Source organism: Paracidovorax citrulli, from assembly GCF_900100305.1.
Taxonomy (GTDB): domain Bacteria; phylum Pseudomonadota; class Gammaproteobacteria; order Burkholderiales; family Burkholderiaceae_C; genus Paracidovorax; species Paracidovorax citrulli.
In genome coordinates this window covers 1-55470 of sequence record NZ_FNEY01000021.1, presented here as the reverse complement: position 1 = coordinate 55470, position 55470 = coordinate 1, and the positions used below count along the sequence as shown (strand labels likewise).

At 70.1% G+C, this 55470-nt stretch carries 51 protein-coding genes and 1 pseudogene (1 of these 52 only partly in view); 26 read left to right on the top strand and 26 right to left on the bottom strand.

Going from position 1 to position 55470, the window contains the following annotated elements; genetic code table 11:
* On the bottom strand, positions 1-431 hold the beginning of the coding sequence (locus BLR99_RS14720) for an FAD-dependent oxidoreductase (protein WP_170838052.1). It extends 859 nt beyond the left edge of the window; only the first 431 of its 1290 coding nucleotides appear in the window; its start codon is at positions 429-431; the stop codon falls past the left edge of the window.
* A 320-nt stretch (positions 432-751) separates the two neighbouring features.
* Here BLR99_RS14720 and BLR99_RS14715 point away from each other — a divergent pair, with 320 nt between their 5' ends.
* Complete coding sequence (locus tag BLR99_RS14715; protein WP_011795064.1) at positions 752-1639, top strand: transporter substrate-binding domain-containing protein; 888 nt, start codon at positions 752-754, stop codon at positions 1637-1639.
* 34 nt (positions 1640-1673) lie between these two features.
* On the opposite strand, the gene BLR99_RS14710 is transcribed toward BLR99_RS14715, so the two are convergent.
* The 5 genes from BLR99_RS14710 to BLR99_RS14690 form a co-directional block, all read right to left on the bottom strand.
* Complete coding sequence (locus BLR99_RS14710) at positions 1674-2150, bottom strand: DUF2269 family protein (protein WP_048857365.1); 477 nt, start codon at positions 2148-2150, stop codon at positions 1674-1676.
* Positions 2147-2545 (bottom strand): DoxX-like family protein, encoded by a 399-nt coding sequence (locus BLR99_RS14705; protein ID WP_011795066.1) that lies wholly within the window; start codon positions 2543-2545, stop codon positions 2147-2149. The genes BLR99_RS14710 and BLR99_RS14705 overlap by 4 nt, the downstream gene beginning before the upstream one ends.
* Positions 2542-3444, bottom strand: coding sequence for an NAD-dependent epimerase/dehydratase family protein (locus BLR99_RS14700; RefSeq protein WP_048857359.1), 903 nt, complete (start codon positions 3442-3444; stop codon positions 2542-2544). The genes BLR99_RS14705 and BLR99_RS14700 overlap by 4 nt, the downstream gene beginning before the upstream one ends.
* Before the next feature lie 11 nt (positions 3445-3455).
* Complete coding sequence (locus BLR99_RS14695) at positions 3456-3899, bottom strand: thiol-disulfide oxidoreductase DCC family protein (RefSeq protein WP_011795068.1); 444 nt, start codon at positions 3897-3899, stop codon at positions 3456-3458.
* Between the two features lie 111 nt (positions 3900-4010).
* A complete protein-coding gene (locus BLR99_RS14690) occupies positions 4011-4598 on the bottom strand; it encodes a GbsR/MarR family transcriptional regulator (protein ID WP_017439030.1) in 588 nt (195 codons plus the stop codon).
* A gap of 144 nt (positions 4599-4742) precedes the next feature.
* Here BLR99_RS14690 and BLR99_RS14685 point away from each other — a divergent pair, with 144 nt between their 5' ends.
* Together BLR99_RS14685 and BLR99_RS14680 are read left to right on the top strand one after the other, a co-directional pair.
* A complete protein-coding gene (locus tag BLR99_RS14685; RefSeq protein ID WP_011795070.1) occupies positions 4743-5651 on the top strand; it encodes a dienelactone hydrolase family protein in 909 nt (302 codons plus the stop codon).
* Positions 5652-5780: 129 nt separating this feature from the next.
* Positions 5781-6659 (top strand): ZIP family metal transporter, encoded by an 879-nt coding sequence (locus BLR99_RS14680; protein WP_017439029.1) that lies wholly within the window; start codon positions 5781-5783, stop codon positions 6657-6659.
* 147 nt (positions 6660-6806) lie between these two features.
* Here the strand turns inward: BLR99_RS14680 and BLR99_RS14675 are convergent, their stop codons facing one another.
* From BLR99_RS14675 to BLR99_RS14665, 3 genes are all read right to left on the bottom strand, one after another.
* On the bottom strand, positions 6807-8408 hold the full coding sequence (locus BLR99_RS14675; RefSeq protein WP_011795072.1) for a lyase family protein: 1602 nt from the start codon (positions 8406-8408) through the stop codon (positions 6807-6809).
* Between the two features lie 71 nt (positions 8409-8479).
* Positions 8480-9226 (bottom strand): LytR/AlgR family response regulator transcription factor, encoded by a 747-nt coding sequence (locus BLR99_RS14670; RefSeq protein ID WP_011795073.1) that lies wholly within the window; start codon positions 9224-9226, stop codon positions 8480-8482.
* Positions 9227-9266: 40 nt separating this feature from the next.
* On the bottom strand, positions 9267-10331 hold the full coding sequence (locus BLR99_RS14665; protein WP_011795074.1) for a sensor histidine kinase: 1065 nt from the start codon (positions 10329-10331) through the stop codon (positions 9267-9269).
* A gap of 51 nt (positions 10332-10382) precedes the next feature.
* On the opposite strand from BLR99_RS14665, the gene argH reads away from it, so the two are divergent.
* The 3 genes from argH to BLR99_RS14650 all read left to right on the top strand — a co-directional run bounded on the left by argH (position 10383) and on the right by BLR99_RS14650 (position 13854).
* Positions 10383-11840, top strand: a complete 1458-nt coding sequence (gene argH, locus BLR99_RS14660) for an argininosuccinate lyase (protein WP_011795075.1) — start codon at positions 10383-10385, stop codon at positions 11838-11840.
* A 33-nt stretch (positions 11841-11873) separates the two neighbouring features.
* On the top strand, positions 11874-12857 hold the full coding sequence (locus BLR99_RS14655; RefSeq protein ID WP_017438619.1) for a Bug family tripartite tricarboxylate transporter substrate binding protein: 984 nt from the start codon (positions 11874-11876) through the stop codon (positions 12855-12857).
* A gap of 190 nt (positions 12858-13047) precedes the next feature.
* Positions 13048-13854 (top strand): SGNH/GDSL hydrolase family protein, encoded by an 807-nt coding sequence (locus BLR99_RS14650; RefSeq protein WP_074687329.1) that lies wholly within the window; start codon positions 13048-13050, stop codon positions 13852-13854.
* A gap of 12 nt (positions 13855-13866) precedes the next feature.
* Here BLR99_RS14650 and BLR99_RS14645 read toward each other — a convergent pair whose 3' ends face one another.
* The gene (locus BLR99_RS14645) at positions 13867-15048 is read right to left on the bottom strand and encodes an OpgC domain-containing protein (protein WP_041827351.1); all 1182 of its coding nucleotides are present in this window, start codon (positions 15046-15048) and stop codon (positions 13867-13869) included.
* A gap of 160 nt (positions 15049-15208) precedes the next feature.
* On the opposite strand from BLR99_RS14645, the gene BLR99_RS14640 reads away from it, so the two are divergent.
* Positions 15209-21232: an Ig-like domain-containing alpha-2-macroglobulin family protein gene (locus tag BLR99_RS14640; protein WP_074687327.1), complete on the top strand. Its 6024-nt coding sequence runs from the start codon at positions 15209-15211 to the stop codon at positions 21230-21232.
* A 47-nt stretch (positions 21233-21279) separates the two neighbouring features.
* On the opposite strand, the gene BLR99_RS14635 is transcribed toward BLR99_RS14640, so the two are convergent.
* The gene (locus tag BLR99_RS14635) at positions 21280-21516 is read right to left on the bottom strand and encodes a DUF3079 domain-containing protein (RefSeq protein WP_011795080.1); all 237 of its coding nucleotides are present in this window, start codon (positions 21514-21516) and stop codon (positions 21280-21282) included.
* A gap of 160 nt (positions 21517-21676) precedes the next feature.
* Here BLR99_RS14635 and BLR99_RS14630 point away from each other — a divergent pair, with 160 nt between their 5' ends.
* From BLR99_RS14630 to BLR99_RS14605, 6 genes and pseudogenes are all read left to right on the top strand, one after another.
* Positions 21677-22171 carry a nuclear transport factor 2 family protein gene (locus tag BLR99_RS14630; RefSeq protein ID WP_011795081.1) on the top strand — a complete coding sequence of 165 codons (495 nt, stop codon included), beginning with the start codon at positions 21677-21679 and terminating at the stop codon, positions 22169-22171.
* Positions 22172-22369: 198 nt separating this feature from the next.
* Positions 22370-24166, top strand: a complete 1797-nt coding sequence (locus BLR99_RS14625) for a methyl-accepting chemotaxis protein (RefSeq protein WP_048857357.1) — start codon at positions 22370-22372, stop codon at positions 24164-24166.
* Positions 24167-24259: 93 nt separating this feature from the next.
* Positions 24260-26614, top strand: a complete 2355-nt coding sequence (pbpC, locus tag BLR99_RS14620; RefSeq protein ID WP_048857356.1) for a penicillin-binding protein 1C — start codon at positions 24260-24262, stop codon at positions 26612-26614.
* 95 nt (positions 26615-26709) lie between these two features.
* A pseudogene (locus tag BLR99_RS14615) lies at positions 26710-27571 on the top strand (DMT family transporter).
* A 171-nt stretch (positions 27572-27742) separates the two neighbouring features.
* Positions 27743-28903, top strand: coding sequence for an alpha-hydroxy acid oxidase (locus BLR99_RS14610; RefSeq protein WP_011795085.1), 1161 nt, complete (start codon positions 27743-27745; stop codon positions 28901-28903).
* Between the two features lie 260 nt (positions 28904-29163).
* The gene (locus BLR99_RS14605) at positions 29164-31092 is read left to right on the top strand and encodes a methyl-accepting chemotaxis protein (protein WP_011795086.1); all 1929 of its coding nucleotides are present in this window, start codon (positions 29164-29166) and stop codon (positions 31090-31092) included.
* A gap of 72 nt (positions 31093-31164) precedes the next feature.
* Here the strand turns inward: BLR99_RS14605 and BLR99_RS14600 are convergent, their stop codons facing one another.
* Positions 31165-31713 carry a DUF3455 domain-containing protein gene (locus tag BLR99_RS14600; protein WP_011795087.1) on the bottom strand — a complete coding sequence of 183 codons (549 nt, stop codon included), beginning with the start codon at positions 31711-31713 and terminating at the stop codon, positions 31165-31167.
* 245 nt (positions 31714-31958) lie between these two features.
* Here BLR99_RS14600 and BLR99_RS14595 point away from each other — a divergent pair, with 245 nt between their 5' ends.
* From BLR99_RS14595 to BLR99_RS14585, 3 genes are all read left to right on the top strand, one after another.
* Positions 31959-32915, top strand: a complete 957-nt coding sequence (locus BLR99_RS14595) for a DUF3034 family protein (RefSeq protein WP_074687325.1) — start codon at positions 31959-31961, stop codon at positions 32913-32915.
* A gap of 22 nt (positions 32916-32937) precedes the next feature.
* Positions 32938-33465 carry a group I truncated hemoglobin gene (locus tag BLR99_RS14590; RefSeq protein WP_011795089.1) on the top strand — a complete coding sequence of 176 codons (528 nt, stop codon included), beginning with the start codon at positions 32938-32940 and terminating at the stop codon, positions 33463-33465.
* 65 nt (positions 33466-33530) lie between these two features.
* A complete protein-coding gene (locus BLR99_RS14585) occupies positions 33531-34808 on the top strand; it encodes a DNA polymerase Y family protein (RefSeq protein WP_011795090.1) in 1278 nt (425 codons plus the stop codon).
* Positions 34809-35212: 404 nt separating this feature from the next.
* Here BLR99_RS14585 and BLR99_RS14575 read toward each other — a convergent pair whose 3' ends face one another.
* The 5 genes from BLR99_RS14575 to purM form a co-directional block, all read right to left on the bottom strand.
* Complete coding sequence (locus BLR99_RS14575; protein WP_011795092.1) at positions 35213-36202, bottom strand: GlxA family transcriptional regulator; 990 nt, start codon at positions 36200-36202, stop codon at positions 35213-35215.
* On the bottom strand, positions 36199-36879 hold the full coding sequence (locus BLR99_RS14570) for a DJ-1/PfpI family protein (RefSeq protein WP_011795093.1): 681 nt from the start codon (positions 36877-36879) through the stop codon (positions 36199-36201). Before BLR99_RS14570 ends, BLR99_RS14575 begins: the two co-directional genes overlap by 4 nt.
* Entirely contained in the window at positions 36876-37469 is a 594-nt protein-coding gene (locus BLR99_RS14565) for an isochorismatase family protein (RefSeq protein WP_011795094.1), read from the bottom strand. The genes BLR99_RS14570 and BLR99_RS14565 overlap by 4 nt, the downstream gene beginning before the upstream one ends.
* Before the next feature lie 125 nt (positions 37470-37594).
* Positions 37595-38653: an AI-2E family transporter gene (locus tag BLR99_RS14560; RefSeq protein ID WP_011795095.1), complete on the bottom strand. Its 1059-nt coding sequence runs from the start codon at positions 38651-38653 to the stop codon at positions 37595-37597.
* 38 nt (positions 38654-38691) lie between these two features.
* On the bottom strand, positions 38692-39750 hold the full coding sequence (gene purM, locus BLR99_RS14555; protein ID WP_011795096.1) for a phosphoribosylformylglycinamidine cyclo-ligase: 1059 nt from the start codon (positions 39748-39750) through the stop codon (positions 38692-38694).
* 380 nt (positions 39751-40130) lie between these two features.
* On the opposite strand from purM, the gene hda reads away from it, so the two are divergent.
* From hda to folK, 4 genes are read left to right on the top strand one after another with little or no spacing between them, the layout of a single operon-like run.
* Positions 40131-40841, top strand: coding sequence for a DnaA regulatory inactivator Hda (gene hda / locus BLR99_RS14550; RefSeq protein ID WP_011795097.1), 711 nt, complete (start codon positions 40131-40133; stop codon positions 40839-40841).
* A 54-nt stretch (positions 40842-40895) separates the two neighbouring features.
* Complete coding sequence (locus tag BLR99_RS14545; protein WP_074687321.1) at positions 40896-41609, top strand: histidinol-phosphatase; 714 nt, start codon at positions 40896-40898, stop codon at positions 41607-41609.
* The gene (pcnB, locus tag BLR99_RS14540) at positions 41606-43198 is read left to right on the top strand and encodes a polynucleotide adenylyltransferase PcnB (RefSeq protein WP_074687319.1); all 1593 of its coding nucleotides are present in this window, start codon (positions 41606-41608) and stop codon (positions 43196-43198) included. The genes BLR99_RS14545 and pcnB overlap by 4 nt, the downstream gene beginning before the upstream one ends.
* Positions 43198-43731 (top strand): 2-amino-4-hydroxy-6-hydroxymethyldihydropteridine diphosphokinase, encoded by a 534-nt coding sequence (gene folK / locus BLR99_RS14535; protein WP_083369983.1) that lies wholly within the window; start codon positions 43198-43200, stop codon positions 43729-43731. The genes pcnB and folK overlap by 1 nt, the downstream gene beginning before the upstream one ends.
* Here folK and BLR99_RS14530 read toward each other — a convergent pair.
* Positions 43703-44695, bottom strand: a complete 993-nt coding sequence (locus BLR99_RS14530; RefSeq protein WP_074687317.1) for a Bug family tripartite tricarboxylate transporter substrate binding protein — start codon at positions 44693-44695, stop codon at positions 43703-43705. The genes folK and BLR99_RS14530 overlap by 29 nt on opposite strands.
* Before the next feature lie 185 nt (positions 44696-44880).
* On the opposite strand from BLR99_RS14530, the gene BLR99_RS14525 reads away from it, so the two are divergent.
* The gene (locus BLR99_RS14525) at positions 44881-45228 is read left to right on the top strand and encodes a four-helix bundle copper-binding protein (RefSeq protein ID WP_074687315.1); all 348 of its coding nucleotides are present in this window, start codon (positions 44881-44883) and stop codon (positions 45226-45228) included.
* Positions 45229-45279: 51 nt separating this feature from the next.
* Here BLR99_RS14525 and BLR99_RS14520 read toward each other — a convergent pair whose 3' ends face one another.
* Positions 45280-46353 carry a CDP-6-deoxy-delta-3,4-glucoseen reductase gene (locus BLR99_RS14520; protein WP_074687313.1) on the bottom strand — a complete coding sequence of 358 codons (1074 nt, stop codon included), beginning with the start codon at positions 46351-46353 and terminating at the stop codon, positions 45280-45282.
* 44 nt (positions 46354-46397) lie between these two features.
* Between BLR99_RS14520 and BLR99_RS14515 the strand changes: the two genes are divergently transcribed.
* Positions 46398-47345 carry an NAD-dependent epimerase/dehydratase family protein gene (locus BLR99_RS14515; protein ID WP_074687311.1) on the top strand — a complete coding sequence of 316 codons (948 nt, stop codon included), beginning with the start codon at positions 46398-46400 and terminating at the stop codon, positions 47343-47345.
* Here BLR99_RS14515 and BLR99_RS14510 read toward each other — a convergent pair.
* From BLR99_RS14510 to BLR99_RS14495, 4 genes are all read right to left on the bottom strand, one after another.
* A complete protein-coding gene (locus tag BLR99_RS14510) occupies positions 47342-48046 on the bottom strand; it encodes a DUF4124 domain-containing protein (protein WP_074687309.1) in 705 nt (234 codons plus the stop codon). The genes BLR99_RS14515 and BLR99_RS14510 overlap by 4 nt on opposite strands.
* Positions 48047-48068: 22 nt before the next feature.
* On the bottom strand, positions 48069-48611 hold the full coding sequence (locus BLR99_RS14505; RefSeq protein ID WP_041827355.1) for a hypothetical protein: 543 nt from the start codon (positions 48609-48611) through the stop codon (positions 48069-48071).
* A gap of 189 nt (positions 48612-48800) precedes the next feature.
* The gene (locus BLR99_RS14500) at positions 48801-50078 is read right to left on the bottom strand and encodes a CaiB/BaiF CoA transferase family protein (RefSeq protein ID WP_074687307.1); all 1278 of its coding nucleotides are present in this window, start codon (positions 50076-50078) and stop codon (positions 48801-48803) included.
* Between the two features lie 7 nt (positions 50079-50085).
* The gene (locus BLR99_RS14495) at positions 50086-51285 is read right to left on the bottom strand and encodes an acyl-CoA dehydrogenase (protein WP_011795108.1); all 1200 of its coding nucleotides are present in this window, start codon (positions 51283-51285) and stop codon (positions 50086-50088) included.
* A gap of 153 nt (positions 51286-51438) precedes the next feature.
* Here BLR99_RS14495 and BLR99_RS14490 point away from each other — a divergent pair, with 153 nt between their 5' ends.
* The 4 genes from BLR99_RS14490 to BLR99_RS14480 all read left to right on the top strand — a co-directional run bounded on the left by BLR99_RS14490 (position 51439) and on the right by BLR99_RS14480 (position 53589).
* Positions 51439-52338, top strand: a complete 900-nt coding sequence (locus BLR99_RS14490) for a LysR substrate-binding domain-containing protein (protein WP_011795109.1) — start codon at positions 51439-51441, stop codon at positions 52336-52338.
* Between the two features lie 124 nt (positions 52339-52462).
* The gene (locus tag BLR99_RS14485; protein WP_011795110.1) at positions 52463-52693 is read left to right on the top strand and encodes a hypothetical protein; all 231 of its coding nucleotides are present in this window, start codon (positions 52463-52465) and stop codon (positions 52691-52693) included.
* Positions 52694-53173: 480 nt separating this feature from the next.
* Positions 53174-53320, top strand: a complete 147-nt coding sequence (locus BLR99_RS23150) for a hypothetical protein (protein ID WP_165843001.1) — start codon at positions 53174-53176, stop codon at positions 53318-53320.
* Between the two features lie 41 nt (positions 53321-53361).
* On the top strand, positions 53362-53589 hold the full coding sequence (locus BLR99_RS14480; protein ID WP_011795111.1) for a hypothetical protein: 228 nt from the start codon (positions 53362-53364) through the stop codon (positions 53587-53589).
* A 176-nt stretch (positions 53590-53765) separates the two neighbouring features.
* On the opposite strand, the gene BLR99_RS14475 is transcribed toward BLR99_RS14480, so the two are convergent.
* The 3 genes from BLR99_RS14475 to BLR99_RS14470 all read right to left on the bottom strand — a co-directional run.
* Entirely contained in the window at positions 53766-54518 is a 753-nt protein-coding gene (locus BLR99_RS14475) for a DUF1828 domain-containing protein (RefSeq protein ID WP_011795112.1), read from the bottom strand.
* Positions 54515-54979 carry a hypothetical protein gene (locus tag BLR99_RS22620; RefSeq protein ID WP_017438592.1) on the bottom strand — a complete coding sequence of 155 codons (465 nt, stop codon included), beginning with the start codon at positions 54977-54979 and terminating at the stop codon, positions 54515-54517. Before BLR99_RS22620 ends, BLR99_RS14475 begins: the two co-directional genes overlap by 4 nt.
* 174 nt (positions 54980-55153) lie before the next feature.
* The coding region (locus BLR99_RS14470) for an integrase core domain-containing protein (RefSeq protein ID WP_139160166.1) at positions 55154-55470 on the bottom strand (317 nt) is incomplete at its 5' end.

Here is a 55470-nt window from a genome sequence, read left to right as displayed (position 1 = left end):
TACACCACCAGCTTGCCCGTGCGCGTGAAGTCGCAGGCGATTCCTTCGCGCTCCAGCAAGCCCTCGAACGCCACGCGGCTGCGGGCGGCGAGCGCCAGCAGCGCGCCCGTGGTACTGCGCGAGGTCGTCTCGTTGCAGGCCGCGAGGAAGGCGGCGCCCCAGCGCCACTGGTGCAGGCTCCACTGCGGCCGCAGCTTGAGCGGCGAATCCGGCGAGAAGAGGAGCTTGGGCAACTGCCCCCAGACGGAGGCGTCGGCGAGCGGCTGCACGTAGCTGTAGCTGAGCTGCGCGCCGTTGCCGCCGCTCGCGCCGCCGCCCACCGGCCCCTGGTCGATCACCGTGACCTGCCAGCCCTGCCGCTGCAGCGCATAGGCCGTCGCCAGGCCCGCGATCCCCGCGCCCAGAATGCATGCATGCCTGTCCATTCCCATCGTTCGTCCCGTCCATTCCATGCCAGCCGGCACATCGGCAAGACTGTAGGGCGGTGCCCGCGGCTTGAACAATGCCGTTCGCCCGGGCGTCCATGCCTTCAGGTTATGCACTGGAATGGGGCCTGCAGCCCGGCCTTATCGCCAGGAAGACGGGCGCGGTTCTTGCTGAATATCAGGGTTGACCCGGACGGGGCATAACTTTCCGGCATGGCTTCGGCCGCGGAATGAATTGTTCAAGCCGGGGCCGTCTTCCTACAGTGCCTGCACCGCCGCGCTGCGCCGGGCCCGAGCCGTCCGCTTTTTCCATCCAAGGAGTTCCCATGAAAACCACCCTCTGCTCCGCCGCGCTGCTCGCCTGCGGCATGCTGGCCGGTGCCGCCGCCCAGGCCGACACCCTCAAGAAGATCGCGGACAGCGGCAAGATCACGCTCGCCTACCGCGAATCGTCGGTGCCCTTCAGCTACCTGGCCGGCGCGGGCGCACCCATCGGGTTCTCGGTGGACATCTCCAACGCGGTGGTGGATGCGGTGAAGAAGAAGCTGAACAAGCCCGACCTCAAGGTCGAGCTGCAGGCCGTGACCTCGCAGAACCGCATCCCGCTGGTGACCAACGGCACGGTGGACCTGGAGTGCGGCTCCACCACCAACAACACCGCGCGCGCCAAGGACGTGCAGTTCGCCGTCAACTACTTCTACACCGGCACGCGCCTGCTCGTGAAGAAATCCTCGGGCGTGAAGAACTACGCCGACCTCGCGAAAAAGACCGTGGCCAGCACCACCGGCACCACGAACGCCCAGGTGATCCGCAAGTACAACCGCGACAACAACCTCGAGATGGACATCATCCTGGGCAAGGACCACAACGACTCCATGCTGCTGGTGGATACGGGCCGGGCGCTGGCGTTCGCGATGGACGACATCCTGCTCTTCGGCCTGAAGGCCAATGCCGTGAACCCGGCCGAATGGGACGTGGTCGGGGACGCACTGCAGGTCGAGCCCTATGCCTGCATGCTGCGCAAGGACGACCCGCAGTTCCAGGCGCTGGTCAACGGCGTGATCGGCGGCATGATGAAGTCCGGCGAATTCGAGAAGCTCTACAACAAGTGGTTCCTCTCGCCCATCGCGCCCAAGGGCCAGGCACTGGGCCTGCCGATGTCGAAGGAACTGCGCGACAACCTCACGGCGCAGAGCGACAAGCCCGCGGTCTGACGGCGCCGGCCGGACGCCCGGGGGCGCGCCACCTTCAGCCCCAGAGCGCCGGCTTGGCCACCATCATGTAGTAGATCGCGAGCATGGCGATGAAGGCCGGGTAGCCGAGCGCTTCCCACCAGCGCGCATGGCGGCGGTAGTCTTCCGGCAGCGCGGTGCCGCGGTCCGCCGCGTCGCGCGCCATGGCGGCCATGCGCCACTGCAGCCACAGCACGGGCAGCCAGCACAGGCCGGCGACCACGTACAGCTCCAGCGAGGCAGAGATCCACGGCGTGGCGAGCGGCCAGCCGGCCATGTGGGCCAGCGCCACGCCGCTGACCGGCTGCACGATGCCGGCGGGCGTGGTGAACCAGGTGTCCGCGCGCACCACGAGGCGCGCCACCACGGCCTGGGCCTGCACGCTGCCGCTGCGGTTGGCGAAGAACAGGTAGAAGGCCGAGCCGAATCCCGTGCCCACCAGCAGCACGCTGGAGAGGATGTGCACCCACTTGAGGACCAGGTACGAGTTCATGGACGCCATTCTTCCGTGTGCCAGAGCACGAGCAGGATGGCCGCGATGGGAATGTTCTTGAGCAGCCGGCCCAGCGGGTCGAGCCACAGCCCGGGCAGCAGGAATGTGGCGATCACGGTCATCGTGCCCATGAGCAGCAGGGCCGCGGCATAGGCGGGGCGGCCCGGCCGCCACCACAGCCATGCGCCGACGGCCAGGTCCGCGGCGATGCCGGCGGCGATGATGGCCTGCATGAGCAGGGTGTTCTGCATCCCGGCGGCCACCAGCAGGTCGCGGCTCTGGCCGTGGAACTCCGCCACGCTCGCGACCGCGGTGCCCAGCCAGACGGCCACGAGGCTCGCGCGCAGCCAGCCCCGTTCGCGCCGGCCCGCGGACGATGGCGTGCGCCCTGTCATGGCTGCCTCCAGGCGCGGGCGACCAGGTCCCGGTAGTGCACGGCCTCGCGGCCCAGGAGGCTGCGCAGCGGCGCGGGATCGGCGGTGTTGTCGCTGCCCAGCAGCGCCAGGCTCTCGCTGCACCAGGGCGAGGCCGGCACGCGGTCCCCGAGGCGCGCGCTCAGGCGGCTGAGCGCGTCCGGCAGTGTCGCCACGCGGGCCGGCCCATGCCCGCACTGGGCCCGCAGGCTGGCGACGAGTCCGGCCATCGGCACGGCCTCCGGGCCCGCGCACTCGATGATGCCCTGCCGGTCCTGGGCCGGACCCAGCAGCGCGGCCACGGCGTCGGCAAGGTCGTGCACGGCCACCGGCTGCACGCGGGCCTGCAGCACGGGACGCGGCAGCACCACCACGGGCAGCCGCGCCAGGTTCATGAAGAGTGCGCTGCTCGCGCCGCCGCGGCCGAACACGATGCTGGGCCGCAGCACGCAGGCCGAAGGCGCCGGAGCCGCGCCCTGCGCCAGGCCCAGCAGGAACGTGTCCGCGCCGCGCTTGGTGCGGGCATAGCGGGTTTCGCCGCGGTCCACGCCCAGCGCGGAGATCTGCACCACCCGCCGCACGCCGGCCTGGGCGCAGGCCTGGAACAGCGCGATCGGGGTATCGCGGTGCAGGGCGTCGATGGGGCGGCCGGGGCTGTCGCGCAGCACGCCCACGGCGTTGACCACCGCGTCGATGCCCGCGAGTCGGGGCAGCCAGGCTCCCGGGTCGGTGTCGCGCGCGAAATCCATGGGCACCTGCCCGGCATCGCGCCGGCCGTGGCGCGGGGAAATGCCTTCGTGGACCGTGTGGCCTTCCGAGCGCAGCCGGGCGGCGACGTGCCGGCCGATGAACCCGGTCGCGCCGGTGATGAGGACTTGCATGGTGGATCTCCTCAAAGGTCGCAGCGGTCGCCGGGCGCGCACCGCCGCAGGGCCGCGCGCCGGCTCGCGCGTTCGAACAGGCCGCCCACCAGCCAGCGCGGCAGGCGGTAGCGGTTGCGCGCCAGCACCGGGTAGAGCCGGTCCGCGAGCGGGCCCAGCACCGGCAGGCGCGTGGCCGCCATGACCCAGCCCAGGCCCACGGCCGCATAAGCGCGGCGGAACACCTCCACGCCGCGCAGCACCCGTCCATCCGCGGTGCGGGCATGGATCAGCGTCAGCAATTGCTCGTGCGTGGTGCCCGGCGGGCCTTCGAAGCCGGGCGCCCACACGTCCGCGAACCGCAGCAGCCCGGCCCGGTCGCGCAGCCGCAGGTTGGTCATCTCCGCCCGGCAGAGCTGGCAGCGGGAGTCGAAGTAGAGGGTCAGGGGATAGAGGGCTTGCGGATCGGTGGTCATGGCGGGCTCCTGGGAAAATGGTTGGCTGCCGTTGGGTTTTCTCTGCTTTTTAAATTTCTGTACGGAATGAAATGAGGGGCGTAAAAAGGCGCGAGAAACGAAGCGGCGGACTCAGGCGGCGGGCGTGCCCGGAGGCTGCTGGCCGGCCGGGGAACGCTTGCTGCGGGATGCGGCGTCGTCGCCGCGCACGAACTTCTGCACGCTGGCGCCCAGGCGCAGCACTTTCTCGAGGGTGGAAGGGGTGAGCCGGAGCATCTCTTCGGTCCAGAGATCCAGCGATTCCATCAGGCGCAGGGTTTCCCGCACGCGGTCCTGCGCATCGGGGGCTTCGGCCGCCAGCTCCGGACGGCTCGCCAGTTCGCGCAGCATGCGCACCGTCGGCTCGAACTCGCGCTCCTTGCGCTCGCGCACGATGGTGCGGAACAGCTCCCAGACGTCGGTGGAGGTCTCGAAATAGTCGCGCCGGTCGCCCAGGACGTGGGTGACGCGGATCAGGTGCCAGTTGAGCAGTTCCTTGAGGCTGTTGCTCGCGTTGGACCGGGCGACGCCGAGGGTTTCGCAGATGTCTTCCGCATGCAATGGCCGGCCATGGAAGAAGAGCAGGGCGTGGATCTGGGCGACGGTGCGGTTGACGCCCCAGGCGGTGCCCATTTCGCCCCAGTGGACGATGAAACGGCGGGCGGTGTCGGTCAGTTGCATGGCTGTGAGTCTATTGCTTCGGTAATTTCTGTCAATACAGAAATTTCGGGCGCAATCCATCCCGTGCAATCGACCGCGCCCTCACATAGACTGCCCAGTCTTTCAGACGCTGCGTTCCCATTTCCTCTTTTCACAGGAGCTTCCATGCTGCATGACGACCTCAGGAAAGATTTCGATGCCCTGCTGCCCGGCAAATCCAGCGAAGCCGGTGCCAGCCGCCGCACCGCCATGCGCGTGGCGCTGGGCGCGGGCTTCGGCGTGGGCTACGCCGCCGCGGCGATGCCGGTCATGGCGCAGACGGCCATCCACACGCCGTCCGATGGACTGGTGGCAGGCAAGGTCGAGATCGACGTCAACGGCTTCAAGGTGCCGGCCTACCGCGCCGCGCCCGCCGGCAAGACGGGGCTGCCCGTGGTGCTGGTGATCCAGGAGATCTTCGGCGTGCACGAGTACATCGCCGACACCTGCCGCCGCTTCGCGAAGGCGGGCTATCTCGCCATCGCGCCGGAGATGTTCGTCCGCCAGGGAGACCCCTCGCAGTACACCGAAATCTCCAGGCTCATGGGCGAGATCGTCTCCAAGGTGCCCGATGCCCAGGTGCTGGCCGACCTCGACGCGACCGTGAAGTGGGCCGGCGACCACGGCGGCGATCTCTCGAAGGTGGGCATCACGGGCTTCTGCTGGGGCGGGCGCATCACCTGGCTCTATGCGGCCCACGGCCCGGTCAAGGCCGGCGTGGCATGGTACGGCCGGCTGGTGGGGCAGGCGGGCGAGCTCACGCCCAAACACCCGGTGGACATCGCTCCCATCCTCAAGGCGCCGGTGCTCGGCCTCTACGGCGAAAAAGACACCGGAATCCCTCTTGACACGATTGATAAGATGAAAGCGGCCCTCAAGAACGGGTCCGCCGCCGCCAAGGCGTCGGAGTTCGTGGTGTACCCTGACGCGCCGCATGCGTTCCATGCCGACTACCGGCCCAGCTACCGCAAGGAAGCCGCCGAGGACGGGTGGAAGCGCGCGCTGGCGTGGTTCAAGGCGCACGGCGTGGGCTGACGCGCCGCCCCGCCGGGCGCCGCGTTCCGCAGCAAAGCCCTTCGGGGCTTTTTTCGTTTGCGCTTTCCTGGCGGGCCGGATGCCGGCCGCGGCAAGCCCTGTGTTTTCGAGAATCGAGCGCGTACAGCTATGACTTTGATCGCAATCATCCTGGCCACCCTGGCCGCGGGTATCGGCAGCGTGTGGGTGGCGGCCCTGCTCATGCGGGCCGGCTGGGGGGACGGCCGCTCGGGCATCGGCCCGCGGCACCTCCTGAGCTTCGCCGCCGGCGCGCTGCTGGCCACGGCCTTCATGCATTTGCTACCCGAGGCCTTCGAGAGCCAGGCCGGCGCGCACGAACTCTTCGCCACGCTGCTGGTGGGGCTGGTCTTCTTCTTCCTGCTGGACAAGGCGGAGCTCTGGCACCACGGCCACGAGCACGGCGTGGGGCCGGCCAACGACGACCCGGGTACGGGGGGAGGGCACGCGCACGCCCATGGACACACCCACGATGGCCACGGGCACGATGCACACGGCCATGGGCACCACTCCCACGCCCATTCCCACTCGCATCGCGGCTCCGGCGGCTGGGCCCTGCTCACGGGCGACAGCGTCCACTGCTTCGGCGACGGTGTCCTGATTGCCTCCGCCTTCCTGGCCGACCTGCGCCTGGGCGCCATCGCCGCGCTGGCCGTCCTGGCCCACGAAGTGCCGCACCACATGGGCGATCTGGTGGTGCTGCGCCAGTCCAGCGGCGACCGGCGCGCGGCCCTGGTCAAGGTGTCCCTGGCCGGAGCGGTCACCGCGCTCGGGGGCGTGGTGGGCTATTTCCTGGTGGGCGAGCTGCAGGACTGGCTGCCGTATTTCCTGGCCATCGCGTCCAGCAGCTTCGTCTATGTGGCGCTGGCCGACCTCATCCCCCAATTGCAAAAGCGCCTGACGGCCGCGCAGACGCTGGCGCAGATCGCGTGGCTGCTGGGGGGCATGGCGGTGGTCACGCTGGTGAGCGGGATGGCGCACGCACATTAAGGGGCACCCCCCTGAGCGGCTTCGCCGCCTCCCCCCTCTCTCGCCATGCTGCGCATGGCGGGCGGGGGGACGCAGCCCTCGCTGCGGGGGGCCCTTGCTTGGCTGCTGCTGGCCTGGGCCGCGCTTGCCCGCGGCGCGGCCCGGCGGTCAGCGGGGGGCCAGGCGGTCGAAGTCGCGGTCCAGGCGGGCGAGGCTGCCGCCGATGCGGGCGCGCTGCGCGGCTATCCAGGCCGATTGCTGCTCCACGCGGGCCTGGGCGGCCTTGAGCATGCGGGCCATTTCCGCCGGCTGGGGGCCGCCGGCCGTCGCGCGGTGGCGGACGATGGCCACCGGGTCCAGCGTGGCGCGGAACTCGGCCTCGTCCATGGGCAGTTGCGCGGGGAATTCCGAGCCGTGCACCGATTCCGCATAGATGCGGCGGGCCTCGGCGTAGGGGAAGTCCAGCGGCTTGATGTCCTTGGCCTTGGCGTAGCCGACCGCCTCCGACGCGAAATGGTGGCCCACGCGGAAGGGCAGCCGGTACTTGCGCATCAGCACGTCGGCCAGTTCCTGCGAGGCGGTCCAGTCACTGTTCAATTCCTCGAGCGCGCGCTGCGGGTCGATGACCAGCGCGCCCAGGATGCGGTCCCACTGGCGCAGCACGTCGATCGCGCTCTGCACCATGGCGGTGTTGTTGCGCGCTTCCTTCGGGTCCTGCATGCCCGGCGGGATGTTGTGCGCCTGGATGGCCGCGCCCATGCCCAGCGTCAGGGCCTGCGAGGCGTCGCGGCGCGTGGCGTTGAGCAGGCCGGGGTTGCGCTTTTGCGGCATCGCGCTCGACACGTAGGTGTTGCCGCCGCCTTCCTGCAGCAGGATCCACGGGCGGGGCTGCGCGTACTGCGTCATCACGTCCTCGATGAAGGAGCCGGCGTGCAGGGCGATCGCCATGACGATGGCGCCGGCCTCCACCGGCTGGTCCACGGCCGAAACCTGCGCGGCGTCGTAGGCATTGTCCACCGTGGCGGAAAAGCCCAGGTAGTCCGCCATGCGCTGGCGGTCGAGCGGCCAGCTCGTGCCGTTGAGCACCGTGGTGCCCATGGGCGAGCGGTCGATGCGGGCATAGGCCTCGCGGATGCGCTGCGCATCGCGGTCCAGGCCGCTGGCCAGGCCCAGCAGATAGTGGCCGTAGCTGTTGGGCTGCGCGGCCACGCCGTTCGTGTAGTTGGGCACCACGGTGGCCTGGTGCCTGTCGGCCAGCCGGACCATCGTGGCCGTCGTCTGGTTCAGCGCCTCGGCCAGTTGCAACATCTGGTCGCGCAGCATGGCCGCGCGCACGGTGGAGAGCATGTCCTGGCTGGAGCGGCCGGCGTGCAGCAGCGTGATCTGCGGGCCCGCGGCCTCGATGAGCAGGGGCTCGAAAGTGATCACCAGCCTGGGCCGCTTGCCGCCGGGCCGGTTGCCGTCGGCCAGCACCTTGCTGATGCCGCCGTGGACCAGCGGCGCCAGGGACTTGTCGAGCAGGCCCTGGTCGATGTTGATGACGGCAGATGCCTTGTTGATCTCCCCGAGCCAGAAGAATTCGTCGCGCGGCGGGGCAGGGGCCGGCCGGACCGGCGCTGCGGAGGGTGCGCTGGCGGCCGACGCCGGAGAGGCCGGAGAGGCCGGCTGCGCTGGCGCGGCGCCAGCGCAGAGCGCGGCGGCGCAGGCGAGGGCGTGCAGCGCGGTGCGCATCCGGGGATGTTTCCGGGGGCGTTCTCGTGGAATCGTCATGTCTGTCTCCTGTGTATTTCTAACCGGACGGGTGCCGCGGCGCCCTGCGGCCCCCTGGCCGGCAACGCCGGCTAGCCCGCCAGCGCCTCGCGAACCGCGGACACCTGCCGGCGCGACACGGACAGCAGTTCCGGCAGGCCGTGCATGCGCACGGCCCAGCCTTCGCCTTCCACCGGGTCGTAGTGCTTCTCGATGGCCCGCAGCGCGCGCCGCGCGACCAGCGCGTTGCGGTGTACGCGCAGGAAGCGGGACGGATAGCGCGCTTCGAGTTCGCTCAGCGCGCCGTCCAGGATGTAGCTGCGCGTGCCCGTGCGGACGGTGAGGTACTTCAGTTCGGCCTTGACATAGACCACCTCGTCCAGCGGCACGCGTTCGGTGCGGCCCCGGTCCTGGATCAGCAGCGCCTCCGTGTCCGGTGCGGCCGGCGAAGCGGGAGCGACCGCCGCGGGCCGGGCGACGGCGCGCTGGGCCTTGGCCAGCGCCTGCTGCAGGCGCTCGGCGCGCACGGGCTTGGTGAGGTAGTCCGCCGCGTCCAGCTCGAAGGCGCTCACGGCGTGGTCGGCATGCGCCGTCACGAAAACGATGGCGGGAGGGCTGGCCAGGGCGCGCAGCACATGCGCGAGGGAAAGCCCGTCCTGCCCGGGCATGTGGATGTCGAGCAGCACGGCGTCGAAGGGCCGCCCGCCCGGCGCGCGCAGCAGCTGCAGCGCTTCTGCGGCATTCGCCGCCTCGGCCAGGGTGTGCCCGCCGCTGTCGGACAGCAGCGTGCGCAGGCGGCTGCGGGCCAGGGCTTCGTCGTCCACGATGAGGATGTGCATGGGAGCCGCAAGGAGGTGGTGTCGGTCGCGGTGGCGGGCGTCAGGGATGCGCCGGCAGGGAGATGCGTACCCGGTAGAGGCCATTGTGCATGCCCGCCGAGAAATCGCACTGCACATCGTGCAGCAGGCGCAGCCGGTCGCGCACGTTGGCCAGGGCGATGCCGTGGCCGCGGGGTGCGCCCTCTCCCGCGCGGGCCCCGCCGGGCGGCACGGTGTTGGTGATGGTGACCACGGCGCGGCTGCCGCGCAGCTCGGTCGTCACGCGCAGCTTGCCCCCATGGGCGGAGGGCTCCACGCCGTGCTTGACGGCGTTTTCCACGAGCGGCTGCAGCAGCAGGGGCGGCAGCCGGGCGCCGTCGGTGCGCGGGTCGAGCAGCCATTGCACGCGCAGGCGCTCCCCGAAGCGCACTTCCTCGATGGCGAGGTAGCGCCGCGCCAGCACGATCTCCTCGCCCAGCGTCGCGGAGTCGCCCTGTTCCACCAGGGCATGGCGGAACAGGTCGCTCAGGTCTTCCAGCAGGGCCTCGGCCCTGGCCGGCTCGTCGCGCACCAGCGCGATGGCGCTGTTGAGGGTATTGAAGAGGAAGTGCGGCCGGATGCGCGCCTGCAGTTCGCCGAGCCGCGCGGTGGTGGCGGCCGGCGTGCGTGCCCGGGCGCGCAGCACCAGCGCCGCCACGAGCAGTGCCGACAGCAGCGCCCCGCTCGCGGCGCTGGCCAGCCAGGGTGCCTCCATGGGCACGCCGACCAGCACCAGCATGCCGCAGGCGTAGAGGCCGGCCAGCGTCCCCAGGCCCACGCCGGCCGCGGATTGCAGCGCCACGGGCAGGCGCTGCAGCAGGGTCTTGAGGCTGCAGGCCGTGACCAGCCAGGCCAGGGTCGCCGGCAGCGCGCCGCCGGTCAGCAGCGACAGCCGGGCCAGCCACGCGGCCGGGCCGTCGGCGCCGTACATCGCGCCCACGCCGAGCACGATCTCCACGAACAGCACGGCGCGCAGCACCACGCCGACGTGGCATGCATCGAAGACGAGCGCCCGCCCGCCGAGCCCCTCCGGAGGGGGCTCTGCCAGGGGCTGGGGCCGGGTCGATAAAATTTGGGTCTCTTGCATCGCGGCATCCGGGCGTTCCGGGTGGCCGAAACCTCCGGATTATTGCCCTCCATGTCCTCCAGCCCCACCGCGCAACCTTCCCAAGACCAGCTCGCCACCAAGGCCCAGGCCTGGTCGGCCCTGTTTTCCGAACCCATGAGCGACCTGGTCAAGCGCTACACGTCGAGCGTGTTCTTCGACAAGCGCCTGTGGCAGGCCGACATCGCCGGCAGCCTGGCGCATGCCGACATGCTGGCGGCGCAGGGTATCATCAGTGCGGACGACCATGCCGCCATCCGGCGCGGCATGGCCACGATCACCCAGGAAATCGAGTCCGGCGCCTTCGAATGGAAGCTCGACCTGGAAGACGTGCACCTGAACATCGAGGCCCGCCTGACCCAATTGGTGGGCGATGCCGGCAAGCGCCTGCACACCGGCCGCAGCCGCAACGACCAGGTCGCCACCGACGTGCGCCTCTGGCTGCGCGGCGAGATCGACATGATCGCCGACCTGCTCAAGGAACTGCAGCGCTCCCTGGTGGATGTGGCCGAACAGAACGTGGAGGTGATCCTGCCCGGCTTCACCCACCTGCAGGTCGCCCAGCCGGTGAGCTTCGCCCACCACATGCTGGCCTACGTGGAAATGTTCGCCCGCGACGCCGAGCGCATGCAGGACGTGCGCCGCCGCACCAACGTGCTGCCGCTGGGCAGCGCCGCGCTGGCCGGCACGACCTATCCGCTGGACCGCGAGCGCGTGGCGCGCACGCTGGGCATGGAAGGTGTCTGCCAGAACAGCCTGGACGCCGTGAGCGACCGCGACTTCGCCATCGAATTCACGGCCGCCGCGAGCCTGTGCATGGTGCACGTGAGCCGCCTGTCCGAGGAACTCATCATCTGGATGAGCCAGAACTTCGGCTTCATCCGGATCGCCGACCGCTTCACCACCGGCTCGTCCATCATGCCGCAGAAGAAGAACCCCGACGTGCCCGAACTGGCGCGCGGCAAGACCGGCCGGGTGGTAGGCCACCTGATGGGCCTCATCACGCTGATGAAGGGCCAGCCCCTGGCCTACAACAAGGACAACCAGGAAGACAAGGAGCCGCTGTTCGACACCGTCGATACGCTCAAGGACACGCTGCGCATCTTCGCCGAGATGGTCGGAGGCCAGCGCGACCCGGCCACCGGCAGGAAGGAGGGCGGCATCACCGTCAACCCGCAGGCCATGGAGCAGGCCGCGCAGAAGGGCTATGCCACCGCCACGGATCTGGCCGACTACCTCGTCAAGAAGGGCCTGCCGTTCCGCGATGCCCACGAAACCGTGGCCCATGCCGTGAAGGCCGCCACGTCCCACGGCGTGGACCTGTCCGAGCTGCCGCTCACGGTGCTGCAGGGCTTCCATCCGGCCATCGGGAAGGACGTGTTCGACGCCCTGAGCCTGCGCGGATCGCTGAACGCCCGCAACACGCTGGGCGGCACGGCGCCGGCCCAGGTGCGCACCCAGCTGGCGCGCCACCGCGCGCGCCTGGGCTGAACACCTCGTTTTCTTCCCGACCGGAGCCCCTCCATGACCCTGTCCCGCCGCCGCCTGCTCTCCCATGCCTCCCTTGCCGGCGCCGCGCTGGCAGCGGGCCTTCCCTTCGCGGCCCGGGCGCAGGCCGGCAAGACGCTGCGCATCCTGGTGGGCTTCCCGCCCGGCGGCGGATCGGACGCGATCGCACGGCTGCTGGCCGACAAGCTCAAGGACGTGCTCGGCGTGCCGGTGGTGGTGGAGAACCGGCCCGGCGCGGGCGGCCAGATCGCCGCGCAGGTGCTCAAGACGTCGCCGCTCGACGGCAGCACCGTCTTCCTCACGCACGACCACACCATCTCCATCCTGCCGCAGGTGGTGAAGCACCCGGGTTTCGATCCCGCGCACGACTTCATCGGCGTGGGCGGCGTGGCCACCTTCGTCAACGCCTTCGCCGTGTCCGGCGGCACGCCGGCCCGCAGTTTCGACGAGTACGTGGCCTGGGTGAAATCGCAGGGGGGCAAGAGCGCGGTGGGCATTCCCGCGCCGGCCTCCACGCCCGAGTTCCTGGTGAAGCTGCTCGGCGAGCGCTACCGGCTCGACCTGGTCTCCGCTCCCTACCGGGGCAGCGCGCCGATGATCGGCGACATGCTGGGCAACCAGATCGCGGCGGGCGTCGGATCGGTGCCGGACTTCCTGGAAAACCACAAGGCCGGCAAGATCCGCATCGTGGCCGTGCTGGGGGACCGGCGGCAGGCCGCGCTGCCGGATGTACCTACTTTCGGCGAACTGGGCCTGAAGGGCTTCGAGGATCTTCCCTACTACGGCTTCTATGCACCGGCCGGCACGCCCGCCAAGGCCGTGCAGCAGTTCTCCGACGCCCTCGCCAGGGTGCTGGCCCGCGCCGACGTGCGCGAGCAACTGGTGGCCATGGGCCTCACGGTCACGCCGATGACGCCGCAGCAGCTCACGGCGCGCGAGCGCGCCTACACCCAGGCCTGGACGCGCATCATCCGCGAGAGCGGCTTCCAGCCGCAGTGAACGGGCGGGGCGGCACCGGATGAGTGTCGCGGCCGCGTGGGCGGCCACGTCGCTGCGGAGGCACCCGCACCATGGAAACGGCCGGGTAATTTGTAACTTTGACGACTCAATTTGTAAAAATTGTGTTCCAAAGGGAATGGTGCGGCAGACAATCGATCACACGCTGCTGCTTTCTCGGAGTGACCCGCCCATGTCCCTGAGCCTTTCCCGCCGTTTCCGTCCTGGCCGCGTTGCCGCGGCCGTGCTCTGCGCAGTGCTTTTGCCGGCCGCTGCCGCCTGGGCCGCGCCCACGCCGGCACCCTCGGCGGCGGTTGCGCTTCCCGCGCCCTATGCGCGCTGGCAGTCGAGCATGGACGCCTTCGCGGCCGCGGACAAGGCCGGCCTGCCGAAGGCGGGCGGCGTGCTCTTCGTCGGCAGCTCGACCATTCGCCTCTGGACCGACCTGCGCGAGGATTTCCGGCAACTGCCCGTGGTCATCAACCGCGGGTTTGGCGGCTCGACCATGGCCGACTGCCAGTACTTCGTGAAAAACCTCGTGTTGCAGTACCAGCCCCGCCATGTGATGGTGTATGCGGGCGACAACGACCTGGCGGAAGGGCGTACGCCCGAGCAGGTGCTCGAGAGCTTCCAGCCCTTCGTGCGCTCGGTGCGCGAGGCGCTGCCCGACACGCGCATCAGCTACATCTCCATCAAGCCCAGCCCGCTGCGGCTGTCGCTGCTGCCGCGCATGCGCGAGGCCAACGCCCTGCTGGCGCAGTACGTGCGCACGGTGCCCAACAGCGATTTCATCGACATCTTCACCCCCATGCTGGATGCGCAGGGCCTGCCGCGCGCCGAGCTGTTCGGGGCCGACCACCTGCACATGAACGACGCAGGCTACGACCTCTGGCGCGCCGTCATCGGCAGCTACGTGGGCGACGGCGCAGTGTCCGCGGGCGGCGCCACGGCCGCCCGGCCGGGTACGGACGGGCTCATCCGGGCCAGCGCGCGGCCCTGACTTTCCCCCACGCTACAGCGCCGGGGGCAGGGGCCTCCGCAGGCGCAGCAGCCTGCGGCGGGTGCCCGGCGCATCCTCGTCCGGCCCCTTGTCCCACCACAGGCTGACCCGCGCCACGGCGTGCAGGGCCGCGAAGCAGGCGGCCAGCAGGGCGATGTCCTGCCACCAGGGCCGGTCGTAGCGTGCCCCCATCAGGCTGATGGCGAGCAGCACCACCACGAGGTGCGCGCAGAACACCGGCAGGGAGGCAGCCCCCAGCGTTTCCAGCCAGCGTGGCCGCGGCATGCGCGCCGCCAGGGACGGACCGAACCGGATCGCGAGCACGAGCAGCGCGAACAGGTTGAGCACCCGCAGCGGCCCCAGCTGCCACTTGTCGAACGCCAGGTTCCAGGCGGGCAGGCCGTCGCCGAAGGGAACCTGGCCGATCGCGTGGCGCCAGCAGAAACCCACCACCGCGATGGCCGCCGCCACCCCCACCGCCCAGCGCGGGAAGATGAAGGGAGGCGCTTCGGGATCGTTGCGCGACGCGCCCATCCACAGGCCCAGCACCCAGAGGAACTGCCATCCCCACATCGAGAAGGTGCCTGTCTCGTGGAACGGGATGGGGTTGCGGACCACCGCGTCGATGGCGTCGTAGAACGCCTTCGAGAGCCCGAACTGCGCCAGGAACCACAGCGCGGTGCTTACGGCCAGCACCGGCGCCCAGCCGCGCCGCAGCCCGACCGACATCACCCACGGGCTCGCGAGCATGAACAGCACGTAGATGGGCAGGATGTCGAGCAGGGGCGGTTCGTACACGAGCAGCAGCCCGCCCACCAGCGCTTCGAGCGGCTTGGCGAGGTAGAAGGTGAGCAGGCCCTTGATGGCCGGCTCGTCCACCCGGATGCCGATGAAGGTGATCACGGTGAACAGGAAGAGCAGGGTGGCCGCCTGACAGGCGTAGATCTTGGTGGCCCGGCGGAGGAAGGCCTGTCGCATGGCCGGGATGCCGCGGCGCGCGGCGGTGCGTCCGTACACCATGCCCGCCATGTAGGCGGACAGCAGCACGAACCCCTCGGCCGCGGAGACGAAGCCGAAGGGCTGGCCGAGCGGCATCGTGAGCCGCGTGGGCAGATGGGTGACCGTCATGAGGACCAGCATGAGTCCCCGCACGGCATCGATCTCCCAGCGGCGGGAAGTGGACGTTTCGGGCATGAGTGGGGTGCGCTTCGGGCGCCGCGCCATTGTGCGGGCATCCCCGGGCGGGGCGTGTAGGCCGTTTACAACTCAGCGGGCGGCAGCGTGCCCTGGCTTCTGGCGATGGGCTAACCTCCCGGGGTTTGCCGCTCCCGCAGCCGCCATCGCTCTCACATCCATGACAACAACGACGCATTTCGTCCGCGCGGCGCTGGCCGTGCTCCTGGGCCTGGCCTCGGCCGGGGCAGCGCAGGCCCTGTCCGTCTCCAGCTTTTCGCCGCAGGGCGAGGTCGCCCGCGTGCGGCAGGTGGTGGTGAAGTTCGACGCCGCCGCCGTGAATTTCGGCGATCCGAAAGCCCCCGCGCCGTTCTCCGTGGATTGCGGCGGCGATGCGTCCAGGGGCACGGGTCGCTGGACCGGCGAGCGCGAGTGGGTGTACGACTTCGCGGCGGACCTGCCGCCCGGCACGCGCTGCACGGCCACCGCGCGGCCGGGCTTCAAGTCCGCCAATGGTGCGGCCCTGTCGGGCACGGTGCGCTACCAGTTCAATACCGGCGGCCCCTTCGTGCAGAGCGTGCGCCCCGGCACCTACCAGCCCATCGACGAAGAGCAGTTCTTCCTGCTGCAACTGAGCGGCCCGGCCACCCTGGAGAGCGTGAAGGCCAACGTCTGGTGCGTGGCCGAGGGCGTGGGCGAGCGCATTCCGGTGCGCCTCATCGAGGGCGCGGAGCGCGCTGCGCTGCTGGCTTCGCTGCGCCTGGAGAGCGCAGCCAGGCAGGCGCCGCTGCGCTATGCGTCGCTGGCCTGCAACCGCCGGCTCACGTCGGGCTCCAAGGTGCAACTGGTGTACGGCCAGGGCGTGGCCACCCCCAGCGGGGTGCCCAACACCGTGGAGCGCCGCTACGGCTACACCGTGCGCGAACCCTTCAGCGCCGATTTCGGCTGCGAACGCGAGAACGCGCAGGCGGCCTGCCTGCCCATCCGGCCGATGCGCCTGTCGTTCAATGCGCCGGTGCCGCGCAGGCTCGCCGAGGCGATCCGGCTGAAGTCCGACAAGGAAACCCTCAAGCCGCTCCTGGACGGCGAGGGCGACGGCGACACGGTGGTCAACGGCGTGCAGTTCATGCCGCCTTTCGCGCCGCAGACCCCCATGCGGCTGGAGCTGCCCAAGGACTTCAAGGACGCCTCGGGCCGGCCGCTGCGCAATGCGGACAGCTTCCCGCTGGCCGTGGCCACCGGCCCGATGCCGCCGCTGGCCAAGTTCGCGGCCTCGCCGTTCGGCGTGGTCGAGCGTTTCGCGGAAGGGGACAAGGGTCCGGCGCTGCTGCCCGTCACCCTGCGCAATGTCGAGGCGGACCTGCGCGTGCAGGGCCTGGCCGCCGGAGCCGCCCCCGGAGCTTCCGCCCCCGCGGCCACGCCGGCGCCCGCGGGCAAGGTGAGCACCTTCCAGCCCACCGCGGATGCGGACATCATCGCGTGGTACCGCCGGGTGCGCCGGTACGACGACTACCTGGTGACGCGCAGGGAGGCGGGCCGCGACGTGCGTGGCCCGCTGCCCCCGGTGCTGGAAAACGAAGGCAAGGACACGGTGCAGTCGCGCATGGTGTCGCTGCTCGGTGGACAGCCCCGCGCCAAGGTGCTGGACCTTCCGCGTCCGGCCAGCGGCGATCCCCGCCCGTTCGAGGTGGTCGGCATTCCGCTGCCGCCGGGCTTCCACGTGGTGGAGATCGCCTCGCCGATGCTGGGACGCTCGCTGCTGGACGAGCGCCACGGCGCGGCGCGCACGATGTACGTGCGCACCTCCGCGCTCGTGACCAACCTGGGCGTGCACTTCAAGCTGGGGCGCGAGAATGCCGCGGCCTGGGTCACCACGCTCGACAAGGGGCAGGTGGTGCCGGGCGCGGTCGTGCGCGTGTCGGGCTGCGACGGCCGCGAACTGGCCACCGCGACCACCGACGCGCAGGGCATCGCGCGCTTCGAGGGCCTGTCGCCCCAGCCGCCCTCGTGCCCGGGCCGCGACGGCCTGGAGGGCATGAATGCCTACTTCGTGAGCGCTCGCGCCCAGGGCGCCGACGGCGTGCAGGACATGGCCTTCACCTGGAGCGACTGGCAGCGCGGCATCGAGCCGTGGCGCTTCAACGTGCCCACGAGCAGCCAGCCCGAGCCGGACCAGATCGCGCACACCATCTTCGACCGCACGCTGCTGCGCGCGGGCGAGACGGTGTCGATGAAGCACATCCTGCGCACGCAGAACCGCCAGGGCTTCGGCCTGCCCGACGCCCAGCCGCACACGCTCGCCATCACCCACGTGGGCAGCGGCCAGCAATTCACCCAGCCGCTGCAGTGGCGTCGCACGCCCACGGGGGGCTTGAGCGCCGAGAGCACCTTCGCGCTGCCGCCCGCGGCCAAGCTGGGCGCCTACAGCGTCGAGCTGCGCGGCGATGACGACAGCCGCGGCCGCAGCTTCACCTCCGGCGAGTTCCGCGTGGAGGAGTTCCGCCTGCCCGTGCTGGAAGGCCGCATCGCGCCGGCCGACAAGAAGCCGCTGGTGCGCCCCCGTTCGGTGCCCACGGACGTGCAGGTGAACTACGTGTCCGGCGGCGGCGCGGCCAACCTGCCCGTGCGCGTGTCGGCGCTGGTGCGCGGCAAGCCGCTGCAGTTCCCCGATTTCGATGCCTTCAGCTTCGAGCCGCCGCGCCGCAAGGGCGCGCAGCCCCAGGGCGGAAACAGCGGCGATGACGAGGAGCCCGCCTCTGCCGACGACGCGCGCGTGATCGCCGACAAGCTGGCCGTGACGCTCGACCGCAACGGCGCGGGCAAGGTGGCGATCGACAACATTCCCAGTTCCCGCCGCGCGCAGGACCTGGTGCTCGAAGCCACGTACTCCGACCCCAACGGCGAGGTGCAGACCCTGCGCAGCACGCAGACGGTCTGGCCCGCCGCGGTGGTGGCTGGCATCAAGACCGAGGGCTGGGTGTCCGCCGCGCAGAAGATCCGCTTCCAGGCCCTGGCGCTCGGCCTGGACGGCAAGGTGCAGGAAGGCGTGCCCCTGCAGGTGCAGGCCGTGGCCCGCATCACCACCACCAGCCGCAAGCGCATGGTGGGCGGCTTCTACAGCTACGACAACAAGACCGAGACCAAGGATCTCGGAACCGTGTGCACCGGCAAGAGCGACAGCCGCGGGCTGGTGCTGTGCGAGGCCAGGCTCGACGAGGCCGGCGAGGTGGAACTGGTGGCCACCGCGCGCGACAAGGACGGCAACCAGTCCGAAGCGGCCGCGTCGGTCTGGGTGACGCGGCAGGGCGAGCTGTGGTTCGGCGGCGAAGACCACGACCGCATCGACCTGCTGCCCGAGAAGAAGAGCTACCAGCCCGGAGAAACCGCCCGGCTGCAGGTGCGCATGCCGTTCCGCCAGGCCACGGCGCTGGTGAGCGTGGAGCGCGAGGGCATCATCGACATGCGCGTGGTGCAGCTCAATGGCCAGGACCCGACGGTGCAGCTCAAGATCGAGGAAGGCTGGGGCCCGAACGTCTATGTGAGCGTGCTCGCGCTGCGCGGACGGCTGCGCGAGGTGCCCTGGTACAGCTTCTTCACCTGGGGCTTCAAGGCACCGCGCGAGTGGTGGACGGCTTTCTGGTACGAGGGCAAAGAGTACGTCGCGCCCACGGCCATGGTGGATCTGTCCAAGCCCGCCTACCGGCTGGGGCTGGCCGAGCTCAAGGTGGGTGCGAAAGCGCACCGCATCGAGGTGAAGGTGACGGCCGACAAGGAGAGCTACCCGGTGCGCGGCAAGGCGCAGGTCACCATCGCCGCCACGCTGCCCGACGGCAAGCCCGCGGCGAACGCCGAGGTGGCCGTGGCCGCGGTGGACCAGGCCTTGCTGGAGCTGATGCCCAACACCAGCTGGAACCTGCTGGACGCCATGCTGCAGCGGCGCGCGTGGGGCGTGGAAACCTCCACCGCCCAGATGGAGATCATCGGCCGGCGCCACTACGGCAGGAAGGCCGTGCCGGCGGGTGGCGGCGGCGGACGCGCGCAGACGCGCGAGCTGCTCGACACCCTGCTGCTCTGGCAGCCCGCGGTGCGCCTGGACGCCAATGGCCGCGCGCAGGTCACCGTGCCTCTGAACGACGCCCTCACCACCTTCAGGATCGTCGCGGTGGCGGATGCGGGCACGGGCCGGTTCGGCACCGGCTCCACCAGCATCCGGGCCACGCAGGACCTGCAGATCATCAGCGGCCTGCCGCCACTGGTGCGCGAGGACGACCAGTTCCGCGCCCAGTTCACGCTGCGCAACACCACCAAGGCGGCCATGAAGGTCGAGGTCGCCCCGCGCGCCACGCTCCTCACCCTGGACAAGCAGACCGTGGACATCCCGGCCGGCGAATCCCGCGAGGTGGCCTGGAACGTGACCGCGCCTGCGCAGCTCGCGCGCACGCGGGCCGAGGCCATCCTCTGGGAAATCGAGGCACGCGACACCACGCCCGGCGCCGGAGGCGCGCGCGACGCGCTCAAGGCCACGCAGCGGCTCGTGCCGGCCGTGCCGCTGACGGTGCAGCAGGCCACCCTCGTGCAGGTGGACAGCAGCTTCGGCATCGACGTGAAGCCGCCCGCCGACGCCATCCCCGGCCGCGGCGGGCTGAAGATGTCCGTGCAGCCCAAGCTCGCCGAGGGCCTGCCGGGCGTGCGCGACTGGTTCGCCAACTACCCGTTCCTCTGCCTGGAGCAGAAGACCAGCAAGGCCGTGGGCCTGCGCGACGGCAAGCTCTGGCAGGCCGTCGTGGGGCAACTGCCCACCTACCTGGACGGCGACGGCCTCGCCAGCTACTTCCCGCCGCAGGCGGGCAGCGGCAACCGCGGCAGCGACACGCTCACCGCCTACCTGCTCGCGGCCACGCACGAGGCCTCGTCCCTCGACCCGGCCTTCGCGCTGTCGCCCGAGGTGCGCGCACCGATGGAGCGCGGCCTGATCGCTTTCGTCGAAGGCCGCATCCAGCGCGACTTCTGGAGCCCGCGCAAGGACCTGGACATGCGCAAGCTCGCGGCGATCGAAGCGCTCTCGCGCTACGGCAAGGCCACGGGCCGCATGCTCTCGTCCATCACCGTCGCGCCCAACCAGTGGCCCACGCACAGCGTGATCGACTGGCTGAACGTGCTGCGCCGCGTGCCCGATGCGCCGCAGCGCGAGCAGCGCCTGGCCGAGGCCACGCAGATCCTCAAGTCACGCTTGTCCTACCAGGGCACGAAGCTGGTGTTCAGCACCGAGCAGGATGACTACTGGTGGTGGCTGATGCAGAACGGCGACGTCAACACCGCGCGCCTGATGCTGGCGGTGATGGACGATCCGGCGTGGAAGGACGACATGGGCCGGCTGGCGAACGGCTTCATCGCGCGCCAGCAGGGCGGGGCGTGGCACACCACCACGGCCAACCTCTGGGGCGGCCTGGCGCTGGAGAAATTCAGCGCGAAGTTCGAGGCCACGCCGGTCACCGGCTTCACCCGCGCGGCGATGGGCGGCAACACCGCCAGCGTGGACTGGAGCAAGGTGGGCCGCGTCTCCACCGCCGATGCCGCGGGCGCCCCGCACCAGACGACCTGGTTCGGCGCCCCCGCCGCGCCCGGGAACCTCACCAACAACGGCATGTTCCTGCCCTGGAGCGCCACGGGCGGCAAGGAGACGCTCACCGTCACGCAGCAGGGCACCGGCAAGCCCTGGCTCACGCTGCAGTCGGTGGCCGCCGTGCAGCTCAAGGCACCGTTCTCCGCCGGCTACACCGTCAGGAAGACCGTCACGCCTGTGGAGCAGGCAGTGGCCGGCCGGTACACCCGCGGCGACGTGCTGCGCGTGAAGCTCGAGGTGACCTCCACCGCCGACATGACCTGGGTGGTGCTCACCGACCCGGTGCCCGGCGGCGCCACCATCCTGGGCAACGGCCTGGGGCGCGACTCCGAGATCGCGACGCAGGGCGAGAAGCGCGGCAGCGGCGGCAGCGGATGGATGGCCTACGAAGAGCGCAGCTTCGAAGCCTGGCGCGGCTACTACGAGTACGTGTCGAAGGGAACGCTCACGGCCGAGTACACCGTGCGGCTGAACAACGTCGGCGAATTCGCGCTCCCGCCGACGCGGGTGGAAGCGATGTATGCGCCCGAGATGTTCGGAGAGACGCCCAACCCCCGCATGAAGGTGGAAGCCGCGCGCTGACGGGGGGCGGGCGGGCTGGCTGCGCTGGTTCCAGCGCGCCGGCCCCGCTATTCGTGGGTTTCGGGCGATCGCCCTGGTGTCTGGCCCGGGCCCGGCGTGGCATCGCCAGCCTGCGGAACCCCCGCGGGCGACCAGGCGAGCCAGTCGTCACCGAACAGCTCCACGGGATGCGGCGTGCGCTCGGAGCCATTGCCGCACGCCAGTGCCTCGGCCGGGCAGTAACGGTCGCAGCCCCAGCAGATGCGCTCCGGGCGGGCGGGGTGTTCGGGGAATTTCCGGGCCATGGTGGACAGGCGAGCTTGCCGGGACAGTCTGCTCCCCTGGCCGGAATACGCCTTGCGCTGCGTCAACCCGACACACCTGCTGACATGGGTTGCAGCCGCATTCTTCCGTCACGAGGAATGTTCCGTATAACCCGGCCGTCCCGACCCGACAGGAGATGAGATGACCGTGAAACTGCTGCTCTCCCGCGCCGTGCTGGCCTTCGCGGCCGCCGCGTGCCTTTCCGCCCACGCCCAGGTGCCCGTGGCGGAAGAACCGAACCACGACAAACTGCTGTGGTCCCACAACCCCATCCTCGCGCACAACAAGCGGCTGGTGTACGACTTCTGGAGGGAAGTGTTCGAGTCCGGCCAGGTGGAGCTTGCCGATCGCTACATGAAGGAGGACTACATCCAGCACAACCCGCTGGTGGCCACCGGTCGCGAGCCCTTCAAGCAGTTCCTGGCGCAGGTCACGCCGCGCTCGCCCATCCAGCCGCGGGTCAAGGCCCCGCTGGTACGCATCCTCGCGGAGGGCGACATGGTCACCATGGTCTTCGCCCGCCGGCTGCCCGATCCGCGGAACCCGGGCCAGACCTACACCACCACCTGGTTCGACATGTTCCGCATTCAGGACGGGCAGATTGCCGAACACTGGGACGCGGCCACCAGGAACTGAGCAGGCCATCGGCGTACATCCGCTGTAGTATCGAACTCGACAGTGGTGTAAGCAGGATGCCTACAACCGCGTTAATTTGTAAATTTAGTATCGCAATCGTGCTCCCATGACGGAACAGTCGCCGCGGATGTCGCGCGGCGGGGCCGGGGTCGGCCCCTTCCCCATGGTGTGGCGTTCCTGCATGAAAGCGGTACTTCCATGAACATTTCCCATTGGCCCCTGGGCCGACGGCTCGCCCTGGCATTCGGCGGCGTCATCGCGATCTTCCTGGTGGTGATCGGCGTGGCCATACAGAGCCAGAACCACATCAAGGCGGCCTCCGGCATGAATATCCACACCTACAGGGTGCTGGAAGAGGCCCGGCGGATGCTGCTGGGCGTGGTCAACATGGAAACCGGCGCCCGCGGCTACCTGCTGTCCGGCGATGCGGCCTTTCTCGATCCCTGGAACCAGGGACGCGAAGCTTTCGAGTCCGCCTGGCAATCGCTGCGCTCCCTGACCGCGGACAACCCGGAGCAGCAAAAGCGGCTCGACGTGCTGCGCGCCCGCCAGGCGGACTTCGCCGAGGTGATGCAGTCGCTGCAGGACATGCGCCGCGACGTGGACGCCGGCAAGGTCACGATGGAGGCCTTCGTCAGCGAGTTCGGCAAGGCACGCGGCAAGGCCGCGATGGACGACTTCCGGACCATGCAGACCGAGTTCTCCAAGGCCGAACGCGACCTGCTCGACGTGCGTCTGGCCGATGCGGAAGACGCCCGTGCCACGGCCCTGGCGGCGGAGGTCGGCGGGACCGCGCTGGCCGTGGTGGTGGCCCTGCTGCTCAGCCTGTGGGTGACCCGTTCCATCACCCGTCCCATCGCCCGGGCGGTGGAGGTGGCCCGGGCCGTCGCTGCGGGAGACCTGACCCAGCGCATCGAGGTCCATGCGCGGGACGAAGTGGGCCTGCTGCTGGAGAGCCTGCGCGACATGAATACGGCGCTCGCCACCGTCGTGTCCCGGGTGCGCCAGGGCAGCGAATCGGTCGCCTCGGCCAGCATGCAGATCGCGCAGGGCAATTCCGACCTGTCGTCCCGCACGGAAAGCCAGGCCAGCGCGCTGGAGGAAACCGCCGCCTCCATGGAGGAACTGGGGTCCACGGTGGCGCAGAACGCGGACAACGCGCGCCAGGCCAACCAGCTGGCCCAGGCCGCGAGCGGCGTGGCGGAGCAGGGCGGGGCGGTGGTGTCGCAGGTGGTGGACACCATGAAGGGCATTTCGGAAAGCTCGCGGCGCATCTCCGACATCATCAATGTCATCGACGGCATCGCCTTCCAGACCAACATCCTGGCCCTGAATGCCGCCGTGGAGGCCGCGCGTGCCGGCGAGCAGGGCCGGGGCTTCGCCGTGGTGGCCGGCGAGGTGCGCAGCCTCGCGCAGCGCAGCGCCGGCGCGGCGAAGGAAATCAAGGAACTCATCACGGCCAGCGTCGAGCGGGTGGAAGACGGCGCGCAACTGGCCGACCGGGCCGGCAGCACCATGACGGAGGTGGTGGGCAGCATCCGCCGCGTGACCGACATCATGGGCGAGATCAGCGCGGCGAGCAGCGAGCAGAGCGCCGGGGTGGCGCAGGTCGGCGAAGCCGTCACCCAGATGGACCAGACCACGCAGCAGAACGCCGCCCTGGTGGAGGCGATGGCGGCGGCGGCCTCCAGCCTCCGTTCCCAGGCGCAGGACCTGGTGCAGGCCGTCAGCGTGTTCCGGCTGGCGTCGGACACCCCGCGGGCCGAGCCCGTCGAGGTGACGGCTCCCACCGCGGTGACGGTTGCGCCTGCCCCATCGCCGGCTCCCGCGGTGGCGGCGCCGCGGCCATCCATGCCTGCCCGCAGGAAGTCTCCGGCGAAGATGCCGTCTCCTGCACGCACCCCGTCCCTGCGGCCTGCTGCCGCGGGCGCCGGCTTCATGGCGGTTCCCGCCATGGCGGCACAGGGCGGGCAGGGCGATTGGGAGTCTTTCTGAGCGCACCCCAGCGGCGGCTGGCCGCCGCTGCGCCAGAATCGGGGCCTTCCAGCCCTTTTCGCGCCGCCGTCGTGCTTCCCCGGCGGCTTTCCCATGCCTTTCCTCGCTTTCCTGCGCCACCGGGCGCGCCGTTCCGGCATTGAAGCACTGGCTGTCCTGCCGCTGTGCCTCGCGCTCTGGGCGCCGCTGCCGGCCCGCGCCCTGCCGGCCTATGCCGAGGTGCGCGCGGACTACCGCTCGTCCGAAACCCTGGTGCTCTCGCGCGAAGGCGAGGTGGTGCAGCGGCTGCGGACCGATGCCACCGTGCGGCGCGGCCAGTGGACGGGGCTGGACGACATATCGCCCGCGCTGCGGGAGGCGCTGGTGCTCAGCGAGGACCGGCGCTTCTACGAGCACAGCGGCGTGGACTGGCGCGCCGTCTCGGCCGCCGCCTGGGGCAATCTGTGGAACCAGCGCACGCGAGGCGCTTCCACCCTGACCATGCAACTCGCCGGCCTGCTGGACGGCGACTGGCGTCAGGGGCCCGGCGGCCGGTCGGTGGCCCAGAAGCTCGGGCAGACCGTGGCCGCGCAGGTGCTGGAGAGGCGCTGGCGCAAGGACCAGATCCTGGAGGCCTACCTCAACCTCGTGCCCTTCCGGGGCGAACTGGTGGGCATCGACGCACTGTCCCGCACGCTGTTCGGCAAGGCGCCGCATGGGCTGGACGACCGCGAGGCCGCGGTCGCCGCGGCGCTGGTGCGGGCGCCGAACGCCCGGCCCGCGCTCGTGGCCCAGCGCGCCTGCGGCGTGCTGCGTTCCATGGCCGGGCAGGCCGGCGGTGGCGGCGGCCGTCCCGCGCCATCGTCCATGGACTGCGATGCGCTGGACCTGTTCACCACCGCCGCGCTGCAGCGCCGGGATTACGCGGCCAGCGAGGGCGTGGCTCCGCATTTCGCGCGCCAGCTGCTGGCGCGCATGGAAGGGCCGCCTCCGGCGTCCGTCGTGTCCAGCCTCAGCGCGCCGCTGCAGCGCATGGCCGTTCAGTCGCTGCACCAGCACCTGCGCGAGCTGCACGGCCGCAACGTGGAGGACGGCGCCGTGGTCGTGCTCGACAACGCCACCGGCGAAGTGCTGGCGTGGGTGGGGTCGTCCGGCCTGTTGAGCCAGGCGGGAGAGGTGGACGGGGTGCTGGCCGCGCGCCAGCCGGGCTCCACGCTCAAGCCCTTCCTCTACGCCCAGGCGATCGCGCAGCGCCGCATCACCGCCGCGTCGCTGATCGAGGATTCGCCCGCGTACATACCCACCGCCTCGGGGCTCTACATCCCGCAGAACTACGACCGGCAGTTCAAGGGCTGGGTGTCCGCGCGCACCGCCCTGGCCGCCTCGCTCAACGTGCCGGCGGTGCGCACCCTCGCCATGGTCACTCCCGACGCCTTCTTCCGCCAGTTGCAGGCCCTGGGCCTGCCGCTGCGGGAGACGGGCGACTACTACGGCTACAGCCTCGCGCTGGGCAGCGCCGAGGTGCCTCTGCTCCACCTGGCCAATGCCTACCGCGCGCTCGCCAACGGCGGCCGGCCCGGTCCCGCCGTGTTACGTCCCGCCGCTGCGGGCACGCGGCGCACGGGCACCAGGCCGGCCCCGGCCGCGGCGACGGAGGCACCCCCCGCGGTCGATCCGCGCGCGGCCTTCATCGTGGGCGACATCCTTTCGGACGGCAATGCACGCGCGCGCACGTTCGGCACCGACAGCGTGCTGGCCACGCGGTTCTGGAGCGCGGTGAAGACCGGCACCAGCAAGGACATGCGCGACAACTGGGCGCTGGGCTGGTCGCAGCGCTACACCGTGGGCGTGTGGGTGGGCAATGCGGGCGGGGCGCCCATGCACGACGTGAGCGGCACCAGCGGCGCGGCGCCCGTGTGGGCCGAGATCATGGGCTGGCTGCACGGCCGGGGCGTGCGCAGCCGCCCGCCCGAGCCACCGCCCGGGCTGGTCCGCGCCGCCGTGCGCTTCGGCCCCGAGCCGGGCGGCACGCGCCTGCTGGAAAGCGCGCGCCAGGAATGGTTCCTCGCCGGCACGCAGCAGTCGCTCTTCGCCGTGGATGCGGGCCCCGGCACCGTCCGGCGGGGGCGCGCGGCGCCGGAGCCGGCAGCCGGCGAGGGCGGTGCGCCGGACGGCCTGCAGGCCCCGCAGCCGCGCATCGTGTCGCCCGCCACGGGCACCATCGTGGCGCTGGACCCCGACATCCCTCCCGCCCATCAGCGCCTGCAGTTCGCCGCCGCGGGCGGCGGCGTGCCGGGGACGCTGCGTTGGCGCATCGACGGCCGGGTGCAGGGCCGGGGGGCGGAATGGGCCTGGCTGCCCTGGCCCGGACGCCACCGGGTGGAGCTGGTGGATGCGGGAGGGCAGGTGGTGGACGAGATCCGCATCGAGGTGCGGGGAGCGGGCGTGGTGAAAGGGCCCCGCCCCTGAAGCGACTCTTGCGGCGGTGGCCCGCGCGTGGCGAGCTGCCGCGCCCGGGCGGCCCCGGTTCCAGGGATACTGCTCCCCTTGAGGAAGGAACCGGCATGCATGCCATCGCTCCGCTGCTTTTCGTCGTGATCTGGTCCACGGGCTTCCTGGTGGGGCGGGGGCGTGTCCGCGCATGCCGATCCGTTCTGGTTCCTGGCCGCGCGTTTCGTGGGCGTGGCGGTGCTGTTCGGCGCCGCGGCCTGGTGGGCGCGCGTCGAATGGCCGCGCGGGCCGCGCCGCATCGCCCTGCATCTCGCCGCGGGGGCGCTCATGAACGGTCTCTACGTGGGGCCCAGCTGGTGGGCCATGTCGCGCGGGTTGCCGGCCGGGGTGATGGCGCTCATCGGGGCGCTGCAGCCGCTGTTCACGGCCCTCATCGCGGTGGCCGTGCTGCGCCGCCGGCTCGGGCCGTCCACCTGGGCGGGGCTGGCGCTGGGGTTCGGCGGGGTGGCCATGGTGCTGTGGCCGCGGCTGTCGGCCAGCGCCGAGGTGGCGGCGCTCTCGCTGCCTGTGCTGCTGGCCGCGGCTGGCAGCATCCTCGCGCTCACCGTGGGTTCCATGGTGCAGAAGTCGCCCCTGGCTGCCGGCGATCTGCGCAGTGCCAGCGCGGTGCAGAACCTGGGTTCCATCGCGGTGCTGGTGCTGATGGCGCTGTGCCTGGGCGAGGCACGCTGGGACGGTTCGCCGCTGCTCTGGGGCTATCTCGCCTATTCGGTGCTGGTGCTTTCGATCGGCGGTGCCACGCTGCTGATCTGGCTGATGCGCCACGGCGAAGCCACGCGCACGGCGGCGCTGGTGCTCGCGGTGCCACCGCTCTCGGCCCTGCAGGCGTGGGCCATCTTCGGCGAGACGCTCACGGCCCTGCAGGTGGTGGGATTCGCCGTGGCCATCGCGGGTGTGGCGCTGGCGCGGCGCTAGCAACTGGCTCGGCAGTTCCGGTCGGCCCCGCGCGATGCGTGCAAAAGCATCACGTGCAGGGAAAAAACTTCAGCCCTTCCTGCAGTCGCCGCCGCTACGATGCCCCTGCCCGCGCACGCTCCCCAGGCAGGAGCCGGCCGCATGGCAGAACAATAACCAGGAGCGCCCATCGTGAGTCCACTGTCCCGCATCACCTGCATCGAAGACCTGCGCACCGTCGCCCGCCGGCGCGTTCCGCGCATGTTCTACGACTATGCCGATTCCGGTTCCTACACGGAGAGCACCTATCGCGCCAACTCCGAGGATTTCCAGAAGATCAAGCTGCGCCAGCGCGTGGCGGTGAACATGGAAAACCGCACCACGCGCACGCGGATGGTGGGGCAGGACGTGGCCATGCCGGTGGCGATAGCGCCGACGGGCCTCACCGGCATGCAGCACGCCGACGGCGAGATCCTCGGTGCGCGCGCCGCGCGGGCCTTCGGCGTGCCGTTCACGCTCTCCACCATGAGCATCTGCTCCATCGAGGATGTGGCGCAGCATGCGGGGCCGGGCTTCTGGTTCCAGGTGTACGTGATGCGCGACCGCGACTTCGTCGAGCGCCTGATCGACCGCGCCAAGGCTGCCGGCGTCTCGGCGCTGCAGGTCACGCTGGACCTGCAGATCCTCGGCCAGCGCCACAAGGACATCAAGAACGGGCTGTCCACGCCGCCCCGGCCCACGCTGGCCAACCTGCTCGACCTGGCCACCAAGCCGCGCTGGTGCGCCGGCATGCTGGGCACGAAGCGGCGCAGCTTCGGCAACATCGTGGGCCATGCCGAGGGCGTGGGCGATCTTTCATCGCTGGCATCGTGGACGGCGGAGCAGTTCGACCCTCGCCTCAACTGGCGCGACATCGAGTGGATCAAGAAGCGCTGGGGAGGCAAGCTCATCCTCAAGGGCATCATGGACGCGGACGACGCGCGGCTCGCGGTGGAAACAGGCGCGGACGCCATCGTGGTCAGCAATCATGGCGGACGGCAGCTCGACGGCGCTCCTTCGTCCATCCATGCGCTGCCGGCCATCGTGGAGGCCGTCGGCAAGGACATCGAGGTGTGGATGGACGGTGGCATCCGCGGAGGGCAGGACGTGCTCAAGGCCTGGGCTCTGGGCGCGCGCGGCACGCTGATCGGGCGCAGCTTCCTGTACGGGCTGGGCGCCTTCGGCGAAGCGGGCGTGACCCGGGCGCTGCAGATCATCCAGAAGGAGCTGGACATCACCATGGCCTTCTGCGGCCATACCGACATCCACCAGGTGGACCGTTCCATCCTGTTGCCGTCCACCCTGCCTGCATGAAAGTGCCATCGGGGACGCCGTAGAGAGAGAGATGGCGGGCGAGCCAAAAAATAATTAATAAGAAACGAAATGTATTTTCATTTAGACCAGCTTTTCAGGGTTAGTGGTTGACCTACAGCAATTTTTACCGAGAAGGCTTAAAATTGGTGCAAGAACGCCCCTCGACGGGGCGTTTTTCCCGTTTTTGGGGAATGAGCTCCCGTTTTCCCATTTTTGCTGTTTATGGCAAGAATGCATTCAATTACCAAAAGTTTCAAGCCATGACCCACTGGATCGGCAACCTGAAGTTTTCACGCAAGTTCGTGCTGATCGGATGCATTGCTTTCGCGATGTTCCTCCTGCCTACCGTGTTGCTGATGCGCACCACGCTGGCCGACATCCAGACGGCGCTGCAGGAACGCAACGGGCTGGCTCCGGCGCGCGAACTGCTCAAGCTGCTTCAGCTGACCCAGCAACATCGCGGACTGTCGGCATCCCTGCTCGGGGGGACGGACTCTGCCGCGGCACCGCGCCAGGCCAAGCAGGCGGAGGTCGAGGCCTCCATCGGCCGCGCGAAGCAGGTCCTCGCGGGGCTGGGCGACAGCGCCCTGGGCCAGCGGCTCGACAGCATCCAGGGCGACTGGAACACGCTGGCCTCCGGCGTGGCGGGCAAGACCTTGCGCGGCGCGGACAGCAACCGCATGCACGCGGCGCTCATCGAGCGGATGCTCGGGCTCATCGACGACGTGGCCAACAGCTCCGGCCTGGCGCGCGATACCGACATCCGGACGCATTACCTGCAGAAGGCCGTTCTGGGGCAGTTGCCCCAGCTCACGGAATCGCTGGGCCAGATGCGGGCGCGCGGCGCGCTGGTGCTGGCGCGCGGCGAAGTCGCTCCGGAGGAGCGGGCGCGCATCGAGGCGCTGTCCGACCGGGTGCGCAAATACTACGGCGATGCCCGCAAGGCGCTCGAGCTGGCGGCCGGCGGCAGCCTGCCGGCCACGGTGGAGAAGGCCCGGGACGCCGCGCTGGCCGCGGCCCAGGAAGGGTTCAAGCTGGCCGACGACAACATCGTGAAGGCCGACGTGTTGAGCATGCCGTCCACCGACTGGGTCGCGCGCATGACCCGCATCATCGACACCCAGTTCGAGCTGGTGGGCGTGTCGTTCGATGTGCTGGAGCAATCGCTGGACAGCCAGATCGCGCGGATGCGCCAGAGCATGCTGGTGCTGGGGGCGGTGCTGGCGGCGCTGGCGGCGGCGGCGCTGTGGATCATGGCCATGGTCACGCGCGCCACCACGCGTTCCATCGATGAGGCCGTGCGGATCGCCGAGGCCGTGGCGGACGGCGACCTGACCGCGCAGGTCGAGCCCCAGGGCCGCGACGAGGTGGCCCGGCTGCTGCACGCGCTCGCCGCCATGACCCGCAAGCTCGGGACGGTGGTGGGCACGGTGCGGCTCAATGCCGAGAACGTGGCCAGTGCCAGCGTGCAGATCGCGCAGGGCAACGCCGACCTGAGCCAGCGCACCGAAAGCCAGGCCAGCGCACTGGAGCAGACGGCTGCGTCCATGGAGGAGCTGGGCTCCACCGTACGGCAGAACGCGGACAACGCGCGGCAGGCGGACCAGCTCGCGCGCAGCGCGGCCGGCGTGGCCGCGCAGGGCGGCACCGTGGTGCAGCAGGTGGTGGAGACGATGCGCGGCATCCATACCAGTTCGGCGCGCATCGGCGACATCATCGGCGTGATCGACGGCATCGCGTTCCAGACCAACATCCTGGCGCTGAACGCGGCCGTGGAGGCGGCCCGCGCGGGTGAGCAGGGCCGCGGCTTCGCGGTGGTCGCGGGCGAGGTGCGCAGTCTCGCGCAGCGCAGCGCCAGCGCCGCCAAGGAGATCAAGGAACTGATCACGGCCAGTGTCGCCCAGGTGCAGAGCGGCACGGCACTGGTGGATCAGGCCGGCACGACCATGACCGAGATCGTGGATTCGATCCGCAAGGTGAGCGGCATCGTGGGCGAGATCACCTCCGCGACCGTGGAGCAGAGCGAGGGCGTGGCCCAGGTGGGCGAGGCCGTGAGCCAGATGGACAACGCCACCCAGCAGAACGCGGCGCTGGTGGAGGAAAGTGCCGCGGCGGCCAGCAGCCTGAAGTCGCAGGCCCAGCAGCTGGTCGATACCGTGGCCATGTTCCGGCTGAACGCGAGCGCCTGATCCGCCGTGCGGCAAAAGGCCCCGGCGCCGCGAGGCCCGGGGCCTTTCCTCATCCGGACCGGCCGATGCGCTTCAGGCGGCGCGCCAGAAGATGTAGTCGGCCTGGTACTTCACGATCTGCTTCTGCCCGGCGTTGCCCGCCGCGCAGGGCATGGCCGGCGCCACGCCGCCCTGGGTCGCCACGCGCTGGATGTAGGCCACGCCCTGCATCGCCCCCATGCCCGTGGCGGGGTTCGCCTTGACCAGCTGCAGCGGGATGTTGCCCGTGCCGGCGGGCGCCACGGCCACCTGCGTGGCGGTCACCTTGGAGCCGTCGCTGCTTTCCCAGGTGGCGGGCGGGCCCCAATAGCGCCCCACCACCGCGCCCCTGCGGTCATGGAGCTTCGCGTCCGGGCCGACGAACACCCATTCGAAGTCGCCCGCCATGTCCTTCTTGGCGCGGCATTCGTACGTGATTTCTCCCTTGCCCACGGTTTCCAGGGCCACCTTGTGGCCGGCGGGCACCTGCACCGCCGCGGGCAGGGATGCCTGCGAGAACGCGCCCATCGGGGCACTGCCCATGTGGCTGCAGGCCGCCAGGCCCAGGGTGGCGACGATCGCGAGGGGAAGATGGATTCGCATGGGAACACTCCTTGGTGGTGATGGGAAAGGGCAGGGGCGCTGCGGAGATGCGCGCACTGCAAAAGCCTGCGGGCCGACCGGCTTTCCCGGGCTGGAGTTCTGGTTTTCGGAAAGCCGCCTTCTTTACGTCCGGCCCGTGCGGATGGATTCCCTGCTTCGGGATTCCCCGTAGTGATGGGGCGGGGTGGTCCGGGGTACCGCGCCAGCGGGGGCGCTGGCATACTGCGCTCCAGGAGGTGGGTCCCATGAGGTTTCGTCGCAGGCTCGCGATGCGGGCATTCCGCGCGCCCGTGCTGGCCATGCTCGGCATGGCGCTGTCCGCCCCCGGCGGGGCGGAAACAGGCAAGCTGCCGCTCACCGGCGGCGTGAGTTCCATCTCCGGTGCCGCGGGCGGGGGCCTCACGCCCTGGGCCGTGATCGGCACCAACGCGACGGAGGGCGAGATCGGCGTGAGCGCCTTCGCCACGCGGCTGCGCACGCGGGACTACGGCCTGACCAGCTCGGGCCTCGCGCTCGGCCTGTACGACCGGGTGGAGCTGTCCGTGGCGCGCCAGGATTTCGGCGCGGCGCCCGCATCCGCGCTCAATGCCGTGGCACCGTTCGGCGTGGAGCCCGATTTGCACCTCAAGATGGACATCGTCGGCGCCAAGGTGCGGCTGGTTGGCGACGCCATCCTCGACACCGATTCGCCCATGCCGCAGATTTCGGTGGGGATGGAGCACAAGCGGCTGCACCCGGCATCGGCCGGCAGCGTGATCCAGTTCCTCGGCGCGGACACCAAGGGCACGGATGTCTATGTGAGCGCCACCAAGCTGCTGCTCGACCGCAATCTGCTGGTGCACGCCACGCTGCGCTCCACCAACGCCAACCAGAACGGCCTGCTGGGCTTCGGTGGCCGCGGACCGGCCAGGTCGGGGCGCTCGCTGCAGCCGGAGTTCTCCGTGGCGTATCTGCTGCGCCGCGACCTGGCGGTGGGCGCGGAATGGCGCTTCAAGCCCGACAACCTGCGGGCGCTGGGCCGCGCCGCGGGGCTCGGTGATGCGCTGCGCGAGGACGACTGGCGCGACATCTTCGTGGTCTGGGCGCCCAGCAAGCACCTTTCCATCACGCTGGCCTACGTCGATCTGGGCCGCGTCGTGCCCGGCGTGACCGCCTACCGGCGCCAGCGCGGCGCCTACCTGTCGCTGCAGGCGGCCTACTGACATGCGCGGCAGGAACCACTCCATGATCTTCCTCCGTTACGCCGTGGCCGCGGGCGCGGCCTTTCTCGCCTGCGGCGGCCTGCCGGGCGCCATCGTGCCTGCCCATGCGCAGGACGCGCCGCCGACCCAGGCCCTCCTCATTCCCCCGCCGGTCCCGCGCCAGCCGGTCGATACCTCGGTGCTGCCGGCACCCCCCGGCCTCTACGAAGCGCTGGGCGGGCGCGAGCGCATCGCCCGCGTGGTGGACCGGCTCATCGATGCCGCCGTCGTGCATCCGCAGATCGGCCCGATCTTCAAGGGGGTGCGCCCGCGCGCGCTCAAGGACAGCATCGCCGCGCAACTGTGCGTGGTGACCGGCGGGCCCTGCGAATACGAAGGCGTCAGCATGAAGGACGCCCATGCCGACCTGCGCATCCGCCGGAGCGATTTCAACGTGCTGGTGGAATTGCTGCAGGATGCCATGGACGCCGAGGGCATTCCCTTCGCGCAGCAGAGCCGGCTGCTGGCGCTCCTGGCGCCCATGCACCGCGACATCATCACCGTCCGCTGAACGAATGCCCGGGCCGCGGCGGGGCACGCCGCGGTGCGCTGCAGGCGCCGGGCGGGCGCGGCACAATGCGTTCCGTGAGCGCATCCCCTGACACGTCCGCGCAGCCGCAGGCCGCGGCCCTTCCCGCCGGCGCGGCGGCGGCGTCCCTGCCGCGCCGCATCGCTCACCTGGACATGGATGCCTTCTACGCCTCGGTCGAGCTGCTGCGCTATCCGCAGCTCAAGGGCCTGCCGGCCGTCATCGGCGGCGGCCGCCGGAGCGAGGACGAGGCACTCGCCCGGGCCTATGCCGGCCGCGAGTCCGAGATCCCGGTGGAGGCTTTTCCGCTGCTGCGCGACTACGTGGGCCGGGGCGTGATCACCACCGCCACCTACCCGGCCCGGCAGTTCGGCGTGGGCTCGGCCATGGGCCTGATGAAGGCGGCGCGGCTGTGCCCGCAGGCCATCCTGCTGCCGGTGGATTTCGCGTCCTACCGGCGCTTCTCGCGGCAGTTCAAGGACGTGATCCTCTCCATCGCCCCCGTCATGGAAGACCGCGGCGTGGACGAGGTGTATATCGACTTCACCGCGGTGCCCGGGGGCCAGCGCGAGGGCGGGCGGGTGCTCGCGCGGCTCATCCAGAAAAGCATCTTCGAGGTCACGGGCCTGACCTGCTCGATCGGCGTCGCGCCCAACAAGCTCATCGCCAAGATGGCGAGCGAATTCAACAAGCCCAACGGCATCTCGATCGTGCACGAGGGCGACCTGCAGGCGGCGATCTGGCCGCTGGCCTGCCGCAAGATCAACGGTATCGGCCCCAAGGCCGACGCCAAACTGCAGTCCTACGGCATCCACACCATCGGCGACCTCGCGGCGCGCCCGCGCGACTGGCTGGTGCGCACCTTCGGCAAGGCGTACGGCGCCTGGCTGCACGAGGCCGCCTGGGGGCGCGACGACCGGGCCGTGGTGACCGAGAGCGAGCCCGTCTCCATGAGCCGCGAGACCACCTTCGACCGCGACCTGCACGCCGTGCGCGACCGCGCGGAACTCGGCCGCATCTTCACCGACCTGTGCGAGCGCGTGGCCGAAGACCTGCGCCGCAAGGGCTACGTGGGCAAGACGATCGGCATCAAGCTGCGCTACGACGACTTCAGGATCGCCACGCGCGACCAGACCATCGCGGCCTACACGCGCGACGCCGCCGCGATCCGCCGCACGGCGGGCGAATGCCTCAAGCGCGTGCCGCTGGACAAGCGCCTGCGGCTGCTGGGGGTGCGCGTGGGCAATCTGCTGACGGATGAGGAAGCACGCGAGGCCGAGGCGGCGGCCCGCGTGCCGGAGACGCGGCGGCTCTTCGACGACTGACGCTACTTCGTAGCCCGCCGGGCTTGCCGCAGTCCGCTGCCTCTCGGCTTCCTCCAGGCGCTTCCTGGCCTCTGCCAGTTCCATGTCACCGAGAAGCTTGTCGCCTGGCACCAGCAACCCCCCTTTGATGCAGGCCAGATCCTGCACGGCAATCTGGAGATCCTTGTCGCCGTCGAATGCAGCCTTGCTTTCGCCACGGGTATTGCTTCGCGAGCTTCCCGTTCTCGTTCACGATGCCGGCAGCCTGCATGAGCGCGGCCGCCTCAGTTCCCGAAAGGGCTGGAAACCTGAAGTCGGAGCCGCCGGCTTTCAGAACGCGCTTGACGGCCGTACCAATCTTGGGCTGAAGGGCAGCATCCACCGATGGCGTGTGCTTGCGCACGCGGCGTTCCGGAACAGCGCGCTCAGGCGCGGGCCGGCTCCGACGGCGTACCGCCGCGCCCGAACCGGTGCCATGCCCGGCGCAGCTGAGTGTCCGAACTGAAGCCGGCCAGGGCCGCGGCCTGCGTCACCGTGTGGCCGGTGTTCAGTGCCGCCTCGGCCGTGGCCAGCCGGATGGTGCGCAGCCAGGCCAGGGGGGCGATGCCCGCATGGTCGATGAACAGGCGGGTGAGATGGCGGGGCGATGCATGCGCGACCTCGGCCATGGCCGGAACGCTCCAGTCTCCGGCCGGGTGCTGCGACACCGCGTCCTGCACGCGGTGGAGCGCCGGGTGCAGGTGGTTGCGGTGGGCGAGAAACGGCGAGAACTCCGGGTCGTGGGGGCCGCGCCGCAACGCCACCACCATGGTCTGAGCCACCTGCGCGGCGATGGCCGGGCCGCATTCGTCCGCGATGCGGTGCAGCACGAGATCGATGCCGGTGGTGACGCCCGCGCTGCTGTAGAGCGGGGCATCCGGCACGAAGACCCGGTTGGCCACCACGTCGCAGCGCGGTTCCACCTGCTGCAGCTCCGCGAGGTGCTGGTGGTGCGTGGTGGCGCGACGGCCCGCGAGCAGCCCGGCATGGGCCGCGAGCACCGAGCCCGCGCAGATGGTCAGCAGTTCGAGCCGTCTCCGTTCCGGCCGCAGGCCGCGCAGCCAGTGCAGCAGCGCGCGGGCCTCTGCGGTCGCCACGTCGATCGCCGCGCCGGGCAGGCCGATCAGAACCACCCAGGCGGCGGCAGGCCATGCCGTGGGCAGGGGCTCCAGTCCGCTGAGCACAGCGCCGACCGAAGTCACCGATTGCGGCGTGGGGCTCGCGAAGCGCAGCACGAAACGCTCGGGCAGCCCCTGCGCGTGCAGGCACTGGTTGGCGATGCGCAGCGCTTCCGCCGGGCCGGCCCAGTCCAGTACCAGGCTGTGGGGCAGCAAGGCGAAGACGACGTGGATCGGGCCGGGCCGGTCGCCGTTCATGCGTGCGATACCCCTTGAGGATCGGGATGCCAGGGCGTGTCCATCTGGCGGGCCGTGCGTCCGGCGAGCGCGCGGCCGGCAAGGCGTTCCACCAGGTGCAGCGACAGGTCGATGCCGGCGCTGATGCCCGCCGAAGTGAACAGCCGGCCGGCACCGCCGTGCTGGACCCAGCGCACGCCCGTGCGCACGTCGAGCCGCGGGAACTGCCTGCGCAGGTCGTCCACATCCTCCCAGTGCGTGGTGACCGCGCCGTCCCGCACCACACCCGCGGCCGCGAGCAGGAAGGCGCCCGTGCAGACCGAGGCCGTCACCCGGGCACTGGCGGCGGCGCGCGCGATCCAGGCGAGGGTATCGGGGCAGCGCATGGCATCGTCCACCACGCCGCCCGGCACGATCAGCACATCGGGCAGAACGGCGTCGCTGAAATCGCCGTCCGGCACGATGCGCAGGCCTGCGCGCGCCCGCACGACGACTCCGCCGGCGGTCGTACGGGCCACGCAGCGCACGTCGAACAGCGGCGGCGTGCCGGGCTGATGGCGCGCATGCAGGCGGGCCGCGGTGGTGAAAACCTCGTAGGGGCCCGCCAGGTCCAGCGCCTCCACGTCGTCGAACGCCAGGAGCGCCACCCGGATGGAGGCAGGCGGGGGTTGCCCGTCCATCGCCTCCACGGCGCTCATGCCGCCTCTCCGGCAAGGGCCGCTTCAGTGCCTGCCCCCGCGCGGGACAGCGCCTGGGCCACCGTGCACAGGGTGGCGAAGCGGCCTGCGAGCACGGTCTCCGTACGGGCCAGGATGTCCGCCGCCGTCAGCACCCGGCCGTCGGGCTGGCGCATGTCCCAGGTCAGCGTGGCCTCGCCCACATAGTCCACTTCCCAGCCCAGGTCGCTGGCGTGGCGCGTGGTGGTCTCGCAGCACTGTTCGGTGCGGATGCCGCTCACGATCAGCCGGCCGATACCCTGGCGCGTGAGCCAGACGTCCAGGCCGGTGCCCACCAGCGCGCTGTGGCGGTGCTTGGTGAATTCCGCCGCGGGCGCGGACCCGGCCAGCCCGGCCAGGGGGCGTACATGCCCGGATGCAGGCGCGAAGGGGTTCGATGCCTCTTCGGGACCATCGCTGTGCAGTATCCGCACGACCGGAATGCCGCGCGCCTCGCAGCCCTCGATGAGCGCGTTCTGCGCCGCGAGGTAGGCGGGCAGGCCGTCTTCCGAGAAAAAGGGGCGGTGGCGGAACGACTCCTGCACGTCGATCACTAACAGACAGGCTTTCATGGCAATCTCCCGTAGGCGGTTGGGTGTTTCGATTGCCTTGATGGTGCCGCCAGGCCGCCCGGAAGTCCGGCCGTGCGCGGACCTGTACCGATCAATTCCGGACAAGCTTCGGCGCGTGGTGGCCGTCACACCAGCCGCACGGCTTCCAGCTCTTTCTTCAGGTAGGCGTAGAAGAGCGGCGCCGCCACCAGCCCCGCAGGGCCGAATACCGCCTCGGCCACGAACATCACCGACAGCAGCTCCCACACGCCCATGTGCGTGCGCTGGCCCACCACCTTCGCGTTGATGACGTATTCGGCCTTGTGGATCAGCACCAGGAAGGCCAGGCAGGCGATGGCCGCGGTCGGCGAAACCGACAGGCCCACGATGGTGATGACCGCGTTGCACAGCAGGTTGCCCACGATCGGCACCAGGCCCGCCAGGAAGGTCAGCGTGATGAGGGCGGGGGTGTAGGGCAGGCGCAGGTCCCACAGCGGCAGGATGGCCAGCAGGAACAGCGCGGTGAGCAGGGTGTTGAACGTGGCGATCCAGAACTGCGCCGCCACGATCTGCCGGAAGGCGTCGCCCAGGTAGGTGATGCGCTCGCCCAGCGCCACCGCGATCGGCCCGCGTGTACCGTCCAGCGGCCGAACGGCGGCCAGTGCGCCGATGAGCAGGCCCACGTAGGCATGCAGCAGGCCCGCCAGCCAGACACGCCCGGCCAGGGCCAGCGCGCCGGCCTTGGCGCCCAGGTAGCCGGCGATGGTGCGCTGGATTTCCGCGGCGCCCTCGGGCAGGTGCGCGCCAATGTCGGCCGGCAGCTTCTGCCGCAGTTCCAGCACGGTGCGCGCGAGGAAGTCGAGCAGCTCACGGTATTGCTGCGGCGCCTCCACGATGTAGGTGCGCGAATGCGTGGCTGCGAGCGCCACCAGCACCAGCGGCGCAATGCCCACCAGCGTGGCGGCCGCGACCTGGCCCGAGCGAAAGGCGCGGCCGCCTGCCTGCCAGCCGCGGGGCAGGGCGCCGGCCAGCCGTGGCGCGAGCCAGCGGGTGAGCAGGAAGCCCAGGCAGGCGCAGATCAGGCCGGGCAGCAGGCCCTGCCACATCACGAGCAGCAGGGCGCCACCCATCAGCAGGTAGCTGGCGGTACGCACGCCGCGCGTCGGCGCGGCGGGGGCCGGGTCGGCCGTCGGAAGCGGCTCCATGGGATGGCGCGAAAAGGGATGTGGGATGTGCTGGCGGATCAGGCGACCACGACCGGGGCGCCCGTACCGCGCTCGGCGATCACGCCGATGGCGTGCACGGATTCGCCCTGCGCGCGCAGCGTGGCGGCGACGGCCTCGGCCTGGGCGGCGGACACCACCACCGCCATGCCGATGCCGTTGTTGAAGGTGCGGTTCATCTCGATGTCGTCGATGCCGGCCGTCTTCTGCAGCCAGGCGAACAGTTCGGTCTGCGGCCAGCTGCCGGCCTTGAGGTGGGCGGCGAGGCCTTCGGGCAGCACGCGCGGGATGTTCTCCAGCAGGCCGCCGCCCGTGATGTGGGCCAGGGCCTTGATGCCGCCAGCGTCGGCGGGGTGCTGCGCCAGCGCGGCCAGCACGTTCTTCACGTACAGGCGCGTGGGTTCCATGATGGCCTGCCTGAAGGGCTTGCCGTCCAGCGTGGCGGGGGCGGAGTCTCCGGCGCGCTCGATGCACTTGCGCACCAGGCTGAAGCCATTGGAGTGCACGCCGGCGGAGGCCAGGCCCAGCACCACGTCGCCGGCAGCCACTTCGCGGCCGGTGAGGATCTTCGACTTCTCGACCGCGCCCACGGCGAAGCCCGCGAGGTCGTATTCGCCGTCCGGGTACATGCCGGGCATCTCGGCGGTCTCGCCGCCGATCAGCGCGCAGCCCGACAGCTCGCAGCCGCGGGCGATGCCGCCCACCACCGCGGCGGCGGTGTCCACATGGAGCTTGCCGCAGGCGAAGTAGTCCAGGAAGAAGAGCGGCTCGGCGCCCTGCACCAGCACGTCGTTCACGCTCATGGCCACGAGGTCGATGCCTACCGTATCGTGCATGTTCCACTCGAAGGCCAGCTTGAGCTTGGTGCCCACGCCGTCGGTGCCGGAAACCAGCACCGGCTCCTTGTAGCGCTTGGGCACCTCGAACAGCGCGCCGAAGCCGCCGATGCCGGCCAGCACGCCTTCGCGCATCGTCTTCTTCGCCAGCGGCTTGATGCGCTCGACCAGCGCGTCGCCCGCGTCGATGTCGACGCCGGCGTCTTTGTACGAAATGGGAGTGGAGGAAGCGGAGGAACTCATGGGCTCGATGGTGTGGTGCGGGGGCCGCGGGGCGGGCCGGATCGCGCGGATTCTAAGGCCGCGCCGGCATCGCGGCCCAATGCCCCCTCGGCCGTGCACGCCCCGGGTGGCCGGTGCGTGGCGGCGCCGGCCTCTGCAGCAGACTAAAATCGCGGGTTGCCCGGGCTGCCGGGCCTCGCCGCTTTCCCCGGTGCGCGTCGCCGGGACGGCCTGCGGCGTGCGCACGGCCGGTGGCCATGCACCCTGCCGCCCCTGATCCTCGTCCGTTTTCCATCCATGCCGCTGCCGCTTTCCCCGTTCCGCGCCACCGCCGTGCACGCACCCGTGCCGCCGGCCCGCCGCGCGCCGGTGGCCGTACCCGGCGGCCTGCAAGGGCTCCCATGAAGCAGCTCGCGCTCGACATCGGCCTGTCCACCGGACCCACGCTGGCGCGGTTCTTTCCCGGCGCCAACGCCCAGGCATTGCAGCATCTGCGCATCGCGGTGGGGGAGGGGGACGCGGCCTCGGGCGCGGCGCCGGTGCGCTCGCCGGTTCCCACCTACCTCTGGGGCGAGTCGGGCAGCGGCAAAACCCACCTGCTCGAAGCCGTGCGCGAGGCGCTGCGCGAACAGGGCTGCACGGTGGGCTGGCTCGACGCGTCGGTGATGCTGCCCACGGCCTTCGACGAGCGCTGGTCCGCCGTGCTGCTCGACGAGGTGCACCTGTATTCCACCGCCCAGCAGGCCGCGGCGTTCAATTGGTTCATCAACGCCATCAGCCCCGCCGTCGGCGCGCCGCGCTGGGTGCTGGCCGCCGGCGAACTGCCGCCCGCGGACCTGCCGCTGCGCGACGACCTGCGCACGCGCCTGGGCTGGGGCCACATATTCCAATTGCACCTGCTGGACGAAACCGAGCGCCGCGCGGTGCTGCGGCAGGAAGCCGACGCCCGCGGCATCGCCCTGGGCGACGACGTGGTGAACTACATGCTGGGCCGCTTCTCGCGCGACCTGGGCAGCCTCATGCAGTTGCTCGACCAGCTCGACAGTTTCGCGCTGCGCACGCAGCGGGCCATCACGATCCCCCTGCTCAAGACCATGCTGGAATCCGAATAGCGGGCCGACGCCGCTGCCGACGACGCTTAGTTCCCCTTCGCACCGAATGCCCGCATGACCCCCGACACTCCGGCCTCCCCAGATCGCCGCCCCCGGCTCGCGCTCTTCGACCTGGACCACACGCTTTTGCCGCTCGACTCCGACTACGAGTGGGGCGAGTTCACCATCCGCATCGGCTGGAACGACCGCACCGAATTCGGGCGCCGCAACAAGGAGTTCTACGACCACTACGTGGCCGGCACGCTGAATGTGCACGACTATGTGCGCTTCGCGGTGGATGCGGCGCGCCGGCACGGGCCCGAGGCGGCCGCGGCGGCGCACGCGCAGTTCATGCGCGAGGTCATCGGCCCGGCCATCCTGCCGCAGGCGCTCGACCTGCTGCGTACCCACCAGGGCGCAGGCGACGAGGTCGTGATCATCACGGCCACCAACGAGTTCGTCACCGCCCCGATCGCGCAGGCCCTGGGCGTGGAACAACTGCTGGCCGTGGAGCTCGAGCGCGACGGGAGCGGCTGGATCACCGGCTGCATCCGCGGTGTGCCCTCCATGCGCGAAGGCAAGGTGCAGCGCATGGAACAATGGCTGTCCGCCCGCGGCTGGACCTGGAGCGATGTGGAAAGCACTTTCTACAGCGATTCCATGAACGACGTGCCCCTGCTCGAAAAAGTCGACCATCCCGTCGCCACCAACCCCGACCCCCGCCTGCGCGCACTGGCGCAGCAGCGCGGCTGGCGCATCCTGGACCTGTTTTCTACGCCAACACCATGATCAAGAAGTTCATCGACAAGCTGCTCGGCAAGGCCGCGCCGGGCACGGGCCGTGGGAAACACCGCTTCGGCAAGCGCGAGGACGTGCCCGCCTCCGTGCACGGTATCGACCCGGAACTCGTGGACCGCCGCGCCACCGAGGTGGTGCGCACGCTGCAGCAGGCCGGCTACGAGGCCTACATCGTCGGCGGCGCCGTGCGCGACCTGCTGCTGGGCCTCAAGCCCAAGGACTTCGACGTGGCCACCAACGCCACGCCGGAACAGGTCAAGGGCCTGTTCCGCCGGGCCTTCATCATCGGCAAGCGCTTCCGCATCGTGCACGTGGTGCACGGCCGCGGCCGCGAGCACGAGGTGATCGAGGTCTCCACCTTCCGCGCCTATCTCGACAATGCCGCGGCCGAGCAGGTCAGCGGCAACGAGAAGACCTCCAGGGCCGCTCTGGCGGGCATGCAGCACGCCGTGGACGCCAGCGGCCGCGTGCTGCGCGACAACGTCTGGGGCCCGCAGGACGAGGACGCCACCCGCCGCGACTTCACCATCAACGCGATGTACTACGACCCGGCCACGCAGGTGGTGGTGGACTACCACAAGGGCATCCAGGACGCGCGCAAGAAGGTGATCCGCATGATCGGCGACCCGGCCACGCGCTACCGCGAAGACCCGGTGCGCATCATCCGCGCCGTGCGCTTCGCGGCCAAGCTCGCCGGTGTCGGCTTCACGATCGAGCCCAAGACCGCGGCGCCGCTGGTGGAGTCGCAGGCGCTGCTGGCCGACGTGCCGCAGAGCCGCATGTTCGACGAGATGCTCAAGCTGCTGCAGACGGGCCATGCCATCGCCACGATCGAGCAGCTCAGGAAGCTGGGCCTCGCCACCGGTATCTACCCGCTGCTGGACGTGGTGGTGGAGCGGGCCGGCACGTCCTTCGTGAGCGCCGCGCTGGCCGACACCGACCGCCGCGTGGGCGAGGGCAAGCCGGTCGCGCCGAGCTTCCTGCTCGCCTGCGTGCTCTGGCAGGACGTGAAGACGCAATGGGACCGCCGCCTCGCGCAGCGCGAGCATCCGTTCCCGGCGCTGCAGGGCGCGATCGACGACGTGTTCGACCAGCGCATCGGCGATGTGTCCGGCCGCGGCAAGCTGGCCGCCGACATGCGCGAGATCTGGGTCATGCAGCCGCGCTTCGAGAAGCGCGTGGGCACCACGCCATTCAGCATGGTCACGCACCTGCGCTTCCGCGCGGGCTTCGACTTCCTGCGGCTGCGCGCCGATGTGGGCGAGATCGACGAGGCCCTGGCCGACTGGTGGCAGGAGTTCCAGCTGGCCGATGAAGCCCGCCGGGAGGACATGATCGACCAGGTGCGCGAGGAGCAGAAGCAGCGCCAGCGCAAGAACCAGCCCGTGGTGCGCCGCGTGCCCAAGCCGGTGCCGCAGGAGGGCGCGCCCGCCGCCGATGATGCGCCGCAGGCGCCCGCCGGCGACGATGGCGCCGAAGGCAATGCCGGCGATTCTGGTGCCGTGAAGAAGCGCCGTCGGCGCCGCCGCAAGCCTGCGGGCGGGGGCGATGGCGCGCCGCAGGGCGCACCCGACGCCTGATGCCCGGGACGGCCATGGGCGTGTCCCGGGAGCCGGTCCTGGCCGGCATCGGTCTGGGCGCCAATCTCGGGGATGCCCGGGCCGCGCTGGCCGGGGCCGTGGCCGCGCTGGCCGGACTGCCGTCCACGTGCCTGCAGGCGGTGTCGTCGCTGTATGCGAGCGCTCCGGTGGATGCGCAGGGCCCGGATTACCTGAATGCCGTGGCGCTGGTGTCCACCGGACTGACAGCCCCGGCCTTGCTGGATGCGCTCCTGGTCATCGAGGCCGATGCGGGGCGAGAGCGCCCCTACCGCAACGCGCCGCGCACGCTGGATCTCGACCTGCTCTTCTATGGCGGCGCGCGCATCGCATCGCCGCGCCTGCTGGTGCCGCATCCGCGTGCGGACGAGCGGGCCTTCGTGCTGCGGCCCCTGGCGGAAGTGGCGCCACAGCGGGTGCCGGCCGCTGCACTCGAACGCGTGGCAGGCCAGCGCGTGGAAGTGGCCGCCGGACCCGGCTGGAGCCCTAGTCCACCTTCGCGCCGGACGCCTTGACCACCTGCTGGTACTTGGCGCGCTCGGATGCCATGAAGGCATCGAACTGCTCGGGCGTGGAAGACACCGGCTCGGCCATGAGCGCGGTGAAGCGGGCCTTGGTTTCCGGGGCGTTCAGTGCCGCAACGAAAGCCTTGTTGAGTTTGGCGATCACCGGACGGGGCGTGGCCGCGGGAGCGACCAGTCCCCACCAGGTGTCGATGGAAAAGCCCTTGAACGTGTCCGACAGCGGAGGCACGCCCGGCAGCATCGGCGACGGCTGCAGCGAGGTCACGGCCAGCGCCTTGATCTTGCCCGCGCGGATGTTCGGGGCCGCGGCGGCGAGGTTGTCGATGTTGAAGTCCACCTCGCCGGCGAGCAGCGCCAGCTGCGCCGGGCTCGCGCCGCGGTAGGGAATGTGCAGCGCGAAGATGCCGGCGCGTTGCTTGAACATCTCGCCGGCCAGGTGGCCCGCGCTGCCGTTGCCGCCGCTGCCGTAGTTCAGCTTGGCCGGGTTGGCCTTGGCGTAGGCGATGAGGTCGGCCAGGGTGTTGATCTTCAGCTGCTCGGCCTTGGCCGCGTTCATCACCAGCACGTTGGGCACGCGGACCATCTGCGTGATACCCGTGAAATCCTTGGCCGCGTCGTAGGGCATGCGGCTGTAGAGCCAGGGGTTCACGGCGTGCGTGGCGGTGGCCGCCAGCCCGATGGTGAGGCCGTCCGGAGCCGCCTTGGCCACGGCATCCGCGCCGATGTTGCCACCGGCGCCGGCCTTGTTGTCGATGATCACCGTGCCCAGCGAGTCGCGCACGCGCTCGGCCAGCAGCCGGGCGGTGGCATCGAGCGGGCCGCCCGGAGCGTAGGGAACGATCAGCCGGATGGGAGCGTCGTGCGCGGGGGCCTGGGCCAGCGCCAGGGGGGAAACACAGGCGGCGGCAGCCGTCGCCGAGAGAAGGAAGTGTCTGCGGTGCGTCATGGCCGCCATTGTGCAGAAAAACCGCGCGTCCGACGCCGGGAGCTTCGGTGCGGTGTCCTACAGCATCACCTTGCGGCGATTTCTATAAAGGACATATCGAGCGCCGCGGCGCTCGGCTGCCGGGCCCGCCGCCCGCACGTAGCGCCGCCCGCGTCCATCGGCCCCAGGCCGCATCCCCTTCCCGGAGATCCTGCATGCAGACATCCCAGAACACGCTTCCCCCGTCCCGCTACGCCGATTGCATCCGTGCCTGCAACGACTGCGCCGATGCATGCGACACCTGCGCAGCGTCCTGCCTGCGCGAGCCCGAGCCGCGCCACATGGTGCGCTGCATCGCGCTCGACATGGACTGCGCGGCCCTGTGCCGCGTGGCCGCCGGCGCCATGGCACGCGAGAGCGCGCATGCCTACGAAATCTGCGCGCTCTGTGCCCGCCTGTGCGACGCCTGCGCCAACGAATGTTCCCGGCACGACATGGCGCATTGCCAGGCCTGCGCAGCGATGTGCCGGCGCTGCGCCGACCTGTGCCGTGCGATGGGCTGATCCGCATCGGCCGGCCCGGCCCCTGTCGGGAGCCGCCGAAGCAGGCGCCGCTCAGGCGGCGACGGTATCGCCGTGCTTGTCGGCCTCGGACGTGAAGGCGTCCGCGTAGAACTCCTCCGGCGGCAGCCCGCGCTCGGCGCTGTACGCCTTGCGCGCCGACTCCACCACCACGGGCGCGCCGCAGGCATACACCTGGTGGCCCGACAGATCGGCGTGGTCGTCCATCACCGCCTGGTGCACGAAGCCGGTACGGCCCGTCCATCCGTCTTCCGGCAGCGCGTTCGACACCACCGGTACGTAGCGCAGCTGAGGCATGTCCGCCAGGCGCTCCCGCACCCAGGCGTCCATGTACAGGTCCGCCGGGCGGCGGCCGCCCCAGTACAGCGTGGCGGGCCGGTCGATGCCCTTGAAGCGCAGTTGCTCGATGAGCGCCTTCACCGGCGCGAAGCCCGTGCCCGAGGCGAGCAGGATGATCGGCTTGGTGCTGTCCTCGCGCAAGAAGAAGCTGCCGAAGGGGCCTTCCACGCGCAGGATTTCCTTTTCCTTCATGGCGCCGAACACATGGTCGGTGAAACGGCCGCCCGGCATGTGCCGGATGTGCAGCTCGATGCCCGGCGCCTCCTCCTGCGTGTGCGGCGCGCAGGCCATCGAATAGGCGCGGCGCGCACCGTCCTTGAGGATGAACTCGACGTACTGGCCCGCGTGGTAGCGGAACGTGTCGGCGGCGGGCAACTGCAGCCGCACCACCATCACGTCGTGCGACGCGCGCGTGAGCGTGGAGACGCGCACGGGCATCTTCTTGACCGGGTAGGCGCTCTCGTCGGTCACCTGGCGCGATTCCAGCACCACGTCGGTGAGCGGCTGGGCGCAGCAGGTGAGCACGAAGCCCGCGTCGGCCTCCTCGGGCGTCAAGGCCTTGGACTGGTGTTCGCCGTGCACCACCGAACCGCTCAGCTTGCGGCATTTGCAGGAACCGCAGGCGCCGTCCTTGCAGCCGTAGGGCAGGCCCACGCCGCTGCGGATGGCAGCGCCCAGCAGGGTTTCGCCGGCCTGGGCGGTGAAGGCACGGCCGCTGGGCTGCACGGTGATCTGGTGGGAGGCTGCGGCCGTCGCTGCGGTGTTCATGGGGTCGTTATCCTTGCGTGTCTCTTCGTTGCCGGATCTGGATTTTGCCCTCAAACCTGAACCCCCTCGGCGCGCTGCCGGCGCGTTTCCGCCGTGAACGTGTGCTGGTCGTCGGCTGCGGCGACGTGGGCCTGCGCGCCGTGCGCGCGCTGCAGGCCGGCCAGGGCGCGCCACGGCCGCGCGTCCTGGCGCTGACCTCCACCCCCGCGCGCATGGCCGGACTGCGCGCGGCCGGCACCGTGCCGCTCGTGGGTGATCTGGACGACGTGCGCACCCTGCGGCGCCTCGCTGGCCTCGCCACGCGCGTGCTGCACCTGGCGCCGCCGCCCGGCGAGCGCGATGCGGGCACCGCATGGTGGACCGACCCCCGCACCGTGGCCCTGGCGCGCGTGCTGCGGCTACGCAGCCTGCCGCGCGCACTGGTGTACGGCTCGACCAGCGGCGTCTATGGCGACTGCGGCGGCGCGCGCGTGCCCGAGACGCGGCCCGTCGCGCCCGCCACGCCGCGGGCCCGGCGCCGCGTGAACGCCGAGCGCGCGGTGCGCCACCTGGGCCGGGCGGGCGTGCGCGCGAGCGTGCTGCGCATTCCCGGCATCTATGCGCCCGATCGCGAGGGCGGCACGCCCGAGGCACGGCTGCGCCGCGGCACGCCCGCGCTGGTGCGCGAGGACGACGTGCATACCAATCACATTCATGCCGACGACCTCGCCCGCGCGTGCGTGGCCGCCCTGTGGCGGGGGCGTGCGCAGCGCATCTATCACGTAAGCGACGCGAGTGGTCTGAAGATGGGCGATTACTTCGACCTGGCCGCAGACCTGTACGGCCTGCCGCGCCCGCGCAGGATCACGCGCGCCCAGGCCGGCGAAGAACTCTCGCCGATGCTGCTCAGCTTCATGAGCGAATCGCGCCGGCTCGATGCCACGCGGCTCGCGAAGGAATTGCGGGTGCGGCTGCGGTATCCGACCGTGGCCGAGGGGTTGCGCAGCGCTTAACGGGGATAGATGTTCCCGTTGCCGTCATAGCACCGGAACACGTTGCACTGCGTGCCCGGCGGCTTGGGCACGGGCACGGCCGGCTGCACGACCACGGGATGCCGCGGCACCACCACCACGGGCGGCACATGGATGTCCTGCGTGCCATACGTGGCACCACCGTTGCCGCGCGAGCGTTCCACCTGCGTGTAGCCTGCGGAGCCCAGGCAGTCCAGCTCCATCTGCCGCTGCGCCGCCGACAGGCGGGCCTGCGCCTCATAGCTGCCCTGGCCGGGTTCGGCCGCGACGCGGTCGAGCTGGCGGCGCGAACGCGCGCACTCGGGCGAGCGCGCCGGGTCGGTGGAGACCTCGCGTCCGGCACGCGCCCGCGACTCGCGCGCCTCGCGCAACGCCTGCTGTTGCTCGGCCAGGGCCTCGGCCTCCTGCCGCTGGCGCTTGGTCTCCAATGCGGCGCGCGCCTGCTCGCGTTCCCGGTCGATCTCCTCGGGTGTCTTGCGCGGCTCCACCTCGCGCGCGGCCGCACCCCGGCCGCAACTGCCGTCCGTATAGGTCACCTGTCCCGTCGCGGGATCCGTGCAGCGCAGGACCTGGGCCTGGACGGGCGCGCCAGCCAGCCAGAGCGCCGCAGCGAGGCCGGCGCAGCCCAGGACGCCGGCGCAGGGCCTGGAAGGAATGCGCGCCGGGGTGGTGGCAGGGGTCATGGCAGCTGTCCTTGCATGGTTTTCAGGGTCTCGGGAAGACACGGTTCGGTGCCTCCTGCGGAGGCAGCCGGCCCCGGGAGCGCATGTCGTCGCGCCAGCGCTGCTGATCGGCTTGCCGGCGGGCCTCGTCCTGCAGCGTGCCGCTGAGGGACGGACCCGGCCCCCTGGCCCGGTCGCGTTCCCGCTGCCTTTCCCGTTCCCGCTCGCGTTCCTGGCGGCGGCCGGCTTCCCAGGCCTCGCGGTCTCGCCGCTCGCGCCATGCGCGCTCCCTCTCGTCGCGGTCCCGGCGCTCGCGCCAGGCGTCGTCCCAGGGGGAGGGACGCACCACATACCCCGGCGGGGGAACGACCACGGGATAGCCGGGCCGGGGGACCACGTAGGTGGGCTGTTCATACACCGTGACCGATCCGCCGTAGGGATAGGACGGGCCGACGGGATAGGGGGCGCCGTAGGCCGGACCGGAACCGTAGCCGTAGTACGGATCGCCCGGCACGGCGCAGCCCGCTGCCATGGCGCCCAGCAGCGTGGCGGCCAGGGACTTGAGGAGGAGGGCAGGTGGGCGCATGGGGCTTTCGCTGCAGGTGCGGCTCCGGTGCCCCGGGGGCGGGCCGGTCCGTGGTGGACGGGTGCCCGGCCGGCAGACCGCCGGCCGGGCGAAGGATGACGGCAATATGACGCGTCGCCCCGTATTCTGGTTGACTTCCATCCAGGCCGTCTGTCGGCCCGTGCCGCGATCCGCGCGGCAGCCGGACGGCTACACCACCCCCGCGCCGCGCAGACGGGCCACGGCGGCCGCGTCCAGCCCCATGTCCGCCAGAATCTCTTCGGTATGCTGCCCCAGCGCGGGCGGCGCATGGCGCAGCACGGGCGGCGTGGCCGACAGCCGCAACGGGCTGGCGACGCCGCGCACGGTGGCGATGCCATCGGCACCTGCACTGCCGTCCGGCCGGCGCGGAAGCTCCACGGCGAGCCCGCGCGCGCGCACCTGCGGATCATTGAACGCCTGGGCGATGCTATTGATCGGCCCGCACGGCACGGCCTTGTCCTCCAGCAGCGCCACCCATTCCGCGGTGCTGCGCGTGCGGGTCACCGGCTCCATCAGCGGCACCAGTTCGGCGCGGTGCACCACGCGCAGGGTATTGGTCCTGAACCGCGCGTCCGATGCCCATTCCGGCCGGCCGGCGGCCGTGCAGAAGCGCGCGAACTGGCCGTCGTTGCCGATGGCCAGCAGCATGGCGCCGTCGGCCGTGGGAAAGTCCTGGTAGGGCACCAGGCTCGGGTGGCTGTTGCCCTGGCGCCGCGGCGATTCCCCGGTGGCCAGGAAACCCGCGGCCTGGTTGGCCAGCACGGCCATGCCCACGTCCAGCAGGGCCATGTCGATGTGCTGGCCCTCGCCAGTGTGCTGCCTGGCATGCAGTGCTGCCAGGATGGCATTGCTGGCATACAGGCCCGTGAACAGGTCGATCACCGCCACGCCCACCCGCAGCGGGCCGCCGCCGGGTTCGCCGTCCGCCCGGCCCGTGATGTCCATCAGGCCGGTCAAGGCCTGCACCATCAGGTCGTAGCCGGCCCGGGCGGCATAGGGGCCGTCCTGCCCGAAGCCCGTCACCGAGCAGTAGATGAGCCGCGGGTTCAGGGCCCGCAGGCTCTCGTGGTCCAGCCCGTACTGCTTCAGCCCGCCCACCTTGAAGTTTTCCACCACCACGTCCGCCCGCAGCGCCATGGCACGGATCAGTGCCTGGCCTTCCGGGTGGGCCATGTCGATGGTGATGGAGCGCTTGTTGCGGTTGCAGGCCGTGAAGTAGGCCGCCTGGTCCGTCTCGCGGCCCTGGGCATCCTTCAGGAACGGCGGGCCCCACTGGCGCGTATCGTCACCCAGGCCGGGGCGCTCGACCTTGACCACGTCCGCGCCCAGGTCGGCCAGTACCTGGGTGCACCACGGTCCGGCCAGCACGCGCGAGAGGTCGAGTACCCGGATACCGGCGAGCGCGCCGGCCGCGGGCGCGGGGGAGGGCAGGGGAGCCGCGTCCATGGCGCCGTCAGTTCGCGAACGCGGCGATGCCCGTCTGGGCGCGGCCCAGGATGAGCGCATGCACGTCGTGCGTGCCCTCGTAGGTGTTGACCACCTCCAGGTTCACCAGGTGCCGTGCCACGCCGAACTCGTCGCTGATGCCGTTGCCGCCCATCATGTCGCGCGCCATGCGGGCGATGTCCAGCGCCTTGCCGCAGCTGTTGCGCTTGATGATGGAAGTGGCCTCCACGGCGGCCGTGCCTTCGTCCTTCATGCGGCCCAGGCGCAGGCAGGCCTGCAGGCCGATGGCGATCTCGGTCTGCATGTCGGCCAGCTTCTTCTGGATGAGCTGGTTGGCGGCGAGCGGCCGGCCGAACTGCTTGCGGTCCAGCGTGTACTGGCGCGCCGTGTGCCAGCAGAACTCGGCCGCGCCCAGCGCGCCCCAGGCGATGCCGTAGCGCGCGCTGTTCAGGCAGGTGAACGGACCCTTGAGGCCCTGTACCTCGGGGAAGGCGTTCTCCTCGGGCACGAACACATCGTCCATCACGATCTCGCCGGTGATGGAGGCACGCAGGCCCACCTTGCCGTGGATGGCCGGCGCCGTGAGGCCCTGCATGCCCTTTTCCAGCACGAAGCCGCGGATCGGGCCCACGGCGCCGGATTCGCTCACCTCCTTGGCCCAGACGACGAACACGTCGGCGATGGGGCTGTTGGTGATCCACATCTTGCTGCCCTTGAGCTTGTAGCCGCCCGCGGTCTTGTGGGCGCGCGTGGCCATGCTGCCGGGGTCGGATCCGTGGTCGGGTTCGGTCAGTCCGAAGCAGCCGATCCATTCGCCGCTCGCCAGCTTCGGCAGGTACTTCTGCTTCTGCGCCTCGGTGCCGAACTCGAAGATCGGCACCATCACCAGCGAGCTCTGCACGCTGGCCATGGAGCGGTAGCCCGAATCGATGCGTTCGATCTCGCGGGCGATCAGGCCGTAGGCCACATAGTTCAGCCCGGGGCCGCCGTACTGCTCAGGGATGGTCGGGCCCAGCAGGCCCAGCTCGCCCATCTCGCGGAAGATGGCCGTATCGGTCTTTTCGTGGCGGAACTGTTCCAGCACGCGGGTCGCCAGCCGGTCGCGGCAGTAGGCCGCCGCGGCATCGCGCACCATGCGCTCGTCGTCGCTGAGCTGCTGGTCGAGCAGGAAGGGATCTTCCCAGTGGAAGGCTGCAGGGCGGGCCATGGTGTGTCTCCTTGAAATCGGGCGAAAGATGTGATTTGCCGGTTCGGCATGTCACTCGGAATGCATGGATGCTATGCCTTGTGGATGGGCTGCGGCAAGCGATGAACTCGCATCCAGAAATGAGCTTTTGGAATACCTGTGTAGCATCCGGCCATGCGCCGCACCCTGCCGTCCACCCAGGCCCTGGCCTGTTTCGAAGCCGCCGCCCGCCATGAAAGCTACACGCGGGCGGCCCAGGAACTGTTCCTCACGCAAAGCGCCGTGTCGCGGCAGATCATGGCGCTGGAGGAGTTCCTGGGCGTGGCGCTGTTCCGCCGCACCCGCCACGGCGTGGCGCTGACGCCGGCCGGCACGCACTACGCCGCCCAGGTCGGGCGCTGGCTCGAAGGCCTGGAGCGCGACACGCTCGACGTCATGGCCCACCAGGGGCAGGGCGGTTCCATCCGCCTCGCCGCCGTGCCCACCTTCGCCACCCGCTGGCTGGTGCCCCGCCTGCCCCGGCTGGCCGAGCGGCATCCCGACATCGTCGTTCACATCGAGACCCAGGTGCGGCCCTTCCTTTTCGCGGATGCGGGCTTCGATGCGGCCCTTTATGCCGGCACGCCCGAGCAGGTGGCCAATTGGCCCGGCACCCAGGCCCTGCGGTTGATGCAGGAGGATGTGGCTCCGGTCTGCAGCCCCGCGCTGCTGCCGGAGGGGCGGCCCCTGCCGCCGGAAGCCCTGGCGGAACTGCCGCTGCTGCAGCAGACGACGCGGCCGCTGGCCTGGCGCCAGTGGTTCGAATCCATGGGGGTGCATGCCCCACAGCATGCCCTGGACGGCCCGCGCTACGAGCTCTTTTCCATGTCCGCCGTGGCCGCCGCCCACGGCCTGGGCGTGGCGCTGGTACCGCTGATGCTGATCGAGCCCGAGCGTGCCCGGGGCGAACTGGTGCCGGCCTGCGACCGCGCGCCGCGGGGAGGCCGAGGCTATTACTTCGTCACTCCCGCCCAGCCCCAGCCGCCGGTGGTCGCGGCGTTCGCCGCGTGGTTGCAGGACATGGCCGCGACTTGACCGCGACGGCGCCCTGTCCGGTTGCATCGCCCGCGACCGCGGGCTAGGCTGTGTCACACCTGCTGTAGAGCAGGCTTGCAGGCTCTGTTTCCCTGCCTATCGTCACAACAAGGAGTACCGGCACATGCAAAACCACACGAGCGGCACCTACCACGCCCCCCACTTCGATCCCACGGTCGATGAGCTCGAAGCCCTCAAGCAACTGGAGATCGGCCGCGCCATCAGCGTGCCGGAGGCCCTGCGCCACCATCTGTCCGGCCGACTCTACGAGCGCGGCTATATCGCCAAGAACGCCACCGGCGACCTGGTCATCACCGACAGCGGCCGTGCCCTGATCCGCCGCCAGGAAGGCTGACCACTGCCGTGCACGAGGCCGGGGGTGCCCCCGGTTTTTCTTTTCAGATCACCCGTCCGACATCGAACCCGCATTCGTCCTACATAGCGGAATTGGGGGTTTTCATACAGTAGCGGCTGTGCCTGCAGGAGACGGGAATTGTTCCCCTCCTCCGGCAGGTGCCCAAGATTGAACACAAGTGGCCAGGCCCGGTGATGGATCATCCCGCGGCGGGCCAGCAGGAAAAGGCGGCTCGGGCGGCATTGCCCCAGCCCCGTTACAGGAATTCCGCGCCGGCCGTGGCGCGATCTTCGGTGCATTTCGCATCGGTGCCGGCCGGCAATGTTCCGCCATTGAAGGACGAACATGAAAGAAATGCTGACTGTCGTGGCCGGATTCGTGCTTTTCTCCAGCCTGGGAATCGCCTACTTCGCGGCATCCGTCATGAGCGGCTTCTGAGCAGGCTCTTCCGCCGTCGCTCCCTCTCGTTCCCCATTCCCCATGCCTTCCCTGCACCGTTCCCCTGCCGACAAGGGCGACCAGCCCGTCGAGCCCGACATTCCGGCGCCTCCGCCGGAGCCGGCCGATCTGCCTCCCCATTGCGGATGGCTGCAGGGCTTCCCGGCGGTTGCACAGGCCCGGCCCTGACGGCCCCGATCCCTTCCTTCTTTTCTCCAAGGAACCCCGCCATGCTGTCCCGCACCACGCCGTCTCCCGCCACGCAGCAACAGGTGGATGCCGCAGAGAAGCGGGTGGGCGAGGTGCTGGAGGATCTGGAGGCAGACACCCAGGCCGAAGTGAGCAAGATCACGCTCGAGGACGTGGTGGATACCAACCCCCGTACCGGCCGGCCCGAAGTGCAGAAGCACGTGGACATCACCGTGGAGCCGAAGGCCGAGCGGAAGTGGTCGCGGTGAGTGCTGCTTTGGCGCCGCTTTAGTTTGGCGATCTTGTGACGCTTGGATGCTGCGCGCGTGGCAGATTGCAGAGCATCGAAGTTTTCTTCTTGGCGTTGATGGATGCGTACAACGCTGGACCGGTGGAGGCGTAAAAAAGCCCGTACGAGGCGGGCTTTGTGGCTGGGTAAGAATGCTCAGTGAACTACAGAAGGCTCTGGAGGTGCAATCTTGCTATAGCCGATGACCCGGCTCGCAATGCCTCTAAAAACCTGTTGGGTACTTTTCGCCCCTTCCTTATCGAACCTGTCGTCTACCACGACGGCAAGAGATTCATGCGCGTTGCTTTCGCGGTTGGTTATGTCCACCAATTTGTACAGTGCCGGAGCTGCCGACTGCGGCGATGGCTTGACTGCGACGTATCCCGTCCCACCGATCTTGAAGTCCAGTTCATGCCGCTTTCCTGAGCTTCCGACATAGCTAGGCCGCTGCTCCAATTCCTGCTCGGGGTGGAGTTGCATGAGTGCATGCGCCACCATGGTAGCGAAAGCTGACCCATCAGCATCTACGCCTTGGTGCTCTTCTTCCCAGGTCGTGATTGCTACCAAACACGCTATGTACCGCGCAAACGCTTCTGCGGGCTGCGATGCTTTAGACAGTACCTCTAGCACCCCACCCTCGTTGAGGGTCGCTCCGTGCTTGCTCGCAATGTTGCTCAAGAACCGCAACTTGTGTCCAGACTCGAATTTCATGCCGCGTCCAATGAGATGGAGCAGCGTCAACCCGTCGTCAAAGAACCGATGAACATCATTGCTGAACGTCTCAACGTATACAGGGAAAGGGTCACCATCAGCAAAAGAAAACGGGGTCACGATCTGCGCAAGCGAACCCTGCTCGTCAATGGGGTGGCAAGCAAATCCGGTTAATTTGAGTAGGTTGCTGCAAATCATGGCTTGAGCCTCAGGTATTCGGGGTCTTCAAGTGGGGGGCGGAACTGGATGTTGGTTCGGTGGGAGAAAAATTTCAGAATATCAGGAAAGGAACGCCATTCTCTCCACTGTGGGACTGGATCGCGTCCATCTCCGAAGTGCTCATGGGCTTCGTCGTGCCAGTCGTCTGGACAGTAGCTCTTGGCCGTAATCTGGAGTTGATAGACCCTGACCGGTAGCTGCTTGCGATGCTGTTTGAACACCGTCATCTTGATGGTGATGAGACGTGTGGTCGGCTGGCGGAAGAAATGGATCGCGACCACGAGCCCTGCGTTCTCACCTTTCGAATTCAGTAGCCCCAGTTCAAAACTAAATGCTCCCTTGGGTCGTTCCAAGAGCACCCAGTCGTCCGGTGATGCGTCTTCGCAGTAGTGCGGCTCTGACAGGATTGCCTCAGCTTCCGCCCTTGTAAGGCTGTCCATGCTCCCCCTTAAGTACTTGTATGGATCTGTTCTTGTAGTCAGGTCTTGCCGTTGGGTGATGCCGCGCGACTCTGCCGACGGGGAGCCTTGAGTTAAGTGCCTACCTTTAGAGGGCAGGTCTAACCCCGTACTCTGCTCTACCTCGTGAGCGAAATCGGCCGCGACACTGTAACGCTAGGTGTTGAGTCTCACGAGGTTGTTCACACCCGGAATGCGTGTGATGGGAGGCTGATGGCCGAGCGCGGAGTGTGGCCGGCACCAGTTGTAGCCGTCAATGAAGGGCTGCAGGGCAGCCGTGCGTTGGGCTGAGCTTTCGTAGGGTCTGGCATAGGCCCACTCCCGCAGGCTGGTCTGTACGAATCGCTCGGCCTTGCCGTTGGTCTTGGGCGTATAGGGCCGCGTGCGGATGTGGCGGATGCCCAATTCCTCGCAGGCCGCGCGGAAGGCGTTTTTGTAGCCAGAGCCGTTGTCGGTCATGACGCGCTCGATGC

Excerpts from the sequence above, each read along its gene's own strand:
- BLR99_RS14575 (WP_011795092.1), bottom strand. The coding sequence starts at position 36,202 with ATGAACGGCGACCGGCCCGGCCCGATCCACGTCGTCTTCGCCTTGCTG.
- BLR99_RS22620 (WP_017438592.1), bottom strand. The coding sequence starts at position 54,979 with ATGGACAGCCTTACAAGGGCGGAAGCTGAGGCAATCCTGTCAGAGCCG.
- BLR99_RS14525 (WP_074687315.1), top strand. The coding sequence starts at position 44,881 with ATGCAGACATCCCAGAACACGCTTCCCCCGTCCCGCTACGCCGATTGC.
- BLR99_RS14530 (WP_074687317.1), bottom strand. The coding sequence starts at position 44,695 with ATGGCGGCCATGACGCACCGCAGACACTTCCTTCTCTCGGCGACGGCT.
- BLR99_RS14560 (WP_011795095.1), bottom strand. The coding sequence starts at position 38,653 with ATGGAGCCGCTTCCGACGGCCGACCCGGCCCCCGCCGCGCCGACGCGC.
- BLR99_RS14495 (WP_011795108.1), bottom strand. The coding sequence starts at position 51,285 with ATGGCCCGCCCTGCAGCCTTCCACTGGGAAGATCCCTTCCTGCTCGAC.
- argH (WP_011795075.1), top strand. The coding sequence starts at position 10,383 with ATGTCCTCCAGCCCCACCGCGCAACCTTCCCAAGACCAGCTCGCCACC.
- BLR99_RS14590 (WP_011795089.1), top strand. The coding sequence starts at position 32,938 with ATGATCTTCCTCCGTTACGCCGTGGCCGCGGGCGCGGCCTTTCTCGCC.
- hda (WP_011795097.1), top strand. The coding sequence starts at position 40,131 with ATGAAGCAGCTCGCGCTCGACATCGGCCTGTCCACCGGACCCACGCTG.
- BLR99_RS14505 (WP_041827355.1), bottom strand. The coding sequence starts at position 48,611 with ATGCGCCCACCTGCCCTCCTCCTCAAGTCCCTGGCCGCCACGCTGCTG.
- BLR99_RS14640 (WP_074687327.1), top strand. The coding sequence starts at position 15,209 with ATGACAACAACGACGCATTTCGTCCGCGCGGCGCTGGCCGTGCTCCTG.
- purM (WP_011795096.1), bottom strand. The coding sequence starts at position 39,750 with ATGAGTTCCTCCGCTTCCTCCACTCCCATTTCGTACAAAGACGCCGGC.
- BLR99_RS14655 (WP_017438619.1), top strand. The coding sequence starts at position 11,874 with ATGACCCTGTCCCGCCGCCGCCTGCTCTCCCATGCCTCCCTTGCCGGC.
- folK (WP_083369983.1), top strand. The coding sequence starts at position 43,198 with ATGCCCGGGACGGCCATGGGCGTGTCCCGGGAGCCGGTCCTGGCCGGC.
- BLR99_RS14670 (WP_011795073.1), bottom strand. The coding sequence starts at position 9,226 with ATGCACATCCTCATCGTGGACGACGAAGCCCTGGCCCGCAGCCGCCTG.
- BLR99_RS14545 (WP_074687321.1), top strand. The coding sequence starts at position 40,896 with ATGACCCCCGACACTCCGGCCTCCCCAGATCGCCGCCCCCGGCTCGCG.
- BLR99_RS14600 (WP_011795087.1), bottom strand. The coding sequence starts at position 31,713 with ATGCGAATCCATCTTCCCCTCGCGATCGTCGCCACCCTGGGCCTGGCG.
- pbpC (WP_048857356.1), top strand. The coding sequence starts at position 24,260 with ATGCCTTTCCTCGCTTTCCTGCGCCACCGGGCGCGCCGTTCCGGCATT.
- BLR99_RS14685 (WP_011795070.1), top strand. The coding sequence starts at position 4,743 with ATGCTGCATGACGACCTCAGGAAAGATTTCGATGCCCTGCTGCCCGGC.
- BLR99_RS14635 (WP_011795080.1), bottom strand. The coding sequence starts at position 21,516 with ATGGCCCGGAAATTCCCCGAACACCCCGCCCGCCCGGAGCGCATCTGC.
- BLR99_RS14480 (WP_011795111.1), top strand. The coding sequence starts at position 53,362 with ATGCTGTCCCGCACCACGCCGTCTCCCGCCACGCAGCAACAGGTGGAT.
- BLR99_RS14630 (WP_011795081.1), top strand. The coding sequence starts at position 21,677 with ATGACCGTGAAACTGCTGCTCTCCCGCGCCGTGCTGGCCTTCGCGGCC.
- BLR99_RS14475 (WP_011795112.1), bottom strand. The coding sequence starts at position 54,518 with ATGATTTGCAGCAACCTACTCAAATTAACCGGATTTGCTTGCCACCCC.
- pcnB (WP_074687319.1), top strand. The coding sequence starts at position 41,606 with ATGATCAAGAAGTTCATCGACAAGCTGCTCGGCAAGGCCGCGCCGGGC.
- BLR99_RS14695 (WP_011795068.1), bottom strand. The coding sequence starts at position 3,899 with ATGACCACCGATCCGCAAGCCCTCTATCCCCTGACCCTCTACTTCGAC.
- BLR99_RS14500 (WP_074687307.1), bottom strand. The coding sequence starts at position 50,078 with ATGGACGCGGCTCCCCTGCCCTCCCCCGCGCCCGCGGCCGGCGCGCTC.
- BLR99_RS14645 (WP_041827351.1), bottom strand. The coding sequence starts at position 15,048 with ATGCCCGAAACGTCCACTTCCCGCCGCTGGGAGATCGATGCCGTGCGG.
- BLR99_RS14650 (WP_074687329.1), top strand. The coding sequence starts at position 13,048 with ATGTCCCTGAGCCTTTCCCGCCGTTTCCGTCCTGGCCGCGTTGCCGCG.
- BLR99_RS14705 (WP_011795066.1), bottom strand. The coding sequence starts at position 2,545 with ATGACAGGGCGCACGCCATCGTCCGCGGGCCGGCGCGAACGGGGCTGG.
- BLR99_RS14625 (WP_048857357.1), top strand. The coding sequence starts at position 22,370 with ATGAACATTTCCCATTGGCCCCTGGGCCGACGGCTCGCCCTGGCATTC.
- BLR99_RS14700 (WP_048857359.1), bottom strand. The coding sequence starts at position 3,444 with ATGCAAGTCCTCATCACCGGCGCGACCGGGTTCATCGGCCGGCACGTC.
- BLR99_RS14710 (WP_048857365.1), bottom strand. The coding sequence starts at position 2,150 with ATGAACTCGTACCTGGTCCTCAAGTGGGTGCACATCCTCTCCAGCGTG.
- BLR99_RS14585 (WP_011795090.1), top strand. The coding sequence starts at position 33,531 with ATGCGTTCCGTGAGCGCATCCCCTGACACGTCCGCGCAGCCGCAGGCC.
- BLR99_RS14675 (WP_011795072.1), bottom strand. The coding sequence starts at position 8,408 with ATGACGATTCCACGAGAACGCCCCCGGAAACATCCCCGGATGCGCACC.
- BLR99_RS14485 (WP_011795110.1), top strand. The coding sequence starts at position 52,463 with ATGCAAAACCACACGAGCGGCACCTACCACGCCCCCCACTTCGATCCC.
- BLR99_RS14715 (WP_011795064.1), top strand. The coding sequence starts at position 752 with ATGAAAACCACCCTCTGCTCCGCCGCGCTGCTCGCCTGCGGCATGCTG.
- BLR99_RS14605 (WP_011795086.1), top strand. The coding sequence starts at position 29,164 with ATGACCCACTGGATCGGCAACCTGAAGTTTTCACGCAAGTTCGTGCTG.
- BLR99_RS14520 (WP_074687313.1), bottom strand. The coding sequence starts at position 46,353 with ATGAACACCGCAGCGACGGCCGCAGCCTCCCACCAGATCACCGTGCAG.
- BLR99_RS14665 (WP_011795074.1), bottom strand. The coding sequence starts at position 10,331 with ATGCAAGAGACCCAAATTTTATCGACCCGGCCCCAGCCCCTGGCAGAG.
- BLR99_RS14510 (WP_074687309.1), bottom strand. The coding sequence starts at position 48,046 with ATGACCCCTGCCACCACCCCGGCGCGCATTCCTTCCAGGCCCTGCGCC.
- BLR99_RS14690 (WP_017439030.1), bottom strand. The coding sequence starts at position 4,598 with ATGCAACTGACCGACACCGCCCGCCGTTTCATCGTCCACTGGGGCGAA.
- BLR99_RS14490 (WP_011795109.1), top strand. The coding sequence starts at position 51,439 with ATGCGCCGCACCCTGCCGTCCACCCAGGCCCTGGCCTGTTTCGAAGCC.
- BLR99_RS14570 (WP_011795093.1), bottom strand. The coding sequence starts at position 36,879 with ATGAGCGCCGTGGAGGCGATGGACGGGCAACCCCCGCCTGCCTCCATC.
- BLR99_RS14595 (WP_074687325.1), top strand. The coding sequence starts at position 31,959 with ATGAGGTTTCGTCGCAGGCTCGCGATGCGGGCATTCCGCGCGCCCGTG.
- BLR99_RS14680 (WP_017439029.1), top strand. The coding sequence starts at position 5,781 with ATGACTTTGATCGCAATCATCCTGGCCACCCTGGCCGCGGGTATCGGC.
- BLR99_RS14565 (WP_011795094.1), bottom strand. The coding sequence starts at position 37,469 with ATGAAAGCCTGTCTGTTAGTGATCGACGTGCAGGAGTCGTTCCGCCAC.
- BLR99_RS23150 (WP_165843001.1), top strand. The coding sequence starts at position 53,174 with ATGCCTTCCCTGCACCGTTCCCCTGCCGACAAGGGCGACCAGCCCGTC.